The sequence below is a fragment of the Streptomyces sp. NPDC029159 genome (assembly GCF_055564055.1).
This window is the reverse complement of the sequence record NZ_JBVHWT010000005.1, coordinates 55,932-112,707: the sequence shown is the minus strand read 5'-3', so window position 1 is coordinate 112,707 and position 56,776 is coordinate 55,932. Positions and strand designations below refer to the sequence as shown.

The following is a 56,776-nucleotide window of genomic DNA, read 5'->3' as shown; positions in this document are numbered from 1 at the left end:
CGCAGCGGGGCGGGCGGCGGGGCGCCGGTCTCCCCCGGCTCCTCCTCGGGTGCGGTGGCCGTCGCGGTGGCGTACGCGGCGAAGTCGCGGACGGTGGGGTGGGCGTAGAGGTCGCCCATGGCGAGGTGGCGCAGGTCCGCGTCGCGCCGCAGCCGGGAGATCAGCCGGGCGGCGGTCATGGAGTGGCCGCCCAGGTCGGTGAAGAAGTCGTCGTCGGTGGAGACCGGGCCGCCGCCCAGGACGTCCTGCCACAGTGCGGCCATCCGGCGCTCCAGCGGGGTGCGGGGCGGCGTCGGCGGCCGGGCGCGGCGGCCCAGCGGCGGGGAGACCGGCGGCGGGAGGGCGGCGCGGTCGACCTTGTCGGCGGTGAGCAGCGGGAACGCGGCCAGCACCTCGACGAAGGTCGGGATCATGTACGCGGGCAGTTTGCGGCGGAGCGCCGTGTGCAGCCGCTCGCGCAAGGTGTCGTCGTCCTCGGCGGCCACCGGCGGCTTGCGGGTGACGTAGCCGGTCAGGTCCTGGGCGGTGCCGTCGCGGGCGCGCGGGACGACGACGGCGTTCTCGACGGCGGCGTCCTCCCGCAGCACCTCCTCGATCTCGCCGAGTTCGATGCGGTAGCCGCGGATCTTGACCTGGTTGTCGATCCGGCCGAGGTATTCGATCTCCCCGGAGGGGGTGTGGCGGCCGCGGTCGCCGGTGCGGTAGATGCGCGGTGCCGCGGCGCGGTCGCGGGCCACCGGGTTGGGCCGGAAGCGGTCCTCGGTGAGGTCGGCGCGGCGGACGTAGCCGAGGGCGACGCCCGGCCCGCCGATGCAGATCTCGCCGCTCTCGCCGCGCGCGACGGGCCGCAGCTCCTCGTCGAGGAGGTAGACGAGGTAGCCGGGCAGCGGGGTGCCGATGGTGACCGGCCGGTCCGGGGTGAGTTCGGCGCAGGTGGCCGTCACCGTCGTCTCGGTGGGGCCGTACGCGTTGAGGATGCGGCGGCCGGGCCGCGACCAGCTGCGGACGAGTCCGGGCGGGCATGCCTCCCCGCTGACGAGGAGGGTGCGCAGCGCCGGGAGGTCCGGGTCGAGGGTGGTGAGCAGCGTGGGGACGCAGCAGAGCACGGTGATCGCGCGTTCGGTGAGGAAGGCGGTGAGTTCCGGTCCGGCGCGGCGGGCCTCGTCCGGTCCGGCGACGAGGGTGGCGCCGGCCATCCAGGCGGGCCAGATCTCCTCCAGCGCGAAGTCGAAGGCGAGGGAGAGGCCCTGGTGGACGCGGTCGTGGTCGGTGACGCCGTAGAGCGGGGCGGCGGCGCGCAGGAAGGCGACGATGTTCGCCCGGGAGACGGCGACGCCCTTGGGGCGGCCGGTGGTGCCGGAGGTGTAGATGACGTAGCACTCGCCGGAGGGGTCGCCGGCGGCTTCGGGGCGGGTCTCCGGGGCGCGGGCGAGGGCGTCGGCCGCGCGGTCCAGCGCCAGTATCCGGCAGGGCAGCTCGCGGGTGCGGTCGTCGAGCGAGGCGGTGGTGACCAGGTCGTGCAGTCCGCAGTCGGCGGCGATGAAGGCCAGCCGGTCGGCGGGGAACGACACGTCGAGCGGGACGTAGGAGGCGCCGCTCTTGAGGATCGCGAGCAGGGTGACGTAGGTGGCCGGGGAGCGCTCCAGCAGGATGCCGACGCGGCGGCCGGGGCCGGCGCCGCGGTTGCGCAGCAGGTGGGCGAGGCGGTTGGCGCGCCGGTCCAGCTCTTCGTAGGTGAGGGTCTCGGCGCCGCACTCGACGGCGATGTGGGAGGGGTTGCGGTCGCAGGAGCGGGTGAAGAAGGCGTCCGGTCCGCCGGAGCCGGGGGGCTGCGGGCCGCCGGGGGGCGGCGGCGGGGTGGGCTCCTCGGTCCGGGCCGGGGTGCGGTGCGGTGTGCCCGTCGCGGTGGAGGTCGTGTGGGCGGTGGACACCGACATGGGGTTCCCTCCTGCGCGGCGGCTGCGGACACCGGACCGCCGCCCGTCGGCCCGTCGGCCGGGCCCGGGCACCGGACCCGGTCCGGAATCCCTTGACGTTGCCCAGGCTACGGAGCGGCAGGCCAGGGGCCGGTGCGGTGCGGGTTAGGGCGGCGTAAACGTCTGGACGGGGGTCGCGGCTCGGGGCGGGGCGGGGTCCGGACACGGAAAAGGGCGGGGCGGGCGCCGGGCTCTCGCCCGGGCCCGCCCCGCCCTGTCTGTCGGGGTCCGCGCCGTCAGTCGCCCTTGCCCTCGGCCCCGTCGTCGTACGCCGTGGTCCCCGCGTCGAGGAGCGGTGCACCGCGCCGACCGGCCGCGCGGGAGAGCCAGCGCAGGCTGTGGTAGCCGGTGAGGACGATGAGCGTGCCCAGGGCGATGCCGCCCAGCTCGAAGTTGTCGCTGATCTTCAGCGAGACGCCGCCGATGGCGATGACGATGCCCGCGGCCGCCGGGATGAGGTTCAGCGGGACGGTGAAGTCCACCTGGTTACGGATCCAGATCTGCGCGCCGAGCAGGCCGATCATGCCGTAGAGGATGACGGTGATCCCGCCGAGGACGCCGCCGGGGATCGCGGCGACCACCGCGCCGAACTTCGGGCACAGGCCGAAGAGCAGGGCGAACACCGCCGCCGCCGTGTACGCGGCGGTGGAGTAGACGCGGGTCGCGGCCATCACTCCGATGTTCTCCGCGTAGGTGGTGGTGGCGGGGCCGCCGACCGCCGTGGAGAGGACGGTGGCGGTGCCGTCGGCGACGATCGCCATGCCCATCTTGTCGTCCAGCGGGTCGCCGGTCATCTCCCCGACCGCCTTGACGTGCCCGGCGTTCTCGGCGACCAGCGCCACCAGGACGGGCAGGGCGACGAGGATCGCGGAGGCGGAGAAGTTCGGGGCGTGGAAGGTCGGCAGGCCGATCCAGTCGGCATGGGCGACGCCGGAGAAGTCGATGCGGAAATGGTCGGTGATCTTGCCGGAGCCGTCGGCGGAGTGGATCTGTCCGGCGGTGCGGTCCAGGACCCAGGAGAGCACATAGCCGAAGAGCAGCCCGAGGAAGATCGCGATCCGCGACCAGAACCCGCGGAGCGCGACCAGCGCAAGGCCGGTGAAGAGCATCGTGGCGAGCGCCGTCCACTGGTCCTGCGGCCAGTACGTCTGCGCGGTGACGGGCGCGAGGTTGAAGCCGATGAGCATGACGACCGCGCCGGTCACCGGCGGCGGCAGCACCGCGTGGATGACACGGGCGCCGAGGATGTGGATGGCGAGACCGCACCCGGCCAGGCAGGCGCCGACCACCAGCATCGCGCCGGTGAGGGTGCCCGCGTCACCGCCCTGGCCCGCGATGACCGCGGAGACGCCGACGAAGGAGAGGGAGGAGCCGAGGTAGCTGGGGATCCGGCCGCGGGTCATCAGCATGAAGAGCATGGTGGCGACGCCGGACGCCATCAGCGCGAGGCCCGGGTCCAGGCCCATCAGCACCGGCGCGACGAAGCACGCCCCGATCATCGACACGACGTGCTGGGCGCCGAGCCCGATCGTCCGCCCCCAGGTGAGGCGCTCCCCGGGTTTGACCACCTCCCCCGGCTCCAGGTGACGCCCGTCTCCGTGCAGCTTCCACCCGAAACCAGCCATGATCACTCTCCACTCTGCGACGCCCTGCACGTCACAGAGCCGAGGTGATTCATAGTCGAACGATCGCTTCTGGACAAACTGAATGCGGAAAGTGTCCGGGCCCCCACTCGGTGGTACCGCGCACGGCGGGCGGCCCGGGTGCTCCCGGACCGCCCGGGGCGGATCAGTGGCCGAACCGCTTCACGGCCTCGTAGTACGTCCACGCGAGCGCGTCGCAGGACTTCTTCTTGGTGCCGGTGTAGCGGGTGCAGGCCCGGCGGAGGTCGGCGTGGAACATGGAGTCGAGCCGGGGCTTGTTCGCCGCGAAGGTGCCGGCCGCCTTGTAGTTGCGGTAGCCGAAGTCGTGGTGGGCGCAGGACATCCGGAACGGGAAGCCGAAGGGGTTGTCGGGCGAGGAGGTGCAGTAGTCGGTGGACCAGTCGAAGCCGTACGCGGACCACTTCGCCCGGTGCGCGCGGGCGTCGGCCCACTGCGTGTAGCTGGCCGGGGCGGTCTGCGTCCAGCGCGTGAGGATCTGCGGTTTGTCGGCCGGTACGGCCTGTGCGGGGGCCGCCGCGACCATCGTCGCGGCCAGGGCCAGAAGCGGGGCGGTCAGGGCGGCGGTGCGCCGTCGGAACATGCCAACCTCCGGTGTCCGGCGCCGCGTCGGCACGGGTGCGTCCGCGCACGCCGGAAGTATGCGGTTCTCAAGGGCCGTTGCCCTCCCCGCCGCAGCGGCTGCGGTCACAAGAGGGCGCGCCGGTAATTACCCCGTTCCGGTCAAAGCCACACAGCTTCGTGCATAGTTCCCCCGGACGGTGCCACGCTGAGCCGATGACGACCACTCAGCGCCACGCCACGGCCCTCCCGTCCGCACGTGCGCCCCGCGGTCCGGCGAGCGCCCGGGCGCGGCTACGGGCGTCGGTGCGGGCGCTGCCGGACGGCGACGGCGTCGCCCTCTTCGCCCGCGCCTGCCTGACGGCGGCGCGGCGGCCGGACCCGGCGGACGGGGCGGGCCGCGGGCTCTTCCCGGGAACGGCGGGCGCGGGCGAGCTGGAGCTGCGGCTGGCCCGGCGGCTGGCGGCGGCGGTGGAGGCGGCGGCCGCCGGACTGCCGGTCCCGGCCTGCTGGCGGCCGCTCTTCCAGCTGCGCCACCATCCGGGCATCCGTCCGCTGCAGTTCGCGCTGGCCGGGCTGAACGCGCAGGTCGGGCACGATCTGGTGCGGGCGGTGGTCGACGCCTGCCGGGCACTGGGCTGCGAACCGGCCCGGCTGGAGGGCGACTTCGACCGGCTGGGCGTGGCGCTCGCCGGGCTGGAGGAGCAGCTCCGCGAGAGTCTCGCGCCCGGCCCCGAGGCGCTGGACGTCACCGATCCGCTGGCGCATCTGGCCGGGGCGTGGAGTCTGGAGCGGGCCCGGGAGGGCGCCTGGGCCGCGGCGCGGATGCTGTGGGGTGCGCGGCGGACGCCGGAGTTCGCGCGGGAGTGCGCCGAGCGGCTGGACGCCGGCACCGGTCTGGTGGGCCGCTGCCTCCTGACGCCGCTGGGCTGACGCACCACCGCCCGGACCGCTGGGCAGACGGTCCGGGCGGGGTGGTTCGGGGGCTGCCGGGAATTGTCAGGGTGGGTTCCTGACCATTCCCCGACGGCACCGGCGGTGGCGGGCCGGGGGTCAGTCCTCCGGGAGTTCCACCGGCGCGATCGTGTCGTAGAGGTCGCCGGGGCCGGGGTTGGTGGCGTCGGTGGCGCCGCCGAAGTGGTGCATGACGCCCCACACCGCGTTCAGCGCGGTCTGCACGGCGCCCTCGGCCCAGCCCGCCGTCCACGAGATGTCGTCGCCGGCGAGGAAGAGGCCGCGCTTGTCCTCGGGCAGGCGGTCCTGCATGAAGTGGGTGAACAGGCGCCGCTGGTAGCGGTAGTGGCCGGGCAGGTTGGCCTTGAACGCGCCCATGAAGTAGGGCTCGTTCTCCCAGGAGACGGTGACCGGGTTGCCGATGATGTGCTTGCGGATGTCGACCTTCGGATAGATCTCGGCCAGCGACTTCAGCATGACCTCCATCCGCTCGTTGGCGTCCAGCGGCAGCCACTTCAGGCTGTCGTCGCACCAGGTGTACGAGAGGCAGATGACGGCGGGCGCGTCCGGCCCGTTGTCGAGGAGGTAGGTGCCGCGGGTCATCCGGTCGGTGAGCGTCATCGACATGACGTCCCGGCCCGTCTCCTCGTCCTTGTCCAGCCAGAACGGCCGGTCCACGGGGACGAAGAGCTTGGACGACTCCATGTAGTGGGTGCGCTCCACCGCCGTCCAGTGGTCGATGGGGAGCAGCGCGTCATCGCAGTCGATCTTCGACAGCAGCATCCAGGACTGCGCGGTGAAGACCGCCGCCTCGTAGGTGCGGATGTCGCCGGTGGCGTCGGTGACGGTGATGCGGTTGCCGGCGGTGCGGTGCAGCCGGGTCACGGCCGGGCGGGGCGCGCCGCCGTGCAGCGAGGCGAGCGAGGTGCCCGGCGCCCAGTGGAGGATCTTGCCCGGCTCGCGCTCCCACAGGCGCAGCGGGAGCTGCTGGCTGCCGCCGACGATGCCGCGGTGGTGGTCGTCCGCCTCGGTGTAGACGACGCGGAGGATCTCCAGGATGGAGTTGGGGAAGTCGGTGTCCCAGCCGCCGGTGCCGAAGCCGACCTGGCCGAAGATCTCCCGGTGGCGGAAGGACTTGAACGCCTCGGAGTCGCAGAGGTAGCCGTAGAAGGTCTGGTTGTCGAGCTTGGCGACGAGGCGGGACCAGATCTCGCGGATGCGGGGCACGTCCCGCTCCCGGATGGCGCGGTTCATGTCGGAGAAGTCCGCGCCCTCCTCCAGGCAGGCGTTCCAGGCGTCCATGACCTGGTGGTAGACCTCGGGCAGCTCCTCGACGGTGCGGGCGTAGTGCGACTCGCCCTTGAGGTCGACGACGGTGGAGGGGGTGTCCGGCGCCAGCGGGTTGGGGAACGGCCGGGTCTCCAGGCCCACCAGGTCGATGTAGTGCTGGAGCGCGGTGGACGACGGCGGGAACCGCATCGCGCCCATCTCGGCGGTCAGCGAGGGGTCGCAGCCCTCGAAGCCGACGGTCCGCAGCCGCCCGCCGATCTCGTCCGCCTCGTAGACGACGGGCCGCAGGCCCATCTTCATCAGCTCGTAGGCGGTGACGATGCCGGAGAGACCGCCGCCGATGACCGCGACCTCCTTGCCGTGCTCGGTCGCCGGGACCTGGCCGAGGCCCGCCGGGTGCGCGAGGAAGTCGTCGTACGCGTACGGGAAGTCCGGGCCGAACATGGTGATCGGCGGCTGGGCGTCCGCGTGGTGGGCGGCGGTGGGCACCGTGGACGTCATCGGGTACGGCTCCTTGCAGGGCGGGGGGAACGGGGTGCGGGAGGGGCGGGCGCGGGCGCTCTGATCGGGCGTCAGCCGAGGGCGCCGTAGAGCCCCGGGCGCCGGTCGGCGAGGTAGGGGTTGCCGTCCCGGGACGCCCGCAGGAAGGCGGCGTCCACCTCGGCGGTGACCAGCTGCTCGCCGCGTCCGGCGCGGGTGCGGACGACGCCGTCGGGCCCGGCCAGACAGCTCAGCCCGACGAACTCGAACGCGCCCTCGGGGCCGGTGCGGTTGACGTACGCGACGTAGAGCTGGCTCTCGAAGGCACGCACCGGGATGACGGATTCGGCGACGAACTGGAAGGGGTGCATCTGGGCGGTGGGCACCAGCAGCAGATCGGTGCCGGCCAGCGCATGCGCCCGGACGTTCTCCGGGAACTCCACGTCGTAGCAGATCAGCAGGCCGATCCGGAGACCGGCCAGCTCCGCCTGGACGACCGGTTCGGCGCCCGGCGTGAAGTGCGCGTGCTCGAAGTCGCCGAAGAGGTGGGTCTTGCGGTACGTGGCGAGCCGGGCGCCGTCGGGGCCGGTGAGCTGCACGGAGTTGTAGACCTCGGGGCCCTCGGGGGCGCGCTCCGGGTAGCCGTGGGCGATCGCGATGCGGTGTTCGGCGGCGATCTCGGAGACCCGGCGGGCGGCGGGCCCGTGGGCGGTCTCGGCGAGGCGGTGGAGGTCGTCGCCGATGGCGTAGCCGGTGAGGAACAGCTCGGAGGTGACCAGCAGTCCGGCGCCGGCGGCCGCCGCCTCACGGGCGGCCGCCGCCAGGAGCGCCAGGTTGTGCGCCGGGTCGCCGGGCCTGCCCGAACTCTGGAACAGGGCGGTGCGCAGCGACGACATGGGACCCCTCGGCGGACGGTTCGCGGTGGACGCCATGACCGTACGGGCCCGCGCTGACCTGCGACAAGGCGCCTCCGTTGCGTCCCGATGAGCGATTTGTTGCGCGTATCGGGGGCGGTGCGGCGATTCGTTGCGGGGGCGGTTTCCGGGGTGCGCGGGGGTCTGCGGAGGCTGCGCGAAGGGGCGCGCGGAGGGGCGGTGCGCGCCGGGGCTCCGCGGCGGGCGCCGCCGCCCGGCCCGGCCGTCCTCAGCCCGGTGAGCCCGAGCTGAAGCGGCGCAGCAGCGGGGAGAGGACGAGGACGGACTTGGTGCGCTCCACGAACGGTTCGCCCGCGATGCGTTCCAGGACCCGCTCGAAGTGGCGCATGTCGGCGGCGAAGACCTGGACGAGGGCGTCCGCCTCACCGGTGACGGTGGAGGCGGACGCCACTTCCGGATAGCGCGACAGACCGCGGTGGATCGCCTCGGGCGAGGTGTTGCGGCTGCAGTACAGCTCGATGTAGCCCTCGGTCTCCCAGCCCAGCGCCGCCGGGTCGACCCGCACGGTGAAGCCGGTGATGGCGCCCTCGGCGCGCAGCCGGTCCACCCGGCGTTTGACGGCCGGCGCGGAGAGCCCGACCTCCTGGCCGATGTCGGCATAGCTGCGCCGGGCGTCCTCGGCGAGGGCGTGGACGATGCGTTCGTCGAGGTCGTTCAGTCGCACTGCGGGTGGATCACTTCTCTGACGGGGCCAGCCGGGAGCGGCGCATGCCGTACCCGAAGTAGACCACAAGGCCGACGGCCATCCAGATTCCGAAGACCGCCCAGGTCACCGGGGAGAGGCTGCCCATCATGTAGAGGCACAGCACGAAGCCGACCGCCGGGAAGAGCGGGGCGAGCGGGGTGCGGAAGGTGCGGTGCATGTCGGGGCGGGTCCGGCGCAGCACGATCACCGCGACATTGACCAGCGCGAAGGCGAAGAGCGTACCGATGCTGGTGGCGTCGGCGAGCTGGCCGAGCGGTACGGCGGCGGCCAGCACCCCGCAGAAGAGCGAGACGATGACGGTGTTGGCGCGCGGCGCACCGGACCTGGGGTGCACCTTGGAGAAGACCCGGGGCACCAGCCCGTCGCGGGACATCGCGAAGAGGATGCGGGTCTGGCCGTAGAGCACGGTCAGGACGACGCTGGCGATGGCGACGACGGCGCCGGCGGCCAGCAGCACGGCCCAGATGTCCTGTCCGGTGACCTCCTTGAGGATCCCGGCGAGCGCCGCCTCCGACCCCTGGAACCGCTGCCAGGGCAGTGCGCCCACCGCGACGGCGGCAACGAGGCAGTACAGCGTGGTGACGATGAGCAGCGACAGCATGATCGCGCGTGGCAGGTCGCGCTGCGGGTTACGGGCCTCCTCGCCCGCGGTGGAGGCGGCGTCGAAGCCGATGTAGGAGAAGAAGAGGGTGGCCCCGGCGGCGCTGACGCCCGCCATGCCCATCGGCATGAAGTTCGCGTAGTTGCCGGACTTCACGCCTTGGAGCGCGACACCGCAGAAGAGCAGCAGCGCGACGATCTTGATGGAGACCATGATCGTGTTGGCCCGGGCGCTCTCCTTGGCGCCGCCCAGCAGGAAGACCATGGCGAGCATCACGACGAGCAGTGCCGGGAGGTTGAAGATCCCGCCGCTGCCGGGCGGTTGGGAGAGCGCGGCGGGGATGGTGACGCCGATCGTCCCGGACAGCAGCTCGTTGAGGTACTGCCCCCAGCCGACCGCGACCGCCGCGACGGAGACGCCGTACTCCAGGATCAGACACCAGCCGCAGACCCAGGCGACCAGTTCGCCGAGGGTGGCGTAGGCGTAGGAGTAGGAGGAGCCGGAGACCGGGATGGTGCCGGCCAGCTCCGCGTAGGAGAGGGCCGAGAAGAGGGCGGTGATACCGGCGATGACGAAGGAGAGGACCACGGCCGGTCCGGCTTTGGGCACCGCCTCGCCGAGGACGACGAAGATGCCGGTGCCGAGGGTGGCACCGATGCTGATCATCGTCAGCTGCCACATGCCCATCGAGCGGCGCAGTGAGCCGCCCTCGCCCCGACCGCCCTCGGCGACGAGCCGTTCGACGGGCTTGCGCCGCATCAGCCGGGTGCCGAGGCCACCCGTGGACGGGGGCCGGGGATCGCTGCCCCCGGGGGACGCGCCGTGCTCCAACACTGGGGTGGCTCCTTCATCGCTGCCGGTCGGGGACGGGCGACGGCGACCGGCGGCGGTCGGCGTGCGGGCAGGCGGAACGCACCCGCAGCAGGAGACCGCCGAGCTGACGGTCCCCGCCACTCCACGTACAGCGCATGACCTTACGGGCCGCTCCTGACCTGCCGTAATGCAGGTTCCTTGCGCAACCGCGGCGGAACGTTGCGCGCCGCGCCGGGCACCGGTCGTTCGTTGCGCGCCCACCACCCGATCGTACGGGCGCCCCGCACCGGCCCGAGCTGCGAAAACGCCGCAGGGGCCGCGCGCCGAAGCGTTTCGGCGCGGGCCCCTGCGGGTGGTCCGGACGTCAGCTCCAGCTGTCGTGGAGCGGCTTGCCCTCGGCGTAACCGGCGGCGCTCTGCACCCCGACCACGGCCTTCTCGGCGAACTCGGCGAGCGAGGCGGCGCCCGCGTAGGTGCAGGAGCTGCGGACGCCCGCGATGATCGAGTCGATCAGGTCCTCGACGCCGGGGCGCGCCTGGTCGACGAACATCCGCGAGGTGGAGATGCCCTCCTCGAAGAGCGCCTTGCGGGCCCGGTCGTACGCCGACTCCTCGCTGGTGCGGTTGCGCACCGCACGGGCCGAGGCCATGCCGAAGCTCTCCTTGTACGGCCGGCCGTCGGCGGTGTGCTGGAGGTCGCCGGGCGACTCCAGGGTGCCGGCGAACCACGAGCCGACCATGACGTTGGAGGCACCGGCGGCCAGCGCCATCGCCACATCGCGGGGGTGGCGGACGCCGCCGTCGGCCCAGACGTGCTTGCCGTACTTCTTCGCCTCGGCGGCGCACTCCAGAACCGCGGAGAACTGCGGGCGGCCCACGCCGGTCATCATCCGGGTGGTGCACATCGCGCCCGGTCCGACGCCGACCTTGATGATGTCCGCCCCGGCCTCGATCAGATCGCGGACGCCCGCGGCGGCGACGATGTTGCCGGCCACGATCGGGACCTGCGGGTCCAGCGCCCGGACGGCCCGGACCGCGCTGATCATGGACTCCTGGTGGCCGTGGGCGGTGTCCACGACGAGGGTGTCCACCCCGGCGTCGAGCAGCGCCTTCGCCTTACCGGCCACATCGCCGTTGATACCGACCGCGGCGGCGATCCGCAGCCGCCCCTCGGCGTCGGTGGCGGGCGTGTAGAGGGTGGCGCGGAGCGCGCCCTTGCGGGTGAGGATGCCGACCAGCATGCCGTCCTCGTCGACCGCGGGCGCCAGCTTGCGGTTGGCGGCGTCCAGGCGGTTGAACGCCTCGCGCGGGTCGATGTCGGCGTCCAGGACCAGCAGGTCCTTGGACATGACCTCGGAGACCTGCGTGAAGCGGTCGACCCCGGCGAGGTCGTGCTCGGTGACCACACCGAGCGGGCGGCCGCCCTCGACGACGATGCCCGCACCGTGCGCCCGCTTGGGCAGCAGCGCCAGCGCATCGGCGACGGTCGCGACGGGCGACAGCACGATCGGGGTGTCCAGCACCAGGTGGCGGCGCTTTATCCAGGTGACGACGTCGGTGACGATCTCGATCGGGATGTCCTGCGGGATGACGACGAGCCCGCCGCGGCGGGCCACGGTCTCGGCCATCCGGCGGCCGGCGATGGCGGTCATGTTGGCGACGACCAGCGGGATCGTGGTGCCGCTGCCGTCCGGCGAGGAGAGATCCACGCCCTGCCGGGAGCCGACGGCCGAGCGGCCGGGCACCATGAACACATCGTCGTACGTCAGGTCGTACGGCACCGAAGAACACTCTTCGAGGGCGCCGTTCTTCGGGTTCAGGAATCGCATACCCGCCAGGATACGGGCCACCACCTGCGGTGATGCGATCATCCGACGAGCCGCTGCGACGGGCTGTGGGAAGCGACGAACCGGGCGCCCGGCGGGCGTCTCAGGCGGGCCGGGCCGGGCCCCGGGCGAGGATCACGGCGAGGCCGGTGCCGGTGTCGCGCCAGTAGGCGACCGCATCGGCGATGACGTTCTCGACGACGTGCCAGTCCTCGGGTGCGGCCGCGGCGAACTCCTGCCAGCCGGTGATCACCAGCAGCCGTCCCCGGGCGGCCGGGCACCACGACAGATCGGTCAGGCAGTCGGCGAGTGCGTCCCAGTTGTGCCCGAACCAGTCGGGAAAGCGCAGCGCACGGGCGCAGCGGTCGAGGAAGGCGGCCTTGTCCCGGACGCCGGTGAGGTCGAGGTCCGCGCCCTGCCAGCCGGCCGCGGCGGCCGCGGTGAGCGCATCGGCCACCGGGCGCCCGGCGGGCCAGGACAGCACACCGGGCGGGGTGGAGCCGCCGAGCACGTTCGCCAGCGGCCGGGGCACGGGGGCGGTCACCGCAGCACCGCCTTGAAGGTCCGGTAGTGGTCGGCGGTGTAGTAGGTCTCGTGGTGCCCGCCGGTGATCAGCCGCCGCGCCCCGCGGTCCCGGGCGCCCGGGGTGGGCACGGTGAACTCGTGGTAGTAGCCCCGCGCCTGCCCCGGCAGCCGCTTCTCGTAGTTCCCGAAGACGGTGCCGTCCTTGTGCGGGTACGGGTACGGGCCGCCGGCGTCGATCAGCCGCAGCGTCTCGCGGGCCTCGTTCGGCAGCTCCCGCTCCGTGACCGTCGCCATGCCGTGCGCCCAGCCGGGGGCACCGGCCGGACGGGAGGCGGTGGTGCGGGTGGCGGACGGGCCCGGGGAGGCGGCGGAGCCGTGGCCCGGACCGCAGCCGGTCAGGACCAGCAGCAGCCCGGAGAGCAGGGCCGCGAGGGCGGTGGCGGCCGGGCGGACGGAGAAGCGGATCTTCATGGCGCCGATGCTGTCACAGCGGGGGCCGGGCCGCCGTGCCGGTTCCCCCGCTGCGGTAGGGCGGCGGCGCCCGGCGGACTCCGCCGCCGGGCGCCGGCCCTCAGGCGCCGTCCGGGTCGGTGCGCTCCAGGGCCGGGCGCGGGCCCGGGCCGGTCTCCAGCAGCAGGTGGTCGGCGGCAGCGGTGTCCGTGACCAGGCTGGTCACCAGGCCGGAGCGGAGCACCGCGCCGATCGCGGCGGCCTTGCGGCGGCCGCCCGCGATGGCGACGACCTCGGGGATCCGGCGCAGCCGGTCCGCCTCGACGGTGATGCACCGCTCGCCCAGATCCCGGCCGATGCGGCGGCCCTCGGCGTCGAAGAGGTGCGCGGACATCTCGGCGGCGGCGCCCAGCGAGGCGTAGTGCGCGCGCTCGTCGTCGCTCAGCATGTCGTAGACGGTCGAGACGCCGGGCTCCCAGGAACCGATGGAGACACAGGCGACGGTGACCTTGTCGAAGTGCTCGAAGGCGCGGGCGATACCGGTCTGGCCGCGCAGTGCGGCGGCGGTCGCCGGGTCCGGCAGCAGCATCGGCGCGTAGATCGGGTGCGCCTCGCCGCCGGAGACCTCGGCGGCCCGGCGGACCGCCTCGACGGAGCCGCGGTCGGCGGTCCCCGCGTCGTAGACGCCGGTGAGCTGGACGACGGTGCACGGCGGGAGGCGGTGCAGCGCCGCCGCCATGTGGATGGTGGAGCGGCCCCAGGCGAGGCCGAGCACATCGCCCTCGGTGACCAGCTCGCCGAGGAGGTCGGCGGCGACCTCGCCGAGGTTCTCCGGGTCGGCGGCGTCCTCGGAGGCATCGGCCGGGGACTCGACGACGACGGCGTGCCGCAGGCCGTAGCGGGCGCGCAGCGCGTCGGAGCGCTCGGCGTCCAGCTCGGACGGCACCCGGATCTCGATCCGTACGAGATCCCGCTCCAGCGCCGTCTCCAGCACCCGGGCGACCTTGAAGCGGCTGACGCCGAACTCCTCGGCGATCTGGATTTTGGACTTGCCCTCCAGATAGAAACGGCGGGCCATGGCCGCGGCCTGCACCAGCTCGGCGGGGCCCATACCGGACTGCGGGCGGCTGGCTACCACGAAAATCTCCCCTGTGCGCATCTGATCGAGTCTTTGCTCATCCTTGCAGAAACCCGCGGCGGACGGGGACCACGACCGCCCCGGGGCCGTGAACGGCCGGTGGCGGCACGGACAACCACGGGCGGGGCGAGGATGAAAGGAGCGGCGGCGGGCCGGAGTTCGCCCCGCCGCCCGGGATCAGTGGGCGCAGCCCCAACCCGCCGGGGTCGCCGCCACCGCCTGCTCCCGCAGCTCGCGGACGGCCTTGGCCGGGTCGTCGGCGCCGTAGACGGCGGATCCGGCGACGAAGACGTCGGCGCCGGCCTCGGCGCACCGCTCGATGGTGGACGCCGACACCCCGCCGTCCACCTGGAGCCACATCTGGAGCCCGTGCCGGGAGATCAGCTCACGGGTGCGGCGGATCTTCGGCAGCATGATGTCGAGGAACGCCTGACCGCCGAAGCCCGGCTCCACGGTCATGATCAGCACCATGTCCAGCTCGGGCAGCAGGTCCTCGTACGGCTCGATCGGCGTGGCCGGCTTGAGGGCCATCGACGCCCGCGCGCCCTGCGCCCGGATCTCCCGTGCCAGCCGGACGGGGGCGGCCGCCGCCTCCGCGTGGAAGGTCACCGAGCCCGCGCCCGCCTCGACGTACTGCGGGGCCCACCGGTCCGGGTCCTCGATCATCAGATGGAGGTCGAGCGGGGTGTCCGTCGCGCGGCTCAGCGACTCGACAACCGGCACCCCGAGCGTGAGATTGGGCACGAAGTGGTTGTCCATCACGTCGACATGGAGCCAGTCGGCGCCCTCGACGGCCCGCGCCTCCTCGGCGAGCCGGGAGAAGTCCGCGGACAGGATGCTGGGGTTGATCAAGGCCATGTGACCAGTATGGCCTGCCGCCCCGGAGCCTTCGCGGGGTGCCCCGGAGCCGCTCCGGCGCGGGGCGCGGCCCCGGACGCGCCGGGTCCGCGCCCCGCGCTCCCCCTCGGACACCGGCCGGAGTATCGAATTTGCGTCGGGTTAGCATATGAGCACCGCCTAGCTCGATCGAGAGATAAGCCTGTGACTGTCAACGACGACTCGTTCACCAACTGGAAGAACCGCGAGGAGATCGCGGAGTCGATGATCCCGATCATCGGGAAGCTGCACCGCGAGCGGGACGTGACCGTCCTGCTGCACAGCCGCTCCTTGGTGAACAAGTCGGTGGTCAGCATCCTCAAGACCCACCGCTTCGCCCGGCAGATCGCCGGTGAGGAGCTGTCGGTCACCGACACCCTGCCGTTCCTCCAGGCGCTCACCACGCTCGACCTCGGCCCCTCCCAGATCGACCTCGGCATGCTCGCCGCGACGTACAAGGCCGACGAGCGCGGCCTGAGCGTCGAGGAGTTCACCGCCGAGGCGGTCGCCGGCGCCACCGGCGCCAACAAGATCGAGTGCCGCGAGGGCCGGGACGTCGTCCTGTACGGCTTCGGCCGCATCGGCCGCCTCGTGGCCCGCCTGCTCATCGAGAAGGCCGGCTCCGGCAACGGTCTGCGGCTGCGCGCCATCGTCGTGCGCGGCGGCGGCGCCGACGACCTGGTCAAGCGCGCCTCGCTGCTGCGGCGCGACTCCATCCACGGTCAGTTCCAGGGCACGATCACCGTGGACGAGGCGAACGGCACCATCGTCGCCAACGGCAACGAGATCAAGGTGATCTACGCCAACGACCCGTCCGAGATCGACTACACCGACTACGGCATCAAGGACGCCATCCTCATCGACAACACCGGCAAGTGGCGCGACCGCGAGGGGCTCTCGAAGCACCTGCGCCCCGGTGTCGACAAGGTCGTCCTGACCGCCCCGGGCAAGGGCGACGTCCCGAACATCGTCCACGGCGTCAACCACGACATGATCAAGCCGGACGAGCAGATCCTGTCCTGCGCCTCCTGCACCACCAACGCGATCGTCCCGCCGCTGAAGGCGATGGAGGACGAGTACGGCGTCGTGCGCGGCCACGTCGAGACCGTCCACTCGTTCACCAACGACCAGAACCTGCTGGACAACTACCACAAGTCGGAGCGGCGCGGCCGTTCGGCGCCGCTCAACATGGTGATCACGGAGACCGGCGCCGCCTCCGCCGTCGCCAAGGCGCTGCCCGACCTGAAGGCGAAGATCACCGGCAGCTCGATCCGGGTGCCCGTGCCGGACGTCTCCATCGCGATCCTCAACCTCCAGCTGGCCCGCGAGACCACCCGCGAGGAGGTCCTCGACCACCTCCGCGAGGTCTCGCTGACCTCCCCGCTGAAGCGTCAGATCGACTTCACCAGCGCCCCCGACGCCGTCTCGAACGACTTCATCGGCTCGCGCCACGCCTCGATCGTCGACGCCGGCGCCACCAAGGTCGAGGGCGACAACGCCATCCTCTACCTCTGGTACGACAACGAGTTCGGCTACTCCTGCCAGGTCATCCGCGTCGTGCAGTACGTCTCCGGCGTCGAGTACCCGACGTACCCGGCCCCGGCGGTCTGAGCACCCACCGCCTGCGCACGGCGAAGCGGCCGGCGAGCGACCGTGGCCGGTACCTGACCCCTTACGGGATCGGATACCGGCCACGGCGGCCGCCGGCCGCGGGCGTTCGCGGGGCGCCCCCTCAGGCGGTACGGCGCAGCAGCGCCAGATACATCGCGTCCGTACCGTGCAGATGCGGCCACAGCTGGACGTCGGGGCCGTCGCCCAGCGCCGGGACGCCGGGCATCAGCGGGCGGGCGTCGATCCACTCGGCGCCGACCGGGGCGCCGCCGCGTCCCTTGAGGACGTCGTCGACGACGGCGCGGGTCTCGGCGAGGTGCGGCGAGCAGGTCGCATAGCCGACGACGCCGCCGACCCGGACGGCGGCCAGCGCCTGGCGCAGCAGCTCCCGCTGGAGCGGCGCGAAGCCGTCCAGGTCCTCGGGGCGGCGGCGCCAGCGGGCCTCGGGGCGGCGGCGCAGCGCGCCCAGACCGGTGCACGGCACGTCGACCAGCACCCGGTCGAAGGCGCCGGGCCGCCAGGCGGGGCGGGTGCCGTCGGCGGCGATCACGGTGTACGGGCCAGGGTTGCCGGCCAGGGCGCGGGCCACCAGACCGGCGCGGTGCGGCTGCTTCTCGGAGGCGAGCAGCGCCGCCCCGCGCTCCGCCGCCAGCGCCGCCAGCAGCGCGGCCTTGCCGCCGGGACCGGCGCAGCCGTCCAACCAACGCCGGTCGTCGCCCTCGACGGGCGCGTTGGCCAGCGCCAGCGCGACCAGCTGGCTGCCCTCGTCCTGCACCCCGGCACGCCCCTCGCGCACCGCGTCCAGCGCCCCCGGCTCGCCGCCCTCGGCCAGCCGGACCGCGTACGGCGACCAGCGGCCGGGCAGCGCACTGTCCTCGCCCGCGGCGGTCAGCAGCTCCTCGGCGGTGGACCGGCCGGGGCGGGCGACCAGCGTGACCTCGGGCCGTTCGTTGTCGGCCTCCAGCAGGTCCTCGATGCCCGCGCGGCCGCCGCCGAGCGCGTCCCACAGGGCGGAGACGATCCAGCGGGGGTGGGCGTGGACCAGGCCGAGGTGCTCCTCGGCGTCCTCGTCGTAATCGGGGGCGACCCGCTCCAGCCAGGTGTCCATGTCGTGCGCCGCGACCTTGCGCAGCACCGCGTTGACGAACTTCGCACGGCCGTCGCCGAGCACCACCCGGGCCAGTTCCACGCTGGCGCTGACCGCCGCGTGGGTGGGGATACGGGTGCCGAGCAGCTGGTGGGCGCCGAGGGTGAGGACGTCGAGGACCGGCGGGTCGACCTCGCGCAGCGGGCGGTCCACGCACTGCGCGACGATCGCGTCGTAGGTGCCCTGGCGGCGGAGCGTGCCGTAGACCAGCTCGGTGGCGAGCGCCGCGTCCCGGCTGTCGAAGTCCGGGTTCTCCCGTGCCTTGCGCAGCAGCGGCGGCAGGACGAGGTTGGCGTAGGCGTCCCGCTCGTCGACGGCCCGCAGCGCCTCGAACGCGAGGATCCGGACCGGGTCCTTCTGCGGACGGCGGTAGGGCTTGCTGGGACGGCGACGCGGCTGCTGGCTCACGAAAAGGTGCTCCGGGTAAGAGGGATAAGCGAGCGGAAAAGGTGTGTGACCAGCGTACGCGCGGTGCGGGGAGCCCGGGGCGGCGGCGGCCGGCGGCCAGCGGAAGGCCACCGGATGCCGGGTGCCGCCCCCGGGCGTGGCCGCGCCAGGTCCTGTCGTCACACTCCCGTCGTCGCCCGAAGTGCGGCCGCGCGGCGTCTGGTGCGTGCGATCGCAAGGCGGAGGGTCGTCCCGGTACTGGGCGTACCGGGATGAGCCCGACAACGCGGCAAGGGGGCACCTCCCTGCTCGAGCGGAGCCGAGAGCTTGGGGGAGGGCGTGCCAGGCGTCGCGAGGCAGGCGGGAGTGTGACGACAGGGCCTAGTCCCCGATGACCTCGCCCGCCTCGATGCGGACGCCGCGCGCCCAGTCGGCGCCCTTCATCGGCTTCTTGCCCTGCGGCTGGACCCACAGCAGCTCGACGGCGTGGCTGCCGGTGCCGACGTACACCGCCTTCTTGGTGACGGCCAGCTCACCGGGGGCGAGGTGCAGATCGGCGTCCGGGCCGGCCGACGCGGTGGCCATCAGCTTCAGGCGCTCGCCGCGGAAGAGCGTCCAGGCGCCGGGGGACGGCGCGCAGCCGCGGACCACCCGCTCCACCCGCAGCGCCGGCGCCGACCAGTCCACCCGGGCGTCCTCGACCTCGATCTTCGGGGCGAGCGAGACGCCCTCGGCGGGCTGCGGGACGGCGTGCAGGGTGCCGTCCTCGATGCCGTCCATCGTCGCGGCGAGCAGCCCGGCACCGGCGAAGGCGAGCCGGGTCAGCAGGTCACCGGCGGTGTCGGTGGGGCGGATCTCCTCGGTGAGCACGCCGAAGACCGGGCCGGAGTCGAGCCCCTTCTCGATCTGGAAGGTGGAGGCGCCGGTGACCTCGTCCCCGGCGAGCACCGCGTGCTGCACGGGGGCGGCGCCGCGCCAGGCCGGGAGCAGGGAGAAGTGGAGGTTGACCCAGCCCTTGGCGGGGACGTTCAGCGCGGGCTGCGGCAGCAGCGCGCCGTAGGCGACGACCGGGCAGCAGTCGGGGGCGATCTCCCGCAGCCGGGCCAGGAATTCGGGGTCGCCGGGCTTCTCGGGCTTGAGCACCTCGATGCCGGCCTCCTCGGCCCGCTCGGCGACGGGACTCGCGACCAGCCGCCGGCCGCGGCCGGCCGGGGCGTCCGGCCGGGTCACCACGGCCACCACCTCATGCCGGTCGGAGGCGATCAGGGCATCCAGGGCAGGTACGGCGACCTCGGGGGTACCGGCGAAGACGAGCCTCATGGGTGGCGCACTACCTCTCACACGCTGCGGAACGGCGCACCAGTCTACGGCCGGGCACCGCCTCCCCCGGGTGCACGGGGCCCGGACCGGCGCCGGGCGCCCCGTCCGTGCACCGCCGGGCGGCGGAGCGGTGCCACGCTGGTCCGTCCGGGGGCGTGCGGGGCGCGCCGCGCCGTCCTGACGAGCCGTTACGCCCCCACACCGTGACCAGAGGCGCCGCTGTCGCGTTGGTCAAACAGCATTGACCATCCCCACCCGGGTCGCAGGCGCGGCCCACCCTTGTCATCTTCCCTTTCCACGCCGGTTCGAGAGGCTTTCACATGGCCGACCACGCAACCCACGACGCCCAGGCGCGCGCCAGCCTGCATCTCCTGGTACGCGACATCGAGCGGGTACGCCGGCAGGTGGACGCGTTGCGCACCCTGACCGCTCAGCTCGGCAACGTCTACCGGCCGCGTCGCACCGGCCCCTCCGCCGGATTCGTCGTCTACGGCCGCGCGCCCGCCCCCACGGTCCGCCTCGCCCAGGAGCTGCGGGACAGCGTCGAGACGCTCGTCACGGCCGCCGTCGACTTCGACCGTTCGCTGGGCTTCTCCTGGGACGCGGTGGGCTCCGCGCTCGGTGTCACCAAGCAGGCGGTGCACCGCCGTTACGGCGGCCGCCGGGCCGCACAGCACACCGCCGAGGGCGCCGACGCCGCGCACCGCTCCCCCGAGGCGACCACCTCCCGCGCGGTGGCCGTCGCCGCGGGCCTGCCGTCCGGCACGCCGTCGGTGCCCGCGGCCCGCCAGATGCCCGCGCAGTCCGCCGCCGCCCCCCGCGAGGAGCCCCGGACCGGCGCGTTCCCCGCACCGCGCAACGGCTGACGCCGCCCGCTCCCGGCCGACGGGCGCCCGGTGTGACCTGGAGCGCCACGCGCCCGCGGGCCGGGGTGTACGAGACCGGCCGACGGCGGGGCGCCACGCGCCCGCGGCCGGCGCCGCGGCGGCCGGCGGCCCGCGGTCACCCCAGGTCGGGCGGGTCGATCCGGACCCGGACCGCCTCCCCCTCCCGCTTGACCAGACGGGCCGCGCGGGCCGCCTTCAGGGCCGCCGCCAGCGCCGCGCCCTGACCGGGCCGTACGCGGACCAGCGCCCGCTCCCAGCTCTCGCCCGGCGGCGGATCGCCGGGGCGGCGCGGCCGCCCGGGGTCGGCGACCGGCAGCGGCACCGGACCCAACACCTCGGCGCCGTCCGGGAGTTCGGCGGACGCCAGCAGTGCGGCGACGTCGTCGGGGCGGCCGGCGACCGCCGCCATCCGGGAGACCGGCGGGAAGCCCAGCTCGGCCCGCTCCGCCAGCTCGCGGACGGCGTGGCCCACCGGATCCCAGCGCACCAGCGCCTGCACCGGCCGCAGCGTCGGCTCCGCGATCACCGCGACCGTGCCGCCCACCTCCTGACCGCGGACCAGCGAGGCGGCCGTCAGCCAGCGGCGCAGCGCCTCCTCCCCGGCGCGCAGATCCGGGCGGCCGAGCAGCGCCCAGCCGTCCAGCAGCAGCCCGGCGGCGTACCCGGGGCCCTCGGCGACCGGCTCGGCGCCCGGGGTGGAGACCACCAGCGCGGGGGTGTCCGGCACCGTCGCCAGCACGTGGTCGCGGCCCGAGGTGCGCACGGGGACGGCGGGGAAGGCCCGGCCCAGCTCCTCGGCCGTGCGCCGGGCGCCGACCACCTGGGCGCGGAGCCGGGCGCCGCCGCACTCCGCGCAGTGCCAGTCCGGCTCCGCCCGTCCGCACCAGGCGCACACCAGGTCGTCGGCGCCGGGCGATTCCAGCGGGCCCGCGCAGGCACGGCAGCGGGCCGGGGTCCGGCAGCGGGCGCAGGCCAGCCGGGGGGCGTAGCCGCGCCGGGGCACCTGGACGAGGACCGGGCCGTGCTTGAGTCCTTCGCGCACCACCTGCCAGGCCATCGTCGGCAACCGGGCCGCGCGGGCCGCCTCGTCGCGCGCCTCGTCGCCCTCGCCGACGGTACGGATGCGAGGGGCGGCGGCGCGGATCCGCTCGCGGTCGGCGGCCAGCGGGCGCGCCCAGCCCGTCTCGACCAGCTGCGCCGCCTCGACCGTGCAGCTCACGCCGCCGAGCAGGAACCCGGCCCGCTCCCCCACGGCGCGCTGGATCAGCACCTCGCGGGCGTGCGGCTGCGGGGCGTGCGGGTCGCTGAGTGCGGCGTCGCCGTCGTCCCAGAGGGCGACCAGGCCGAGGCGGTCGACGGGGGCGAACATCGCGGCGCGGGTGCCGATCACGGCGCGCACCGAGCCGCGGCTGACGGCGAGCCAGCGGCGGTAGCGCTCCTCGGGCCCGGCGTCGGCGGTGAGCAGGACGTGGCGGCCGGCACCGACGAGGGCGGTGAGTGCGGCGTCCACGCGGGCGGCGGCCCGGCCGTCGGGCACGACGATCAGTGCGCCGCGGCCCGCGGCGAGCGTGGCGGCGGCGGCGCGGGCCAGTTCGTCGGGCCAGGTGGCGCCGGGCAGCGCCGTCCACACCGCGCGCGGTGCGTCCCCCCGCGTCAGCGCGGCGAGGAAGGCGGGGCCGGCCGCGTACCGCTGCCAACTGCCGGGCTCGGGCGGGGCGTTGGGCGGCAGCGGGGGCGGGGACTCCTTGGCCTCGGCGCGGGCGCGGCGGGGCGGGACGGCGAGCTGGACGACGTCGGCGAGGCTGCCGGCGTAGCGGTCGGCGACGGCGCGGCACAGGGCGAGCAGCCCGGGGGTGAGCACCGGCTCCGGGGAGAGGACCTGGGCGAGCGGGGCGAGGACGCCGCGGAAGTCGCTCTCCGCGACGCGGTCGACGATGAAGCCGCTGACCAGCTTGCCGCCCTCGCGCCGCCCGCCCTTCTCGCCCGCCCCGAAGCGGACGCGCACCCGCACCCCGGGGCGCGCCTCGGCGTCCATGGCGGCGGGGACGACGTAGTCGAAGTAGCGGTCGAGGTGGACGAGGCCCTTGTCGACGAGGACGCGGGCGACGGGCAGCTCGGCGGCGGGCTCGGCGCCGCGCCAGGTGCGCGGCTTGGCGCGGGTCGCCTTCGTCTCCCGCACGCTCGCCCGGATGAGGGCCAGCTGCTCGCCCGCATCCGCCCCTGCCCCCTGGCGCCCGTCTTCCCTGCTCACGGCATCCAGTCTTAGCAGACACCACCGACAACGGCGGGTGCGTGCGCCCCGCCCCGGCGGCCGGGCGGCGGGGCGGGCGCCGCCGGTTCCGTGCCCGGCCGCGGGCCCTCGCGCGCGGGCGCCCGCGACGGCGGTTCACACACAGGAGCGAATTCGAGACGTTCCCTCGACGCCGGAAACGCGAGCTGGCCGCCCCCGCGCGCCGAAATCACCAGGCAGAAGCCGTGCGGCGCTCCCGGGAAGTCGGCCGGAAATGACGCAACGCATCCCTGGGGAGACTTACCGCACAGACAGCCGCTTCATACTGCCGAAATACTGCTGCAATATTCGTCGCGGCTTGTAAGGAGGTAACTCCCTCAGCAGCATCGGCACAAACGGAATGCGCTCCTCCCCTTCTTTTCACCAGGGGATCTGGCCCAAAAGCGAGAAAGAGCGCTAAAGTCTCCGGCGGGCATTCGACGCCACTGACTCCCCGCCGTCCGACCGCCGTCACCTCCCCGTACGCATTCCCACCCCCACTTCCCCATTACGGCCACCGCGCCGACCGATCACACCGGGCGGCCTCCTGTCCGCCGCGGTCCCGCTTTCATCGATCGTCGAAAGGGAATTGAATGCTGTCGACCACCACACCCAGACCGGAGCGGGAACAGCGTTTCGTCGAGATACTCCAGCGGCTCGTCGACAAGTCGGTCGACGAGTACTACAACCCGTACCGCGAGTTCGACTGGCCCGAGACACTGCCGTCCGAAATGATGTGGATGAGTGAGGACCTCACCTCCACCTACGGCACGGAAATCGTGAAGGAACTCACCGAGGCGCAGCGGCAGCAACTCTCGCGCTGGGAAAGTATCAATTTCTACAGTTTGAACGTCGAAGGCATCCGGGAACTCCTGGTGGAGGTGGTGCGCCGCATCCACACCCGCGGGTTCGAGGTCCCGTCGGACTTCTTCCACCACTTCGTCGGCGAAGAGAACGAACACATGTGGTTCTTCGCCGAATTCTGCCTGCGCTACGGCGGGAAGATCTACTCGGGCCCGAAGCTGAACTCCATCGCCCACGAGGACCCCCGCGTCGAGAACCTTCTGGTGTTCTGCCGGGTGCTCCTCTTCGAGGAGATCGTCGACCACTACAACATGCGCATGGCCGGCGACGCCTCGCTCCACGAGACGATCCGCCAGGTCAACCGCGTGCACCACGAGGACGAGTCCCGGCACATCGCCTTCGGCCGGGAGTTGGTCTCGCTGCTCCACGCCGACCTCGTCCCAGATCTCACCCCCGGGCAGCGCGAGGAGATCGAGCAGTACCTCAAGCGCTACATCGCCTTCAGTCTGCGCGCTTTCTACAACCCGCAGATCTACCGCGACGCCGGAATTCCCGACCCGCTCGGATTCCGGGAAAGGCTGCTCGCCGAGCCCTCCCGCCGGGATGCCGAACGCCGCGCCGTACGTAAGCCGCTGGCATTCATGTGCAAGACCGGCATCTTCGCCGACGACGTCCTGCCCGGCATCTGAGCGGGCGGGAGGTCTTTTCGTGGAACCCAACGGTCTGCTGTTCCTGCGCGCCGACGAAGCCGCCGCGCTCCACCGCCTCGACCGCACCTTCGCCGAATGGGGCACCGCCCGCGGCGCCGAGCCCGTCGTCGGGCCGGCCCTGCTCCCGGTCGCCGGTCTGGCCAAGCTCGACTACTACCAGAACTTCCCCCACCAGGCGCTGACCGTCAGCAGCCTGGACCTGGAGCGGCGCCCCCAGGGCGGGACGGCGACGGCGACCACCGCCTTCCCGCCCGACCAGCTGCTGCCCGCCGAGGTCGCCCCGCCGCCCGCCACCTGCTACGCCGTCTACCTCGGCCTGGAGGGTACGGAGCTGGAGCGGGACACCCTGGTCACCCTCGTCGGCCGGTGCTTCCGCCGCGAGGAGAAGTACACCGGGCTGCGCCGGCTGCTCGGCTTCCACATGCGCGAGATCGTCGCGCTGGGCAGCCAGGAGTTCGTCGAGGACCATCTGGAACGCTCCTCGCGGCGCATCCTCGCGTTCGCCGAGGCGCTCGGTCTGGAGATGCGCAAGGAGCCCGCGTCCGACCCGTTCTTCGACGGCGAGGGGCCGCGCGCCAAGCTCCAGATGCTGTCGCCGGTGAAGTACGAATTCCTCGTCGGCGATCTCGCCATCGGGTCCGTGAACAAGCACCGCAACTTCTTCGGCGAGCGCTGCGACATCCGCATCGCCGGCACCGGCCGACCGGTGTTCACCAGCTGTGTCGCCTTCGGCCTGGAGCGCTGGCTCGCCGTGCTGCACGACAAGCACGGCGACTGGGCGGCCGTCGCCACGGCCCTCGACAAGGCCGCCGTGGCCTGATCCGCCGCGCGGGCCCTGCGCCCGCCGCGTCCGCTCGTCCTCCCCTCCCCCGCCCCACCCTTCGAAGGAGTCCGCCATGCAGTCCGCCACCGACCAGATCAAACAGTGGATCCTCGACCGGCACGCCGAGGTCAGCGACATCGAGCCGGACTTCGACCTGCTGGAGAGCCGTCTGATCGACTCCCTCGCGTTCGTCGAGTTCATGGTCCTGGTCTCCCGCCTCAGCGGTGAGGACATCGACATGGAGAGCATCGACATCGACGACTTCCGCACCCTGCGCCGCATCGAGGCGCGCTACTTCGGGGCGGGGGTGCGATGACGGGCCCGCAGCACCCCGCCGCCACCGATGTGGTGCTCCGCGCCGAACGCGACACCCTCGTCCCACGGCTGCGCACCCTGCCCGAGGCCGACCTGAAGCGGCCCACGGTCTGCTCCGCCTGGACGGTCCGCGACATCGTCGCGCACTGCGGCGCCGCCCTCACCGGCCTCGCCGCGGGACCCGCGTACCGCGCCAGCCACGAGCAGAACCAACGGGACGTCGAGGAGCGCCGCTCCTGGCCGCTCAAGCAGGTCATCGACGAGTTCGAGCAGGGCCTTGCGGACGCGGGCCCGGCGATCCGGGCCGCGGGCGGCGCCAAGGACCTGGCGGCGCTCGGCACCTGGATCCACGGCGGCGACGTCCGCGAGGCAATCGGCCTGGACGACCCGTACCACAGCCGTGGCCACCAGGCGGCGCTCACCCTGCTCGGCCGCTGTGACCGCGTGGTGCGCACCCCCCTGGTGGAGATCCAGCTGCCCACCCGGCGGCTCACCCTGGGCACCGCCGTGCCCGGGCGGCCCACGGCGCAGCTGACCGCGGACGTCCCGGACGTCCTGCGGCTCTACACCGGACGCCCGGTGGACCCGGACCGCTACCGGCTGTCCGGCGCCACCCCCGAAGAACTCGTCAGCGCGGAATGGTGAGGTGACCGTGAGCACCCGGTATCTGGAGGACTTCCCCGTCGGAACGGTCTACGACCTCGGCGAGGTGAAGGTGACGGAGGAAGAGGTGCTGTCCTTCGGACGCGCCTACGACCCGCAGCCGTTCCACACCGATCCCGAGCGCGCCCGTGAGTCGCACTTCGGCGGCCTCGTCGCCAGCGGCTGGCTGACCGCCTCGCTCTTCATGCGCCGCTACGTCGAGGAGATCCTCGCCGACTCCGCCGGTGAGGGCTCGCCGGGCGTGGACGAGCTGCGCTTCCACCGGCCGGTGCGCCCCGGCGACGTCCTACGGGCGCGCCTGACGGTGCTGGGCGTGGCTCCCGTACTGCACAGCAAGCAATCCGGAATACTGCGCCCGCGGTGCGAACTCCTCGACGAGGAGGGCACGGTGGTCTTCAGCATGGTGCTGCACAGCATCTTCCGCCGCAGGCCCGCCGGGCAGGACACATGAACCGGACCTCCGGCACCGGCGGGCACCCCGCGCCGGTCAGCCGCCGCCCCGAGAGGAGTAACCGCTCATGACGAGCGCGGAAATGCAGATGGAGCCGGTGTCCCGGACCGCACAGTGGACGGCCGCCGCACGTGCCCTGGAGTCCGAGCGCCCGGACCGGATCTTCGACGACCCGCTGGCCCGCGCCGTCGCCGGGGACACCGGCTTCGCGCTGCTGGAGCGGTACCGCGGCTCGGCCGTCGCCCCCTTCGTCCTGGTCCGCACCCGGTACCTCGACGACGCCCTCGTCCGCGCCGTGCGCGAGCGCGGGCTGCGCCAGGTGGTCTCCGTGGCCGCCGGCATGGACATGCGCTCCGCCCGGCTGACCTGGCCCGACGGCGTCACCCTCTACGAACTCGACCGGCCGGCGCTGCTCGACGCCAAGGCCGAACTCCTCGCCGAGCACGGCGTCGACACCTCCGGCGGGCCGCACCGCCGCGCCGTCGCGGTCGACCTCGCCGAGCAGTGGCAGGACGAGCTGCACGCCGCCGGGTTCGACCCGCAGCAGCCCACCTTATGGGTGGCCGAGGGCCTCTTCTTCTTCCTCCCCGAGGACGTCGTACGGCGGCTGCTGGGCACGCTGCGGGAGCTGTCCGCGCCCGGCTCCGTCCTCCTCGGCGACATGACGAGCCGCACCACGCTCACCAACCCGCTGGCCCGGGGCTTCCTCAAGATCCTCGCCGACGACGGCAACCCCTGGCTCTTCGGCACCGACTCCCCCGAGGAGTTCCTGCCCGACTGCGGCTGGTCGGTCACCGACCTCAAGCAACCGGGCGAGGACGGCGCCGACTTCGGGCGCTGGCCGCACCCGGTGCCGCCCCGCACGATGACCGGCGTACCCCGGTCGTTCCTCTTCACCGCCGAGGTGCGCCCGGCGTGAGCGGCGCGGATTCCCCGGACGGGACGCTGCGGGTGCTGGCCGTCGCCGCCCACCCCGACGACACGGACTTCACCGCCGGCGGCACCATCGCGTCCTGGACGGCCGCGGGCGCCGAGGTGACGTATCTGGTCCTGACGGACGGCTCGGGCGGCGGCGAGGACCCGGCCGTCCCCCGCGCCGAACTCGCGGCGCGGCGGGAGCGGGAGCAGCGCGACGCCGCCGCCGTCCTCGGGGTCGAGGACGTACGGTTCCTCGGCCACCAGGACGGGACGCTGACGGCCGATGTCGCGCTGCGGCGGCAGATCGTCCGGGTGATCCGGCAGACCCGGCCGCACCGCGCGGTGATCCAGAGCCCGGAGATCAACTGGGCGTTCCTGCCCGATCTCCACCCCGATCACCGCGCGGCCGGGGAGGCGTCGCTGGCGGCGCTCTACCCGGACGCGCGCAATCCGCGGGCCTTCCCCGAGCTGCTGCTGGAGGAGGGCCTGGCGCCCTGGAGCGTCCCGGAGATCTGGGTGACGACCGGGCCGCGCCCGGACACCCGGATCGATGTGACGGAGACGTTCGAGCAGAAGCTCGCCGCGCTGCGCGCCCATGTCTCGCAGACCGCCCACCGCAACCGGCTCCGCGAGGACGTCCGCGCGAAGCTGGCCGGGCAGGCGGCCCTCGGCGGGCTCGCCGCCGGCCGGCTCGCCGAGGCGTTCCAGGTCGTCCGGACCGACGCGGCCGCGCCTGGATCACAACCCTGAAAGCGGCCCCCGCACCCCCCTGAAAGAGGAGCGTTCTTGCCACTGTCCAAATTCCTGGGTGCCGTCCTGGTGATGGTCATCTGGGGAGTGAACTTCGCCATCATCGACATCGGGCTGCGCTCGTTCGACCCCTATCTCCTGGCGTCGCTCCGCTTCCTCCTCGCGGCCGTCCCCGCGGTCTTCTTCTTCAAGCGGCCGAACGTGCCGTGGCGCTATCTCCTGCTGTACGGGGTGTTCTTCGGCATCGGCCAGTTCGGGCTGCTCTTCGCCGGGATGGACCTGGGCTTCTCGGCGGGTCTGGCCTCGGTCGTGATGCAGCTCCAGGCGTTCTGGACGATCGGCCTGGCGGCGGGGCTGATGGGCGAACGCGTCAGCCCCCGCTATCTGGTGGGGTTCGTGGTGGCGGCGGTCGGCATGGGGCTGGTCGCCGCCGTCACCGACGGATCGGTCACCGCGGCCGGTACGGTCATGGTCGTCGGCGCCTCGCTGTCCTGGGCCGTCGCCAACCTGATCATCAAGAAGGCCCGGCCGGAGAACGCGCTGGCGTTCACCGTCTGGGCGAGCCTGGTGCCGCCGATCCCGATGTTCCTGCTGTCGCTGGGGCTCGGCGGCTGGGGCACCGTCGAGCACTCCTTCACCACCATGGGCTGGACCGGCCTCGGCTCGCTGCTCTACATGGTCTACCCGACGATCCTCTTCGGCTTCGCGCTCTGGGGCCATCTGATGCGGACCTACCGCACCTCCCGGGTCGCGCCGTTGACGCTGCTGGTGCCGATCTTCGGCATGGCGTCGTCGATGCTGCTCCTCGGTGAGCCCCTGGGCGCGACGAAGGCGACGGCCATCACACTGGTGATCCTCGGGCTGGTCCTCAACCAGTTCGATGTGATCGGCAAGGTGCGCGCCCGGTGGGCCCTGCGCCACCCCGGGCCCGTGCCGAGCGCAGTCCCCGGCGGCGAGAAGCCCGCCGATGCCACGAAAGCGAGTTGACACCGATGCACATCCGGCTGCTGCACGACGACGCCAAGGCGCCCCGCCAGTTCGCCGTCGTTCTGGAAGCGGGCGACGACGTCGTGCCCGCGCTGACGGAGTTCGCCGCCGAACAGCAGGTGACCGCGGGCTCCCTGACCGGGATCGGTGCGTTCCGCTCCGCCGGGCTGTCCCTCTTCGACCCGGTCGCCAAGGTCCACGTCCCGATCCCGGTGACCGAACACACCGAGGTCCTGGGCCTGACCGGCAACATCGCGCTCAAGGACGGCCGGCCGCACGTCCACGCCCATGTGGTGCTGGGCCGCCGCGACGGCACCACGGTCGGCGGCCACCTCCAACAGGCCGTCGCCCACCCGGCTCTGGAGGTCTTCGTCACCGCGTACCCCACCGCACTCACCCGGCAGCTCGACACCACGCTGGGACTGCCCGTCATCGCACCCGATACGGACCGATAGCACGCTCCGGGAGGGAGCCCGCTCATGCGCCTGGCGGTCATAGGCGGCGGCGCCGCGGCGGTCAGCCTGCTCGACAGCATGCTGCGCCACGCCGGGAGAGACGCCGCGTTCGACATCACGGTCCACGAAGGGGCGCGGCAACTGGCCACCGGCCGCGCCTACCGCCCCGATCTGGACTGCGCACTGGTCAACCGCGAGGCCGGATTCATGTCGGTGCGGTGCGCCGAGCGGGATCACTTCCTGCGCTGGCTGCACCGCCAACCCCGGTACGCGGGAACGCCGTTGGCGACCCTGCCGCCCGACGCGTACGTCCCGCGGCGGGTCTACGGCGAGTACCTGGTGGACCACTGGGCCGCGTCTTTGCGCGAGGCCCGGCGCCGGGGCTGGACGGTGACGGTGGTGCCGGAGTTCGCCACCGTCGCCAAGGCGTCCGCCGCGGAGGTCATGATCCGCGGCGCCGCCGCCCTCACCCACGCCGACCGGGTGGTGCTCTGCCCGGGCAGCGGCCCGCCGGCCGACCCCTACGGGCTGGCCGGCGCCCCCGGCTTCCACCCCGACCCGTACCCGCTCTCCGCGGTGCTGCCCGAGATCGCCGAGGACGCCCATGTCATGGTCCTCGGCACCGGTCTTTCCGGGGTGGACGTCGCACTGGGGCTGCTGCACCGGGGCCACCGCGGCCGGATCACCATGACCTCACGGCACGGTCTGCTGCCCGGCGTCCGCGCCCGGCACCGCCCGTTCACCCTCACCCATCTGACGCCGGAGGCGATCTCCCGCCATCTGGAGCGCTCCGGCTCCCTCGGGCTGCGCGAGACCTTCGCGCTCCTGCGGGACGAACTGACCGCGGCGGGCACCGATCTGGCCGCCGAGACCGCGCCCCGCCCGGCGCACGACCGGCTCCGCTCCGAACTGGCCCGGCTGGACGGCAATCCGTACCAGACGATCGCCACGACGGCGCTGCGCGACGTCCGCGAGAGCGTGTGGACGGCGTGGGGCGACCGCGAGAAGCGGGTGTTCCTGCGCCGCTTCCACCCGCTCGCCAAACCGCTCTACAACCCGATGCCGCCGCCGACCGGCCGGCGGCTGCTGGCGGCGATGGACAGCGGTCAGCTGACGGTCCGCCACGGAACGGCCGGGGTCCGCGCGCGGGCGGGCGGCGGCTTCGAGGTGGTGCACGAGGGCCGGGCCGGACGCGCCGACGTCGTGGTCGACGCCACCCGCACCGGGCTCGCCACCACCGGACCGCGCGCCGCCCCGCTGCTGCGCTCGCTGGCCGAGGCGGGCCTGGTGGTCAACAATCCGCACGGCGGGCTGCTGATCGACCCGGCGACGAACGCCCTGCGCCCGGCCGCCGGGCAGACCCCGGGCCGGCTGTACGCGCTGGGCGACCTGACCTCCGGCGACCTCTTCTACGCCGGATCCATGTACATGATCAACGTCCGGGCGGAGCTGATCGCCCGCGAACTGGTCGCCGCCGCGGTCTGAGCGGGCGCCAAGACGCCGAACGGCCCCGCACCGGGAGAATCCGGTGCGGGGCCGCTTCGGTGTCCGAGGCGCCCCGGACGAGGGGTCCTAGAGACCCACCGCCTTGCGGAGGGCGTCGACGCGGTCGGTGCGCTCCCAGGTGAAGTCGGCGTCCGCGCGGCCGAAGTGGCCGTACGCCGCGGTCTCCGCGTAGATCGGGCGGAGCAGGTCGAGATCGCGGATGATCGCGGCCGGGCGGAGGTCGAAGACCTCGCCGATGGCCTGCTCGATCTTGTCGGTGTCGACGGTGGCGGTACCGAAGGTCTCGACGAAGAGACCGACCGGCTCGGCCTTGCCGATGGCGTACGCCACCTGAACCTCGCAACGGGCCGCGAGACCGGCCGCGACGACGTTCTTGGCCACCCAGCGCATCGCGTACGCGGCGGACCGGTCGACCTTCGACGGGTCCTTCCCGGAGAACGCGCCACCACCGTGACGGGCCATGCCGCCGTAGGTGTCGATGATGATCTTGCGGCCGGTCAGACCGGCGTCACCCATCGGACCGCCGATCTCGAAGCGGCCGGTCGGATTCACCAGCAGCCGGTAGCCGTCGGTGTCCAGCTTGATGCCGTCCTCGACCAGCTCCTTGAGGACGTGCTCGACGACGAACTCGCGGATGTCGGGCGCGAGCAGCGAGTCGAGGTCGATGTCGCTGGCGTGCTGCGAGGAGACCACGACGGTGTCGAGGCGGACGGCCTTGTGGCCGTCGTACTCGATGGTGACCTGGGTCTTCCCGTCGGGGCGCAGGTAGGGGATGGTGCCGTTCTTGCGGACCTCGGACAGGCGGCGGGAGAGCCGGTGCGCGAGGAAGATCGGCAGCGGGAGCAGCTCCGGCGTCTCGTCGCACGCGTAGCCGAACATCAGGCCCTGGTCGCCCGCGCCCTGCTTGTCCAGCTCGTCCTCATCGCCCTCCACACGCGTCTCGTACGCGGTGTCGACACCCTGCGCGATGTCCGGGGACTGCGCGCCGATGGAGACCGAGACGCCGCAGGAGGCGCCGTCGAAGCCCTTCTTCGACGAGTCGTAGCCGATGTCGAGGATCTTGTTGCGCACAAGGCTGGGGATGTCGGCGTACGCCTTCGTCGTCACCTCGCCGGCCACATGGACCAGGCCGGTGGTGATCAACGTCTCGACGGCGACCCGGGAGGTGGGGTCCTCCTTGAGGAGGGCGTCGAGAATCGTGTCGCTGATCTGGTCAGCGATCTTGTCGGGGTGGCCCTCGGTGACGGACTCCGAGGTGAAGAGGCGGCGGGACACATCGCTCCCTGGGGTTGCAGCGGCTGCTGGCTGATCATTTGGCGGAGGGGCTCGAGAGCTGCGCTCGGCCCGATCCGCTGGCCAGTTTATCGGTCGTGTGCGAGGTTCGGACACTCAGTCTCGATTTGTGGATCCGTCGCGACCTGGCACACCACGGCCCACAGAGGGACGATCAGCCGTCCGGCCCCGCTGGTCAAGAGGGCCCGACGCGGTGGCGCGGGCCCGCGGGGCCGGTGCGGCGGGCGCCTCAGGAGCCGTCGGCGGCGGCCGTGAACCGGCCCGCGACGAGGTCCCACACCGTGTCTGCCAGCGCTTCCTTCGGTCCGTGCGGCACCGGTGTCTCGGAACCGTCCGTGGCGAGGATCACGGCTTCGTTATCCGCCGCCCCGAAGGTCTTGTGCTCCCCCACCTCGTTGACAACCAGCAGGTCACAGCCCTTGCGGGCGAGCTTGGTGCGGCCGTTGGCGAGAACGTCGTCGGTCTCGGCGGCGAATCCGACAACAATCTGGCCAGGGTTGGGCCGGTCGGCGGACAGCTCGGCGAGGATGTCCGGATTGCGGACCAGCGTGACCGGTTCCGGCTCCTGTCCGTCCTTCTTCTTGATCTTCCCGGTGGCGTACTCCGCCGGCCGGAAATCGGCCACCGCCGCCGCCATCACGACCGCGTCGGCGTCGCCCGCCGCCGCCAGCACCGCCTCCCGCAACTGGACGGCGGTGCCGATCCGGACGACGTCCACGCCCGCCGGGTCCGGCAGCTCGGTGTTGCCCGCGACCAGGGTGACCCGCGCCCCGCGCGCGGCCGCCGTCGCGGCGAGCGCGTAGCCCTGCCGCCCCGAGGAGCGGTTGCCCAGATAGCGGACCGGGTCCAGCGGCTCGCGGGTGCCGCCCGCGCTGACGACGACATGCCGCCCGGCCAGATCCGCGGTGGCTGCCCGCGGGCCGCGGGCCAGCACCCGGCGGCAGAGCTCGAAGATCTGGGCGGGGTCCGGGAAGCGGCCCTTGCCGGTGTCGACGCCGGTGAGGCGGCCGACCGCGGGCTCGATGACCAGCGCGCCGCGGCGCCGCAGCGTGGCGACGTTCTCCTGGGTCGCGGGGTTCTCCCACATCTCGGTGTGCATCGCGGGCGCGAAGACCACCGGGCAGCGCGCGGTGAGCAAAGTGTTGGTCAGCAGGTCGTCGGCGATGCCGTGGGCCGCCTTGGCCAGCATGTCGGCGGTGGCGGGCGCGACCACCACGAGGTCGGCACCCTGTCCGATGCGGACGTGCGGCACCTCGTGGACGGACTCCCACACCTCGGTGGTGGCCGGGTTGCCGGACAGCGCCGACCAGGTGGCCTCGCCGATGAAGTGCAGACTGGCGGCGGTCGGCACCACCCGGACGTCGTGCCCCGACTCGGTCAGCCGCCGCAGCAGCTCACAGGCCTTGTACGCGGCGATGCCACCGCTGACGCCCAGTACGACCCTGGGCGTCGCACGCTCCTGCTTGTCCATCGCTTCGCTGCTCCCCGAGCTAGGTCCGGATCGCCCCGTGGCGGCGGCCGGATGCCGTCCGCCCGCGGCGGGTGTGCCCCTATGACACACCAAGGGCCCGGCAGTCGCGCTGCCGGGCCCTTCATGGTGGTGCGGTGCTTACTGCGCGGGGCCCTCGATGGCCTCGGAGGTCAGCAGACCCGCGTTGATCTCGCGGAGCGCGATCGACAGGGGCTTCTCGTGGACGTGGGTGTCGACGAGCGGGCCGACGTACTCGAGCAGGCCCTCGCCGAGCTGCGAGTAGTACGCGTTGATCTGACGCGCACGCTTCGCCGCGTAGATCACGAGGCTGTACTTCGAGTCGGTGGCCTCAAGGAGCTCATCAATCGGCGGGTTGATGATGCCCTCGGGCGCGGTGATGGAAGAGGACACTCTCTGCCTTCCGAAGGGGTGTGAAGCCGGTGGTGAAGCAAAAACTCTGGCGGGGGTCGGGGAGATCCGCGGCGTCAGCCTGCGGTCTTTCCGTCCCCATTACGCCGCAGCATCAAGGCTAGCAGCTCACGGCTGACGCCCTCGACGGAGGTGTTGACGAGCGTCACATCGAATTCCTTCTCCGCGGCCAGCTCGATACGCGCGGCGTCCAGCCGGCGTTCGATCACGTCGGGAGCCTCGGTGCCGCGGCCGGTGAGGCGGCGGACCAGCTCGTCCCAGCTCGGCGGGGCGAGAAAGACGAGCTGCGCCTCCGCCATCGATTCGCGCACCTGGCGGGCGCCCTGCAGATCGATTTCCAGCAGGACGGGCTCGCCCGACTCCAGCCGGTCGAGCACCGCGCGGCGCGGGGTGCCGTAGCGATTACCCGCGAATTCCGCCCATTCCAGGAGTTCACCGTTGGCGATCATCTTGTCGAATTCCTCGTCGTCGACGAAGAAGTACTGAACGCCGTGCTGTTCTCCGGGACGGGGCTTACGGGTCGTCGCCGAAACCGAGAGCCAGATCTCGGGATGCACCTTGCGCAGATGGGCGACGACCGTGCTCTTGCCGACCCCCGAGGGGCCGGAGAGCACGGTCAGTCGCGGACGAGCGTCCGGGGGCACGGGGGTCGTCCCCCGGGATGTTGCAGCCATGCAGCGATTATTCCAGCTTCCGGGCTGTGCCGGAAAACTCAGGAAGCCGAGCCGCTGAACTCCCGCTCCAGAGCGGCGATCTGGTTGGAACCCAGACCGCGCACGCGGCGGCTCTCGGAAATACCCAGGCGCTCCATGAGCTGCTTGGCGCGGACCTTGCCCACGCCGGGCAGCGATTCGAGGAGCGCGGAGACCTTCATCTTGCCGATGACCTCGTTGCCCTGGCCCGCCTCGATGACCTCGTGGAGGGTGACGCCGGAGTTTTTGAGCCGATTCTTGACCTCTGCGCGCTCCCGGCGAGCCGCGGCGGCCTTCTCAAGCGCAGCTGCGCGCTGTTCAGGGGTAAGGGGCGGAAGAGCCACGCCTACGTCACCTCGGATGTAGAACTGTCGGATACGGACCGGTGTGGAACCTAGTCGCCCCGCACGGGCGGAGCAACGAGCAACGCTCTTACGTGCGGTGCTCTCGTCGGAGACTAGCGGCCGACAGCGCCTGAGTCAGCGAGAACAGACGAAAAGTCCTGGTCAGACTCTGCTGACCAGGACAAATCGGGATGAAATCTACCGCCGAGCCTCCTGCTGATCGATTGCCGCCCGCACCTCGTCGGCACACCGGGCCGCCGCGTCCCGCAGCGCGCCGGTGTCCGGACCCTGCCGCAGCACCCCCCGGCTGACGCTCGGCAGCACGTTGCGGACCGCGTCCCCGAAGACGGTGGGCAGGTCGGCGGGGGTCGCGCCCTGGGCGCCGATGCCGGGCGCCAGCAGCGGACCGTTGATCGCCAGATCGAAGGCGGAGAGATCGCCGAGGGTCGCACCGACCACCGCGCCGTACGAGCCCAGGCCCTCGGCCGTGGCGTTCTCCTCGGCGAGGTGGCCCAACACGGTGGCCGCGACACTCCGGCCGTCCTCGCGCACCGCCCGCTGGAACTCCGCACCCTCCGGGTTGGAGGTCAGCGCGAGTGCGAAGACGCCGCAGCCGTGGGTGGCGGCCAGGTCCAGGGCCGGGCGCAGCGAGCCGTAGCCGAGGTACGGGCTGACCGTCACCGCGTCCGAGAAGAGCGGCGAGGCCGGGTCGAGGTGGGTGGCGGCGTAGGCGGCCATGGTGGAACCGATGTCGCCGCGCTTGGCGTCCATCAGGACGAGCGCACCGCGTTCGCGCGCCTCGGCGACGGCGGTCTCCAGGACGGCGAGGCCGCGGGAGCCGAAGCGCTCGAAGAACGCGGACTGCGGCTTGAGGACCGCGACGCGGTCGCCGAGCGCCTCGACGACGGTACGGGTGAAGCGGGCCAGCCCGGCGACGTCGTCGTTCAGCCCCCAGTCGGCGAGGAGGGAGGCGTGCGGGTCGATCCCGACGCAGAGCGGGCCGCGCTCGTCCATGGCGCGGCGCAGGCGCGCGCCGAAGGGTGCCGGGGTGGTGTCCTGGATCGTCATGCGGTCACCTGCTCGCGCTCGGCGCCGACCGCGTCGGCGAGGGTGGCGTAAGGGCTGTTGCGCAGCCGGGCGGCGAGCCCCTTGTGGAGCGCGCGGCACCAGAAGGGACCCTCGTAGATGAAGGCGCTGTAGCCCTGGATCAGGGTGGCGCCGGCGAGGATGCGCTGCCAGGCGTCCTCGGCGGTGGTGATGCCGCCGACGCCGACGAGGGTGATCCGGTCGCCGACGCGGGCGTAGAGGCGGCGCAGCACCTCCAGGGAGCGGTCCTTGACGGGTGCGCCGGACAGCCCGCCGGCCTCGTTGACCAGCGCCGGGTCGGACTTGAGGGCCGGGTCGCGGGCGATGGTGGTGTTGGTGGCGATGATGCCGTCCAGGCCCAGTTCGAGGGCGAGGTCGGCGACGGCGTCGATGTCCGCGTCGGCGAGGTCCGGGGCGATCTTGACCAGCAGCGGGACGCGGCGGTCGGTGACCGTACGGTCGGCGGCCTCGCGGACGGCGGTCAGCAGCGGGCGGAGGTGATCGACCGCCTGGAGGTTGCGCAGCCCCGGGGTGTTCGGGGACGAGACGTTGACGACGAGGTAGTCGGCGTGCGCGGCGAGGCGCTCGGTGGAGGTGACGTAGTCGCCGACCGCCTCCTCCTCGGGGACCACCTTGGTCTTGCCGATGTTGACGCCGAGGGTGGTGCGGAAGACCGGGGTGCGGGCGGCGAGGCGGTCCGCGACGGCGGCCGAACCGTCGTTGTTGAAGCCCATGCGGTTGATCAGCGCGCGATCCGGGACGAGCCGGAAGAGGCGCTTCTTGGGGTTGCCGGGCTGCGGCTGTGCGGTGACGGTGCCGATCTCGACGTGGTCGAAGCCGAGCATCGCCATGCCGTCGATGGCGGTGGCGTTCTTGTCGAAGCCGGCGGCGAGGCCGAACGGGCCGTGCATCCGGCGGCCGAGCGCCTCGGTGCGCAGCTCCTTGTAGCGGGGCGCGAGCGCCGCCGCGGCGAAGGTCCGCAGGACGGGCGTGCGGGCGGCGGCCCGGATCCAGCCGAAGGCCAGGTGGTGGGCCTTCTCGGGATCCATGCGCTGGAAGATCAGGCGGAAGAACGTCTTGTACATGGTGGTGTCCTCGTGGGGCTCCGGAGCGGCGGTGCTCATGACCAAGGCCTGTCCCGCAATCCCTGGCGGATCAGCGCGCGGCGTCAGATGCGGTGCATCGCAAGGCGGAGGAGCGTCCGCATACCGGGTGTATGTGGACGTTCCGACAACGCGGCGAGGATGGGGCCTCCCCTGCTTGAGCGCAGTCGAGAGCTTGGGGAAGTAGCTGGCGTCGTGCGCCCGCCAGGGATTGCGGGACAGGCCTTAGGGGGACACCGGTGTGCGGTGTCCCCCTCGTGGGCCTGGTGTCAGTCGCGGGCGGCGGTCAGGTGCTCCGCGTGCTCCTGGAGGGAGCGGACCCCGACGTCGCCGCGGGACATCGCCTCGATGCCCTGGACGGCGGCGGCGAGCGCCTGGACGGTGGTGAGGCAAGGCACGCCCCGGGAGACCGCCGCGGTGCGGATGTCGTAGCCGTCGAGGCGGCCACCGGTCCCGTAGGGGGTGTTGACGATGAGGTCGACGCCGCCGTCGTGGATCAGCTGGACGATCGTCTTCTCACCGTTCGGGCCCTCGCCCTCGGAGTGCTTGCGGACCACGGTGGCGCTGATGCCGTTGCGGCGCAGCACCTCGGCGGTGCCGGAGGTGGCGAGCAGTTCGAAGCCGTGGGCGACGAGCTCCCGGGCGGGGAAGATCATCGACCGCTTGTCGCGGTTGGCGACGGAGACGAACGCCCGGCCCTTGGTGGGCAGCGCGCCGTACGCACCCGACTGCGACTTGGCGTAGGCGGTGCCGAAGACCGAGTCGATGCCCATGACCTCGCCGGTGGAGCGCATCTCCGGGCCGAGGACGGTGTCCACGCCGCGCCCGGAGGCGTCCCGGAAGCGGGACCAGGGCATGACGGCTTCCTTGACGGAGATCGGCGAGTCGAGCGGCAGCGTGCCGCCGTCGCCGGTCTTCGGCAGCATGCCCTCGGCCCGCAGTTCGGCGACGGTGGCGCCGAGGGAGATCCGGGCGGCGGCCTTCGCCAGCGGCACCGCGGTGGCCTTCGAGGTGAAGGGCACGGTGCGCGAGGCGCGGGGGTTGGCCTCCAGGACGTAGAGGATGTCGCCGGCCATCGCGAACTGGATGTTGATCAGTCCGCGGACCCCGACGCCCTTGGCGATGGCCTCGGTGGAGGCGCGCAGCCGCTTGATGTCGTGGCCGCCGAGGGTGATGGGCGGCAGGGCGCAGGCCGAGTCGCCGGAGTGGATACCGGCCTCCTCGATGTGCTCCATGACGCCGCCGAGGTACAGCTCGGTGCCGTCGTAGAGGGCGTCGACGTCGATCTCTATGGCGTCGTCCAGGAACCGGTCGATCAGGACCGGGTGCTGGTCGATGAGACCGGCGTGGCGGGTGAGGTACTCGCCCAGCGACGGCTCGTCGTAGACGATCTCCATGCCGCGGCCGCCCAGCACGTAGGAGGGGCGGACCATGACCGGGTAGCCGATCTCCGCGGCGATGGTCTTCGCCTCGTCGAAGGAGAAGGCGGTGCCGTACTTGGGGGCGGGCAGCCCGGCCTCGGCGAGGACCCGGCCGAACGCGCCGCGCTCCTCCGCGAGGTCGATGGCCTCCGGGGAGGTGCCGACGATCGGCACGCCGTTGTCCTTGAGCGCCTGGGCCAGGCCCAGCGGCGTCTGGCCGCCGAGCTGGACGACGACGCCGGCGACCGGTCCGGCCTGCTGCTCGGCGTGGACGATCTCCAGCACGTCCTCCAGGGTGAGCGGCTCGAAGTAGAGCCGGTCGGAGGTGTCGTAGTCGGTGGAGACGGTCTCCGGGTTGCAGTTGACCATCACGGTCTCGTAGCCCGCGTCGCTGAGCGCGAAGGAGGCGTGGACGCAGGAGTAGTCGAACTCGATGCCCTGGCCGATGCGGTTCGGGCCGGAGCCCAGGATGATCACCGCGGGCTTCTCGCGCGGGGCGACCTCGCTCTCCTCGTCGTAGGAGGAGTAGAAGTACGGGGTCTTCGCGGCGAACTCGGCGGCGCAGGTGTCGACCGTCTTGTAGACCGGGCGGATGCCGAGGGCGTGGCGGACCTCGCGGACGACGTCCTCCCGCAGATCGCGGATGCCGGCGATCTGGGCGTCGGAGAAGCCGTGGCGCTTGGCCTCGGCGAGCGTGTCGGCGTCCAGCTGGTCGGCGGCGGCGATCTCGTCGGCGACCTCCTTGAGCAGGAAGAGCTGGTCGACGAACCACGGGTCGATCTTCGTGGCGTCGAAGACCTCCTCGGGCGTGGCGCCCGCGCGGATCGCCTGCATGACGGTGTTGATCCGGCCGTCGGTCGGAACCTGCGCCTTGACCAGCAGCTCACCCTTGTCGCCCGGCTCGCCGGTGAAGGTGAACTGCGAGCCCTTCTTCTCCAGCGAGCGCAGCGCCTTCTGGAGCGCCTCGGTGAAGTTGCGGCCCAGCGCCATGGCCTCGCCCACCGACTTCATGGTGGTGGTGAGGGTGGCGTCCGCGGCGGGGAACTTCTCGAACGCGAAGCGGGGGACCTTGACGACGACGTAGTCGAGCGTGGGCTCGAAGGACGCCGGGGTCTCCTCGGTGATGTCGTTGGGGATCTCGTCGAGCGTGTAGCCGACGGCGAGGCGCGCGGCGATCTTCGCGATCGGGAAGCCGGTGGCCTTGGAGGCGAGCGCCGAGGAGCGCGAGACACGCGGGTTCATCTCGATGACGATGACCCGGCCGTCCTCGGGGTTGACCGCGAACTGGATGTTGCAGCCGCCGGTGTCCACGCCGACCTCGCGGATCACGGCGATGCCGATGTCCCGCAGGATCTGGTACTCGCGGTCGGTCAGCGTCATCGCCGGGGCGACGGTGATCGAGTCGCCGGTGTGCACGCCCATCGGGTCGAAGTTCTCGATGGAGCAGACGACCACGACGTTGTCGTTCTTGTCGCGCATCAGCTCCAGCTCGTACTCCTTCCAGCCGAGGATGGACTCCTCCAGGAGCACCTCGGTGGTCGGGGAGAGCGTGAGGCCCTGGCCGGCGATGCGGCGCAGCTCCTCCTCGTCGTGGGCGAAGCCGGAGCCGGCGCCGCCCATGGTGAAGGAGGGGCGGACGACGACGGGGTAGCCGCCCAGCTCGTCGACGCCCTTCAGGACGTCGTCCATGGAGTGGCAGATGTACGAGCGCGCGGACTCGCCGTGGCCGATCTTCTTGCGGACCTCCTCCACGACCTCCTTGAAGAGGTCGCGGTCCTCGCCCTTGTTGATCGCCTCGACGTTGGCGCCGATCAGCTCGACGCCGTACGTGTCGAGCGTGCCGGCCTCGTGGAGGGAGATCGCGGTGTTGAGGGCCGTCTGGCCGCCGAGGGTCGGCAGCAGGGCGTCCGGGCGCTCCTTCGCGATGATCTTCTCGACGAACTCCGGGGTGATCGGCTCGACGTAGGTGGCGTCGGCGATCTCCGGGTCCGTCATGATCGTGGCGGGGTTGGAGTTGACGAGGATGACGCGCAGGCCCTCGGACTTGAGGACCCGGCACGCCTGGGTGCCGGAGTAGTCGAACTCGGCTGCCTGACCGATCACGATCGGACCGGAGCCGATGACCAGGACGGACTGGATATCGGTGCGCTTAGGCACGCTGGCCCTCCATGAGCGTAACGAAGCGGTCGAACAGGTACGCCGCGTCGTGCGGGCCCGCGGCGGCTTCGGGGTGGTACTGGACGGAGAACGCCGGCTGGTCGAGGAGGTGCAGGCCCTCCACGACGTTGTCGTTCAGGCAGACGTGGGTGACCTCGGCGCGGCCGTAGGGCGTGTCGGAGACCTTGTCGAGCGGCGCGTCGACGGCGAAGCCGTGGTTGTGCGCGGTGACCTCGACCTTGCCCGTCGTACGGTCCTGGACGGGCTGGTTGATGCCGCGGTGGCCGTACTTCAGCTTGAAGGTGCCGAAGCCGAGGGCGCGGCCGAGGATCTGGTTGCCGAAGCAGATGCCGAACAGCGGCGTCTTCCGCTTCAGGACCTCCTGCATGACCGCGACGGGGCCGTCGGCGGTGGCCGGGTCGCCCGGGCCGTTGGAGAAGAACACGCCGTCGGGGGCGACCGCGTAGACGTCCTCGGCGGTGGAGGTGGCGGGCAGGACGTGCACCTCGATGCCGCGCTCGGCCATCCGCTGCGGGGTCATGCCCTTGATGCCGAGGTCGACGGCGGCGACCGTGAAGCGCTTCTCGCCGACGGCCGGGACGACGTACGTCTCCTTGGTGGCGACCTGGGCGCTCAGGTCGGCGCCGGCCATCTCGGGCGCCTGGCGGACCTTGGCGAGCATGGTGCCCTCGTCGGGCAGCGCGTCGCCGGAGAAGATGCCGACCCGCATCGCGCCGCGCTCGCGCAGGTGGCGGGTGAGGGCGCGGGTGTCGATGCCGCTGATGCCGACGACGCCCTGGGCGACGAGCTGCTCGTCCAGGGAGCGCTTGGCGCGCCAGTTGGACGGCGTGCGGGCGGGGTCGCGGACGACGTAGCCCGCCACCCAGATGCGCTGCGACTCGTCGTCCTCGTCGTTGACGCCGGTGTTGCCGACGTGCGGGGCGGTCATGACGACGACCTGGCGGTGGTACGAGGGGTCGGTCAGCGTCTCCTGGTAGCCGGTCATGCCGGTGGAGAACACCGCTTCGCCGAAGGTCTCCCCCACGGCCCCGTAGGCGCGACCGCGGAAGCTGCGGCCGTCCTCCAGGACGAGTACGGCGGGGATTTTGGTCCCCCTGGTGGAGGTCGTCATCGTGCGCCTTCCGTTCCGTTGTGCTCGGTGGTGCTGGTGGAGTGGTGGGGGCTGAGGCGGTTGAGCGCCTCGACCCATGCGGGGTGGTCGGCGGCCCGGTCGGAGCGGAAACCGGAATCGATCTCCGTGTCGCCGTGCGTCCAGGTGACGATCAGCAGACCGCCCTCGGGGAGGACCTTCCCGGCGATGCCCTTGTCGAGCCGGGCGCCGCGCAGGGCGTCCGCCGGGACGAAGAAGTCGGTGGCGCCGGGGCGGACGACGTCCAGGCCCTGCTCGGTCAGGGTCAGCTCGACGCGGCTGCGGGTGCCGAGGCCCTGGGCGACGATCCGGTCGAGCCACTGCCCGGCGGTGGTCGAGCCGTGGTAGCGGCCGGATGCCGTCAGCAGGGCCTCGCCCGGCTCATCAGGGCTGGTGGGAAGCGCGGGCAGGCCGCTTTGGAGCGTGCTGCGCCACTTCCAGCCCTGGCGCATCAGCCAGTAGACGAGCGCGATGAAGAGCAGAAGTCCGACGACCCAGCCGATCCGCGCGGCCCAGTCGGTGACCTCGGCGGACTTCTGTGCCGCTGCGGTGGTGAGGAGGTGAGGAGTCACGCCAGCTTCCCGTCGACGACCGTTGCCCGGCCCCGCAGGAAGGTGTGGGTGACGCGACCCGGCAGCTCACGGCCCTCGTAGGGGGTGTTGCGGCTGCGGGAGGCGAAGCCCGCGGGGTCCACGACTCCACGGTAAGCGGAATCGTGCAGGGTGAGGTTGGCGGGCTCACCGACCGAGACGGGACGACCGTGTCCGGTCAGGCGGCCGATGTGCGCCGGGCGGAACGACATCCGGTCGGCGACGCCCGCCCAGTCCAGCAGCCCGCTGTCGACCATCGTCTGCTGGACGACGGAGAGCGCGGTCTCCAGGCCGACCATGCCCATGGCGGCCGCGCCCCACTCGCAGTCCTTGTCCTCGTGCGGGTGCGGGGCGTGGTCGGTGGCGACGCAGTCGATGGTGCCGTCGGCCAGCGCCTCGCGCAGCGCCAGCACATCGGCCTCGGTGCGCAGCGGCGGGTTGACCTTGTACACCGGGTTGTAGCTGCGGACCAGCTCGTCGGTGAGGAGGAGGTGGTGCGGGGTGACCTCGGCGGTGACGTTCCAGCCCTTGGACTTGGCCCAGCGGACGATCTCGACGCTGCCGGCGGTGGAGAGGTGGCAGATGTGGACGCGGGAGCCGACGTGCGCGGCGAGCAGCACATCGCGGGCGATGATCGACTCCTCGGCGACGGCGGGCCAGCCGCCCAGGCCCAGCTCGGCGGAGACCAGGCCCTCGTTCATCTGGGCGCCCTCGGTGAGCCGCGGCTCCTGGGCGTGCTGGGCGACGACGCCGTCGAACGCCTTCACGTACTCCAGGGCGCGGCGCATGATCACCGCGTCGTCGACGCACTTGCCGTCGTCGGAGAAGACCCGCACCCCGGCGCGGGACTCGTGCATCGCGCCCAGCTCGGCGAGCTTCTTGCCCTCCAGGCCGACGGTGACGGCGCCGATCGGCTGGACGTCGCAGTAGCCGGACTCCTGGCCCAGGCGCCAGACCTGCTCGACGACGCCCGCGGTGTCGGCGACAGGGAAGGTGTTGGCCATGGCGTGGACGGCGGTGAAGCCACCGGCCGCGGCCGCCTTGGTGCCGGTCAGCACGGTCTCGGAGTCCTCACGGCCCGGCTCGCGCAGATGGGTGTGGAGGTCGACGAGGCCCGGCAGCAGGATCTGGCCGCCGGCCTCGACGACACGGGCGCCTTCGGCGCTCAGGCCCGTACCGATCTCGGCGATGGTCTCGCCGTCGATCAGCACGTCCTGCGGCTCGCCACCGAGGATCTTCGCCCCGCGGATCAGGGTCTTGCTCATGGTTACTTGCTCTCCTCGGTGCGGGCGGTGGTGGTGAGGGCGGGTTCGTTGCCGCCCAGGAGCAGGTAGAGGACGGCCATCCGGATGCTGACACCGTTGGTGACCTGCTCCACGGCGGTGCAGCGCGGCGAGTCGGCGACCTCGGCGGTGATCTCCATGCCGCGGTTCATCGGGCCGGGGTGCATCACGATCGCGTCCTCGGGCATCCGGGCCATGCGCTCGCCGTCCAGCCCGTAGCGGCGGGCGTACTCGCGCTCGGTCGGGAAGAAGGCGGCGTTCATCCGCTCGCGCTGCACCCGGAGCATCATCACGGCGTCGGAGGTGGCGAGGACCGCGTCGAGGTCGTAGGAGACCTTGCAGGGCCAGTTCTCCACGCCGATCGGCACCAGCGTGGGCGGTGCGACGAGGGTGACCTCGGCGCCGAGCGTGGTGAGCAGATGGACGTTGGAGCGGGCGACGCGGCTGTGCAGGATGTCGCCGACGACCGTGATGCGGCGGCCGGAGAGGTCCTTGCCGAGCCCGGCGTCCGCGCCGACCAGGCGGCGGCGCATGGTGAAGGCGTCCAGCAGCGCCTGGGTGGGGTGCTCGTGGGTGCCGTCACCGGCGTTGACGACGGAGCCGCCGATCCAGCCGGAGGTGGCCAGGCGGTGCGGGGCGCCGGAGTCGTGGTGGCGGATGACGACGGCGTCGGCGCCCATCGCCTCCAGGGTGAGGGCGGTGTCCTTGAGGGATTCGCCCTTGGAGACCGACGAGCCCTTGGCGGAGAAGTTGATGACGTCCGCGGAGAGGCGCTTGGCGGCGGCCTCGAAGGAGATCCGCGTCCGGGTCGAGTCCTCGAAGAAGAGGTTCACGACGGTGCGCCCGCGCAGGGTGGGGAGTTTCTTGATCGGCCGGTCGGCGACCCGGGCCATCTCCTCGGCGGTGTCGAGGATCAGGACGGCGTCGTCGCGTGTGAGGTCGGCGGCCGAGATGAGGTGACGCTTCATCCGGTTTCTCCGTGGGTGGGAAAGGCGTACGGGTATGTCCGTCGGGAGGGCAGGCAGCGGTACGGCCCCGGGCATGCCGGGTCCGTGGGGCGGCTGCGCTAGCGCTCGCCGGTCCGGGTGGGCCGCTCGGTCGCCGCGTCGTCGTCGGCGCGCGTGCCGAGCAGTACGGCGTCGCGGCCGTCCTCCTCGGCGAGCTGGACCTTGACGGTCTCCCGCAGCGACGTGGGGAGGTTCTTGCCGACGTAGTCGGCGCGGATCGGCAGCTCGCGGTGGCCGCGGTCGACGAGAACGGCGAGCTGGACGGCGCGAGGCCGGCCGATGTCGTTCAGGGCGTCCAGGGCGGCGCGGATGGTGCGGCCGGAGAAGAGCACGTCGTCGACGAGGAGGACGACACGGCCCTCGATGCCGTCACCGGGGATCTCGGTGCGGGCGAGCGCACGGGCGGGGCCCAGGCGCAGGTCGTCGCGGTACATGGTGATGTCGAGCGAGCCGACCGGGATGGCGCGGCCGGTGATCTCCGCCAGCTTGGCGGCGAGCCGCCGGGCGAGGAAGACACCGCGGGTCGGGATCCCCAGGAGCACCACGTCGTCGGCGCCCTTGGCGCGTTCGACGATCTCGTGGGCGATACGGGTCAGCATCCGCGCGATGTCCGGGCCTTCGAGCACCGGGCGCGCGGGCACCTGGGAGCGGGCGTCGGATGAGTGAGCGGATACGCGTACGTCGGAACTGCTTGCGTCCATGCGAAACGGACCTCCTTCTCCGCCTCACGGGACGGACCTTAAAGGACGTCGGGTTTACCGCTGCACAGGTTAGCAGGGCCGTTCGAGAATCTCCGGGCACCACCCCCTGGAGGCCCCTGCGGACTCCCCGGCTTGACGAACAAGGATTACGCTGCGTAACCTCACAGTGAGTTACCAGCCGCGCGGCGGTGCCGCATATCGATTCGATTCAGGTGTCTGGGGAGCTTTATGTCCAGCGAATACGCCAAACAGCTCGGGGCCAAGCTCCGCGCCATCCGCACCCAGCAGGGCCTCTCGCTCCACGGTGTCGAGGAGAAGTCGCAGGGCCGCTGGAAGGCCGTGGTGGTCGGCTCGTACGAGCGCGGTGACCGCGCCGTGACGGTGCAGCGCCTCGCCGAGCTGGCGGACTTCTACGGCGTGCCGGTGCAGGAGCTGCTGCCCGGCACCACGCCCGGCGGCGCCGCCGAGCCCCCGCCGAAGCTGGTGCTGGACCTGGAGCGCCTCGCCCACGTCCCGCAGGAGAAGGCCGGCCCGCTGCAGCGCTACGCCGCCACGATCCAGAGCCAGCGCGGCGACTACAACGGCAAGGTCCTCTCGATCCGCCAGGACGACCTGCGCACCCTCGCGGTGATCTACGACCAGTCCCCCTCGGTGCTGACCGAGCAGCTGATCAGCTGGGGTGTGCTGGACGCCGACGCGCGCCGCGCGGTCGCCCACGACGACCTCTGAGCCGTCCCGCAACAGCAGCAGACCGACGATCCGCCGTCCCGGAGCACCGGGGCGGCGGTTCGCGTTTTCCCGGCCCCCACACGGCCCGTACGGCGGCCGGGACCGGGGCTCGCGCACGAAGGGCCCGGGGGTACGCGAAGGGCCCGGAGCGCCTGTGCTGCGCGCTCCGGGCCCTTTCACGGGTGCCACCGGGTGAGCCCCGGCTTCTGCGGTTATCGCGTCTCGCGCCGCAGGCTCGGCTTCAGGTCCTTCAGCCGGCCCAGCAGGCCGTTGACGAAGGCCGGGGAGTCGTCCGTGGAGAACTCCTTGGCCAGCTGCACCGCTTCGTCGATGACCACCGCGTCGGGCGTCGCGTCCACCCAGATCAGCTCGTACGAGGCGAGCCGGAGGATGTTGCGGTCGACGACCGGCATCCGGTCCAGCGGCCAGTCGACGGAGTAGGTGTCGAGCAGTTCGTCGATGCGGGCGACGTGGTCCGCATACCCCTCGACCAGCTCCAGGGTGAACTCGTTGACCGGCGGCTGCCGCGGGTCGGTCCGGGCGTGCCGCATCCAGTCCGCGAGCACGGACTGCACGTCGGCCCCGCGCTGATCGGCCTCGAAGAGGATCTGGAAGGCGCGCTTACGGGCCTTGTTACGGGCGGCCACGGTTAGCTGTTCACCCGGCCGAGGTACTCACCGGAGCGGGTGTCGACCTTGATCTTCTCGCCCTCGGTGATGAAGAGCGGCACCTGGATCGAGTAGCCGGTCTCCAGCTCGGCGGGCTTGGAGCCGCCGGTGGAGCGGTCGCCCTGGACGCCCGGCTCGGTGTGCTTGATGGTCAGCTCGACGGCGGCCGGCAGCTCGACGTAGAGCACCTCGCCCTCGTGCTGCGCCACCACGGCCTCGAAGCCCTCGAGGAGGAAGTTCGCGGCCTCGCCGACGGCCTTGCGGTCGACGTGCAGCTGGTCGTAGGTGTCCATGTCCATGAAGACGAAGTAGTCGCCGTCCATGTACGAGAACTGCATGCCGCGCTTGTCGACGGTGGCCGTCTCGACCTTGACGCCGGCGTTGAAGGTCTTGTCCACGACCTTGCCGGAGAGCACGTTCTTGAGCTTGGTGCGGACGAAGGCCGGGCCCTTACCGGGCTTGACGTGCTGGAACTCGACGACGGACCAGAGCTGGCCGCCTTCGAGCTTGAGCACCATGCCGTTCTTGAGGTCGTTCGTGGAAGCCACGGTTGCGGAATCTCCTGGACTGCAGGTGGTGGGTACCGAGAAACCGCCCGCAGCGAGCCCGGTGGCTCACAGGGCGAGCAGCTCCTTGGTAGTGATCGTGAGTAGCTCGGGTCCGCCGTCCGCCTCGGGGCGGACGACGAGGGTGTCGTCGATCCGGACACCCCCACGGCCCGGGATGTGGACCCCTGGCTCGACGGTGACCGGCACGCAAGCGTCCAGTTTACCCATGGCCGCAGGTGACAACTGAGGGTCCTCATCGATTTCGAGCCCCACGCCGTGTCCGGTCCACGGCCCAAGACGCTCCCCGTGCCCTGCGGATTCCAGCAGATGGCGGGTCACCCGGTCCACTTCACGGCACTCCACCCCCGGCGCCAGCGCCTCCCGGCCGGCCCGCTGGGCTGCGAAAACAAGGTCGTACAGCTCGATCTGCCAGTCCGCGGGCGTGGTGCCGATGACGAAGGTCCGGCCGATCTCGCAGCGGTAGCCGCGGTAGTTCGCACCGAGGCCGACGCTGAGGAAGTCGCCCTCCTCGACCCGGCGATCGGTGGGCAGATGCCCCGGACGGCCGGAGTGCGGGCCGGTCGCCACCGAGGTCGCGAACGCCGGGCCGTCCGCACCGTGGTCGACGAGACGGCGCTCCAGCTCCAGGGCGAGATGCCGCTCGGTGCGGCCCACCAGGATCGACTCCAGGAGTTCCCCGAGGGCCTGATCGGTGATCTCCGCGGCGATGCGCAGACAGGAGATCTCGTCGTCGTCCTTGATCAGCCGCTGCGCCTCGACCGCGCAGGCCACATCGGCCAGGCGCAGCTGCGGGGCGATACGGCCGAGCGCCCGGTGCCGGGCGACGGTCAGATGGTGTTCCTCGACGGCGAGAGTGGTGGCCCCGGCCGTCGCCGCGAGATCGGCGCCGGCCACCACGGGGTCGCCGTCGCGGGCGGGCAGCACCGTGACGCGGACGTCCTCGGCGGGGCGCCCCTCGGACGGGTCGCCGGTCAGCGGGGCGCCGCAGAGCAGCACGTCCGCGGCCGGTCCCAGGAGAAGTGCGGCGCCGGCGGGCGCGCAGCCGGTGAGATAGCGGACGTTGGCGGGGCGCGAGATCAGGGCGGCGGTGGATCCGGTCGCCGCGCAGCGGTCCCGCAGCCGCGTGCGCCGGGCCGCGTACAGCTCGGACATATCCCGAGCTTACGGGCGAATCACCCTACGGGCCGGTCGGGAGCCGCCGGGCGGGGTACCCGAGCCGGACCGGCCGCCTCCGCCCACCGGCGCCGCCGGACGGTCACCAGCTGGGCGGCGAGGCGAGGCTGCGGGCGAGGACGTCGTCGAGCATCCGCGCGGTGGTCGCGACGTCGTGCTGGGAGTTGTCGATGATCGGCAGACCGGAGCCGTACCAGCCCGCCATCCGGCCGTGTATCCGGGCCACTTCCTCGTCGGAGAGGCGGCGGTTGCCGGTGCGGCGGGCGTTGCGCTCCAGGACGATCTCCAGGCCGGGCAGCAGCACGATCGGCAGCAGCCCCGGGCCCACATGGCGCTTCCAGCCGCCGAGGCCGACGACCGGGCGGTCGGGAAAGACGGCGTCGTCGAGGATGCAGGAGATGCCGTTGGCGAGGAAGTTGCGGGCGGCGAAACCGCAGGTGCGGCGGGCCAGGCGGTACTGCGCCTCGGAGTGGTCGTTCCACCCCTGCTGCGGGTCGGCGAAGCCGGAGCGTACCCATTCACGGACGTCGTCGAGGCTGATGTGTGCGGTGGGCACCCGGCGGCAGTCGGCCCAGTGGCGGGCCACGCTGGTCTTGCCCGCCCCGGCCGGGCCTATGAGCAGCACGGCGACGGCGGTGTGCGCGGCGTCGGGGGCGGCGGTGCCGACCGGGGGGCTGGGCAGCGCGACGGGGGCGCCGGGCGGCAGCTGGATGTGACCGGTGGACCCGGCGGTGCCCGTGGTGTCCCCGACGGGCGGTGCGGGCTGCTGCGGCGGCGGGGCGCTCCAGCCCGGCTGCGCGGCGCCCGGGTGTCCGGCGCCGGGGGACGCGGTGCCCGGCTGGCCCGCTCCCGGATGCCCTGACCCGGGAGGTACGGCGCCCGGGTGCGGGCCGCCCGGCGGTGCGGACGGGGACGGCGGCGGGCCCGGCGGGACGGGGTGACCGGGGCCGGGGGTCCAGCTCTGGGTCGCTCCCTGCTCCGGCGTCTGGTGACGGGGCGGCAGCGGAGCCCCCACTGCGTACTGCATCCGGTGGTCTCCGTCTCGTGGGATGGCCTGGGTGCGGTGCGCGGATGCCGGGCGGCCGGTCCGGCACACCGGGCGCCCGCCGGGCGGGCCGGTGCGGCGCCGTGGCCGCGGTCCGTGCGGTACTGCTGACGAACGGTACCGCCCCCGGCGGTCACGGTGTGAACGGCTAGGGGGCGGCGGGAAGTGCCTCGTCGGGTCGGGCCGGGGCTTTCCGGACACGCCCCGGCCCGGACCGGGTCCGCGGCGGCGCGGACCCGGTCCGGGCAACAGTCAGCCGTTCAGTTCCTCGGCGACCGCGCGCAGCGCCAGCCGGTACGAGCCGATGCCGAAACCGGCGACCGTACCGCTGGCCACCGCCGCGAGGACCGAGTTGTGGCGGAACTCCTCGCGGGCGTACGGGTTCGAGATGTGCACCTCGACCAGCGGGGCGGTGCGCTGCGCCGCCGCGTCCCGCATGGCGTACGAGTAGTGCGTGAACGCGCCGGGGTTGATGACCACCGGGATCGCGCCGTCCGCGGCCTCGTGCAGCCAGCGGACCAGTTCGCCCTCGTCGTTGGTCTCCCGCACCTCGGGGTCCAGGCCCAGCTCTTTGCCGAGCCGGGCGCACTCCGCGACCAGCCCCGCGTAGGAGGTGGCGCCGTAGACGTCCGGCTCGCGGGAGCCGAGGCGGCCGAGGTTGGGGCCGTTGAGGACCAGCACCCGGCGGCTCATGCCCATCCCTCGCTCTGCTCGGCCCGGCCTACGCCGGGGACGCACCTCTTGACGGTCTTCTCGCTCCGCTCGTTCATGCGGCGATCTCCGCGTGCGCGGCGAGCAGCATGGCCGGGTCCGGGCCCTCCAGGACGGTGGGCCGGGCCAGACCGTCGAGGACGATGAAGCGGAGCCGGTCGCCGCGGGACTTCTTGTCGACCTTCATGGTCTCCAGCAGCTTGGGCCACTGGTCGCCGCGGTAGGTCAGCGGCAGGCCGACGGCGGCCAGCACCGCGCGGTGGCGGTCGGCGGTCGCGTCGTCCAACCGCCCGGCGATCCGGCCGAGTTCGGCGGCGAAGACCATGCCGACGGAGACGGCCGCGCCGTGGCGCCAGTTGTACCGCTCGTTCTTCTCGATGGCGTGGGCCAGGGTGTGGCCGTAGTTGAGGATCTCCCGCAGACCGGATTCCTTGAGGTCGGCGGAGACCACCTCGGCCTTGACCCGGATCGCCCGCTCGATCAGCTCCTGGGTGTGCGGCCCGTCGGGGCGCTTGGCGGCCTCCGGGTCGCTCTCGATCAGGTCGAGGATGCCGGGGTCCGCGATGAACCCGGCCTTGATGACCTCGGCGAGCCCGGAGACGTAGTCGTGGACCGGCAGCGAGTCGAGCGCCGCGAGGTCGCAGAGGACCCCGGCCGGCGGGTGGAACGCGCCGACGAGGTTCTTGCCCTCGGCGGTGTTGATGCCGGTCTTGCCGCCGACGGCCGCGTCCACCATGCCCAGGACGGTGGTCGGCACCGCGATCCAGCGCACCCCGCGCAGCCAGGTGGCCGCGACGAAGCCCGCGAGGTCGGTGGTGGCGCCGCCGCCGACGCCGACGATGACGTCGCTGCGGGTGAAGCCGGTCTGGCCGAGCGCCTTCCAGCAGTACGCGGCGACCTCGACGGTCTTGGACTCCTCCGCGTTCGGCAGCTGGACCGCGATGGCCTCGAAGCCCTGGGCCGCCAGGTCCTCGCGCAGCGCCTCACCGGTGGCGGCCAGCGCCTCGGGGTGCAGCACGGCGACCCGCTTCACTCCCTCACCGATCAGGCCGGGCAGCTCGCCCAGCAGCTGCCGTCCGACGAGCACGTCATACGGTTCGCTGCCCGCCGTACCGCCGACGTGGATACGGGTGGCCTGCTCCGTCATGCCTCTTCCTTCCTGCGGGCGGCGCGCGGGTCCTCGCCCGCGGCCCGCCCCGGCTCCAGTGCGTCGAGGACCGCCTCGGCGACGTCCTCGGGGGTACGGCCGCCGGTGCTGACCACGGCGGACGCGACCTCGGTGTACAGCGGGCGGCGGGCCTCCATCAGCTCGCGCCAGCGCTGGCGCGGGTTGACCGCGAGCAGCGGCCGCGGGGCGTCCAGGCCGACCCGCTTGACCGCGTCGGCCAGCGCGACGTCCAGGAAGACCACCGGCAACCCGCGCAGCAGCGCCCGCGTCGAGTCGTCCATGATCGCGCCGCCGCCGAGGGAGAGCACCCCCGCGTGCTCGGCGACGGCGGCACGGACCGCCGCCCGCTCCAGCTCGCGGAAGTGCGGTTCGCCCTCGTCGATGAAGATCTCCGCGATCGGCTTGCCGGCCGTGGCGACGATGTCGGCGTCGGTGTCGCGGTAGCCGACGCCGAGCCGTTCGGCGAGGAGTGCGCCCACCGTCGACTTGCCCGCGCCGGGCGGGCCGACGAGGACGGCGCGCGGCGTCACTTGATCGCCAGGTTGTCGAGGTACGCGCGGACGTTGCGGCGGGTCTCCGGCACGCTGTCGCCGCCGAACTTCTCGACCACCGCGTCCGCCAGGACCAGCGCCACCATCGCCTCGGCGACGATGCCGGCGGCCGGCACCGCGCAGACGTCCGAGCGCTGGTGGTGCGCCTTGGTCGCCTCGCCGGTGGTGACGTCGACCGTGGCCAGCGCCCGCGGGACCGTCGCGATGGGCTTCATCGCGGCCCGCACCCGCAGCAGTTCACCGGTGGTCAGACCGCCCTCGGTGCCGCCGGAGCGGCCGGAGGAGCGGCGGATGCCGTCCTCGGTGGCGACGATCTCGTCATGCGCCTGGGAGCCGGGCACCCGCGCCAGGTCGAAGCCGTCGCCGACCTCGACGCCCTTGATCGCCTGGATGCCCATGAGCGCACCGGCCAGCCGGGCGTCCAGCCGCCGGTCCCAGTGGACGTGCGAGCCGAGGCCGACCGGCACGCCGTACGCCAGGACCTCGACGACGCCGCCGAGGGTGTCGCCGTCCTTGTGGGCCTGGTCGATCTCCGCGACCATCGCCTTGCTCGCGTCCGCGTCCAGGCAGCGCACCGGGTCCGCGTCCAGCTTCTCGACGTCGGCGGGGGTCGGCACGACGCCGTACGGGGCCTTCGCCGCCGCCAGCTCCACCACGTGCGAGACGATCTCGATCCCGGCGGTCTCCTTGAGGAAGGAGCGGGCCACCGCGCCGAGCGCGACCCGGGCGGCGGTCTCCCGCGCCGAGGCGCGCTCCAGGACCGGGCGGGCCTCGTCGAAGCCGTACTTCTGCATCCCGGCGAGGTCGGCGTGGCCGGGGCGCGGCCGGGTCAGCGGGGCGTTGCGGGCCAGGTCGGCCAGGACCGCCTCGTCCACCGGGTCGGCCGCCATGACCTGCTCCCACTTGGGCCACTCGGTGTTGCCGACCATCACGGCGACGGGCGAGCCGAGCGAGAGGCCGTGGCGGACGCCGCCGAGGAAGGTGACCTCGTCCCGTTCGAACTTCATCCGGGCACCGCGGCCGTAGCCGAGCCGACGCCTGGCCAGCGCGTCCGCCACCAGATCGGTGGTGATCGGGACGCCGGCCGGGAGGCCCTCCAACGTCGCCACCAGTGCGGGGCCGTGCGACTCCCCCGCCGTCAGCCAGCGCAACCTGCTCAACGGTGCTCCTTTTGTCCTGCTCCTGCGCCTACGTCTACTCCCCCGATCCTCCCACGTCACGGCGGGCCGACGGCGCCGCGTCCAGGGAACGGACCGGGTGGCCGCGACGGGTCAGCGGGCGCCGAGGGCCCGCTCGCCCGCCGCACGCATCGCGGCCAGCGGCGCGGGGGCGCACCCGGTCATCAACTCGACCTGGAGGACCGCCTGGTGCACCAGCAGGTCGAGGCCGCCGACGACCGCGCCGCCACGGGCCGACCAGGCGGCCGCCAGCGCGGTGGGCCAGGGCTCGTACAGCACGTCGAAGAGGGTGCCGGGCGTCTCGGGGACGGCGATGGCCAGCGCGTCGGTGGTGCCCGCCGGGGTCGTGGCGACGACCAGCGGGGCGTCGAACGCCTCGGCCGCCTCCTCCCAGGGCACGGTGGTGACCGCGACGCCCAGACGCTCGCCCCAGCCGCGCATCTCGGCGGCGCGCGCGGCGCTGCGGACGTACGCGGTGACCTCGCCGGTGCAGATCTGGGCGAGCGCGGCGAGCGCCGAGGAGGCGGTGGCACCGGCGCCGAGGACGGCGGCGCGTTCGACCCGGGTCACCCCGCGTTCGCGCAGCGCCGCGACCATGCCGGGGATGTCGGTGTTGTCGCCGGTGCGGCGCCCGTCGTCGGTGAGGACGACGGTGTTGACGGCCTCGACCGAGGCGGCGGTGGCGCTGATGCCGTCCAGCAGCGGGATGATCGCGCGCTTGAGCGGCATGGTCAGCGAGAGTCCGGCCCAGCTCGCGTCCAGCTTCTCCATGAAGGCGGGCAGCGCCGCCTCGTCGATGTCGAAGCGGCCGTACTCCCAGCCGTCCAGGCCGAGTTCCCGGTAGGCGGCCCGGTGCAGGGCCGGGGAGAGGGAGTGGGCGATCGGCGATCCCAGAACCGCCGCCTGCTTGCTGTCCGACACTGCCTTGCCCTCAGCCATTCTGCTTCGCTGCCTGCTGCCGTTCGTTGAACTTCTGCACGAGCTTGTTGTGGTCCGTGAGATTGGTGGTGAAGTCGGTCTTCTTTCCGTCGACGGAGATGAAGAAGAGCCACTTCTGGGAGTTGTCCGGGTTGATCGCCGCCTTCAGCGCATCGGCGCCCGGATTACCGATCGGCCCCGGCGGGAGACCACGGTAGAAGTACGTGTTGTAGGGATCGTTGTAACTCCGGATCTCGCCGATCCCGATATTGATCTTGCTCTGGTTCTTCAAGTAGTTGTACGTCGAGTCGAATTCGAGCTTCGGGGTGACGCCCGCATTGCTCGGATCGAGCCGGTTGTAGATGACCGCGGCCATCTTGCGGAAGTCCTCGTGGGTCATACCCTCCGCCTGCGTGAGGCTGGCGACACTCAGCAACTGGAGCGGGGATTCGAGGTGATACTTCTTCGCATTCGCCACCATGTTGTAGCGGGCGTACTCCTGATCGGCCCGCGCCACCATCTGTTTCAGCACGTCAGTGGGGGTGGCATGGCCGCCCACGTTGTACGTCGAGGGGTAGAGGAACCCTTCGAGCGGGTCTTTTATCTCCGAGGAGTCGTTGGCCCAGGAAGGCAGTCCGAGACTCTTGAGATTCTTCTCGGCGGCGTCCTTCGTGGTGCCGGATTTCACCCGGAGCTTCTTGTCTATGAGGTCGTAGACCGCACCGGCCCGCAGACCCTCCTGAACCGTCAGGCCGTTACGGCTCTTCGGGTCCAGCATCAGCTCCACGGCGGACGCCGCCGACATGTGGTGGCGCATCGAATAACTGCCGGGCTGGAGCCCGGAGCCCTTCGGATTCTCCCCCGCCGCGGCGGTGAAGGCGTCCACGCTCTTGACGACGCCTTCCTTCTTGAGGATCTGCCCCATTTGCTGGAGCGGCGCACCGTCCGGAATCTCCACCTGGAGCGCGCCGGAGCCCTCGCCCGCGAAATCCGGGGGGCTGGCGATACGGCTCTCGTAGAAGCGGTAGCCGACGTATCCGGCGCCGCCGACACCGGCGGCGACCACCACGGCAATGAGGAAGCGGGCACAGCCGCCCCGGCGCTTGGTCTTCTTGCCGCGGCCCTCGTGACCGGAGCGGTCGTCGGCCGCGCGGTCGTCCTCGTCGTCCGTGTCCGGCCGGTCGTCCGCCGGGTCGTCGGCGAAGAACGCATGGTCGGGGTCGGGCTCCCGCCCGCCGTCCCGCTGCCAGTCGTCCTCCGGCCCGTCCGTACGGGGCGCCGCCTGCGGGACCGGTCCCTGGTCGTGCGGCGGATACGGCTGCTGGTGCGGCTCACCGTACGCCGGATCCTGCGGGTAGCCCGGCTCGTACGGGTACTGCTGCTCCTGCGGATACCCCGGCTGACCTGGGTATCCCTGGCCCTGCGGGTATCCCGGGTCGTGCGGGTACTGCGGTTCTGCGGGGTAGCGCCGGTCCTGCGGGTACTGCTCGTACGGCCCCTGGTCGTAGGGGCCGCCCGGGTTCTGGGCGTACCCCTGCGGCTCGTACGGGGACGGATAACCGGCGGGTGCGGCGTACGGATCGGCGTAGGGGCCGGTCAACGGGTCGTGCGGCTGCTGGGTGCCGTACGGGTCGTACGGCGCACCGCCGGATGCGGCGCCGTCCCAGCCGCCGTCGTACCGCGGAGGGGCCGGGGCGGTGCCCCGGCCACCCCACGAAGGGCGCTGCGCGTGCCCTCCGTAGGACCCCTGGTCTCCGTAGAGCGGGTCCTCGGGATGCCACGGTTCGGAGCGGTAGCCCCGGCCATACTCGGTCATCGATCCCCTTGAGCCGAGAGGCGGGCGCGCTCCTGTCCAGCGCTGATGTGGTACCGACCCGCCTCTACCTGCGCGGCTTTCCTCAGCCGCGTCGCATCGCGGAACGTTACCGTACTGCCATCAGATGACCACTCGGATGCATTCCCCCGGAGCCCGGCCCGAGGTCCGTTCCGTCTCCAGCGCGCTCTGCAGGATCACCACCGCGGCCGCCTGATCGACGACCGAGCGGCCCTTCTTGCTGCGCACCCCGGAGGCCCGCAGCCCTTGTGCGGCGGTCACCGTGGACATCCGCTCGTCGACCAGGCGTACCTCGATCGGGGCGATGTTCCCGGCCAGTACCTGGGCGAAGGCCCGGACCTTCGCCGCGGCGGGCCCCTCTCCCCCATTCAGGGAACGCGGGAGCCCGACGACGACCTCCAGCGGCTCGTACTCCTCGACGATCGCCTTGAGGCGACGGTGCGCCGCCGGGACGTCCCGCCCGGGAACCGTCTCGACCGGGGTGGCGAGGACCCCGTCGGGGTCGCACGAGGCGACCCCGATCCGGGCGTCCCCGACGTCCACGGCGATGCGCCGACCGCGTCGAATCTCACTCACGCGCTCAGGCCACCTCGGCGACAAGCCGCTCGACGGCTTCCAGCGCCTCGGGCACGGCCGCGGCGTTCTGGCCACCGCCCTGGGCGACGTCCGGCTTGCCGCCGCCGCCACCACCGAGGGTCTTGGCGGCGGTAC

General features: G+C 72.5%; 54 protein-coding genes (2 of these 54 only partly in view). 14 read left to right on the top strand and 40 right to left on the bottom strand.

The window, feature by feature from the left end; translation table 11 throughout:
- From ACZ4U4_RS12730 to ACZ4U4_RS12720, 3 genes are all read right to left on the bottom strand, one after another.
- On the bottom strand, positions 1–1,937 hold the 5' end (the start) of the coding sequence (locus ACZ4U4_RS12730) for a Pls/PosA family non-ribosomal peptide synthetase (RefSeq protein ID WP_467872371.1). Its footprint begins 2,194 nt before the window's first position; 1,937 of the gene's 4,131 nt are visible here — the first part of the coding sequence; its start codon is at positions 1,935–1,937; its stop codon lies off the left edge, out of view.
- 275 nt (positions 1,938–2,212) lie between these two features.
- Positions 2,213–3,601 (bottom strand): uracil-xanthine permease family protein, encoded by a 1,389-nt coding sequence (locus ACZ4U4_RS12725; protein ID WP_467872369.1) that lies wholly within the window; start codon positions 3,599–3,601, stop codon positions 2,213–2,215.
- Between the two features lie 163 nt (positions 3,602–3,764).
- Entirely contained in the window at positions 3,765–4,220 is a 456-nt protein-coding gene (locus ACZ4U4_RS12720; protein ID WP_467872366.1) for a phospholipase, read from the bottom strand.
- A gap of 194 nt (positions 4,221–4,414) precedes the next feature.
- On the opposite strand from ACZ4U4_RS12720, the gene ACZ4U4_RS12715 reads away from it, so the two are divergent.
- Entirely contained in the window at positions 4,415–5,131 is a 717-nt protein-coding gene (locus ACZ4U4_RS12715) for a DUF5995 family protein (protein WP_467872364.1), read from the top strand.
- Positions 5,132–5,251: 120 nt separating this feature from the next.
- Here ACZ4U4_RS12715 and ACZ4U4_RS12710 read toward each other — a convergent pair whose 3' ends face one another.
- The 9 genes from ACZ4U4_RS12710 to rpe form a co-directional block, all read right to left on the bottom strand.
- Positions 5,252–6,943, bottom strand: coding sequence for a flavin monoamine oxidase family protein (locus tag ACZ4U4_RS12710; protein ID WP_467872361.1), 1,692 nt, complete (start codon positions 6,941–6,943; stop codon positions 5,252–5,254).
- Between the two features lie 71 nt (positions 6,944–7,014).
- Positions 7,015–7,818 carry a carbon-nitrogen hydrolase family protein gene (locus ACZ4U4_RS12705; protein ID WP_467872358.1) on the bottom strand — a complete coding sequence of 268 codons (804 nt, stop codon included), beginning with the start codon at positions 7,816–7,818 and terminating at the stop codon, positions 7,015–7,017.
- Between the two features lie 247 nt (positions 7,819–8,065).
- Complete coding sequence (locus ACZ4U4_RS12700) at positions 8,066–8,521, bottom strand: Lrp/AsnC family transcriptional regulator (protein ID WP_030278633.1); 456 nt, start codon at positions 8,519–8,521, stop codon at positions 8,066–8,068.
- A 10-nt stretch (positions 8,522–8,531) separates the two neighbouring features.
- Positions 8,532–9,998, bottom strand: coding sequence for an amino acid permease (locus tag ACZ4U4_RS12695; protein ID WP_467872354.1), 1,467 nt, complete (start codon positions 9,996–9,998; stop codon positions 8,532–8,534).
- Between the two features lie 343 nt (positions 9,999–10,341).
- Positions 10,342–11,805 carry a GuaB1 family IMP dehydrogenase-related protein gene (locus ACZ4U4_RS12690; RefSeq protein WP_467872351.1) on the bottom strand — a complete coding sequence of 488 codons (1,464 nt, stop codon included), beginning with the start codon at positions 11,803–11,805 and terminating at the stop codon, positions 10,342–10,344.
- 100 nt (positions 11,806–11,905) lie between these two features.
- The gene (locus ACZ4U4_RS12685) at positions 11,906–12,346 is read right to left on the bottom strand and encodes a barstar family protein (RefSeq protein WP_467872349.1); all 441 of its coding nucleotides are present in this window, start codon (positions 12,344–12,346) and stop codon (positions 11,906–11,908) included.
- Positions 12,343–12,798, bottom strand: coding sequence for a guanyl-specific ribonuclease (locus ACZ4U4_RS12680; RefSeq protein WP_467872346.1), 456 nt, complete (start codon positions 12,796–12,798; stop codon positions 12,343–12,345). The genes ACZ4U4_RS12685 and ACZ4U4_RS12680 overlap by 4 nt, the downstream gene beginning before the upstream one ends.
- A 100-nt stretch (positions 12,799–12,898) precedes the next feature.
- Positions 12,899–13,888: a sugar-binding transcriptional regulator gene (locus tag ACZ4U4_RS12675; RefSeq protein WP_467873116.1), complete on the bottom strand. Its 990-nt coding sequence runs from the start codon at positions 13,886–13,888 to the stop codon at positions 12,899–12,901.
- Positions 13,889–14,092: 204 nt separating this feature from the next.
- On the bottom strand, positions 14,093–14,773 hold the full coding sequence (gene rpe, locus ACZ4U4_RS12670) for a ribulose-phosphate 3-epimerase (protein ID WP_391641936.1): 681 nt from the start codon (positions 14,771–14,773) through the stop codon (positions 14,093–14,095).
- Between the two features lie 183 nt (positions 14,774–14,956).
- Between rpe and ACZ4U4_RS12665 the strand changes: the two genes are divergently transcribed.
- The gene (locus ACZ4U4_RS12665; RefSeq protein WP_467872343.1) at positions 14,957–16,402 is read left to right on the top strand and encodes a glyceraldehyde-3-phosphate dehydrogenase; all 1,446 of its coding nucleotides are present in this window, start codon (positions 14,957–14,959) and stop codon (positions 16,400–16,402) included.
- A 121-nt stretch (positions 16,403–16,523) separates the two neighbouring features.
- On the opposite strand, the gene ACZ4U4_RS12660 is transcribed toward ACZ4U4_RS12665, so the two are convergent.
- Both ACZ4U4_RS12660 and fmt read right to left on the bottom strand, forming a co-directional pair.
- On the bottom strand, positions 16,524–17,957 hold the full coding sequence (locus ACZ4U4_RS12660) for an RsmB/NOP family class I SAM-dependent RNA methyltransferase (protein ID WP_467872341.1): 1,434 nt from the start codon (positions 17,955–17,957) through the stop codon (positions 16,524–16,526).
- Positions 17,958–18,317: 360 nt separating this feature from the next.
- The gene (gene fmt, locus ACZ4U4_RS12655) at positions 18,318–19,256 is read right to left on the bottom strand and encodes a methionyl-tRNA formyltransferase (protein ID WP_467872338.1); all 939 of its coding nucleotides are present in this window, start codon (positions 19,254–19,256) and stop codon (positions 18,318–18,320) included.
- Between the two features lie 320 nt (positions 19,257–19,576).
- On the opposite strand from fmt, the gene ACZ4U4_RS12650 reads away from it, so the two are divergent.
- The gene (locus ACZ4U4_RS12650) at positions 19,577–20,122 is read left to right on the top strand and encodes a hypothetical protein (RefSeq protein ID WP_467872336.1); all 546 of its coding nucleotides are present in this window, start codon (positions 19,577–19,579) and stop codon (positions 20,120–20,122) included.
- A 136-nt stretch (positions 20,123–20,258) separates the two neighbouring features.
- Here the strand turns inward: ACZ4U4_RS12650 and ACZ4U4_RS12645 are convergent, their stop codons facing one another.
- A complete protein-coding gene (locus tag ACZ4U4_RS12645; protein WP_467872334.1) occupies positions 20,259–22,394 on the bottom strand; it encodes a primosomal protein N' in 2,136 nt (711 codons plus the stop codon).
- 611 nt (positions 22,395–23,005) lie between these two features.
- Here ACZ4U4_RS12645 and ACZ4U4_RS12640 point away from each other — a divergent pair.
- The 10 genes from ACZ4U4_RS12640 (at position 23,006) to ACZ4U4_RS12595 (ending at position 30,773) form a co-directional block, all read left to right on the top strand.
- On the top strand, positions 23,006–23,905 hold the full coding sequence (locus tag ACZ4U4_RS12640; RefSeq protein WP_467872331.1) for a diiron oxygenase: 900 nt from the start codon (positions 23,006–23,008) through the stop codon (positions 23,903–23,905).
- 19 nt (positions 23,906–23,924) lie between these two features.
- The gene (locus tag ACZ4U4_RS12635; protein WP_467872328.1) at positions 23,925–24,746 is read left to right on the top strand and encodes an aminoacyl--tRNA ligase-related protein; all 822 of its coding nucleotides are present in this window, start codon (positions 23,925–23,927) and stop codon (positions 24,744–24,746) included.
- Between the two features lie 76 nt (positions 24,747–24,822).
- On the top strand, positions 24,823–25,065 hold the full coding sequence (locus ACZ4U4_RS12630; protein ID WP_030278607.1) for a hypothetical protein: 243 nt from the start codon (positions 24,823–24,825) through the stop codon (positions 25,063–25,065).
- Positions 25,062–25,709 (top strand): maleylpyruvate isomerase family mycothiol-dependent enzyme, encoded by a 648-nt coding sequence (locus ACZ4U4_RS12625; protein WP_467872325.1) that lies wholly within the window; start codon positions 25,062–25,064, stop codon positions 25,707–25,709. Before ACZ4U4_RS12630 ends, ACZ4U4_RS12625 begins: the two co-directional genes overlap by 4 nt.
- Positions 25,710–25,716: 7 nt before the next feature.
- Positions 25,717–26,178, top strand: a complete 462-nt coding sequence (locus tag ACZ4U4_RS12620; protein ID WP_467872322.1) for a MaoC family dehydratase — start codon at positions 25,717–25,719, stop codon at positions 26,176–26,178.
- A gap of 67 nt (positions 26,179–26,245) precedes the next feature.
- A complete protein-coding gene (locus ACZ4U4_RS12615) occupies positions 26,246–27,097 on the top strand; it encodes an SAM-dependent methyltransferase (protein WP_467872319.1) in 852 nt (283 codons plus the stop codon).
- Positions 27,094–27,846 (top strand): PIG-L deacetylase family protein, encoded by a 753-nt coding sequence (locus ACZ4U4_RS12610; protein ID WP_467872316.1) that lies wholly within the window; start codon positions 27,094–27,096, stop codon positions 27,844–27,846. The genes ACZ4U4_RS12615 and ACZ4U4_RS12610 overlap by 4 nt, the downstream gene beginning before the upstream one ends.
- Before the next feature lie 36 nt (positions 27,847–27,882).
- Positions 27,883–28,833: an EamA family transporter gene (locus ACZ4U4_RS12605; RefSeq protein WP_467872313.1), complete on the top strand. Its 951-nt coding sequence runs from the start codon at positions 27,883–27,885 to the stop codon at positions 28,831–28,833.
- Positions 28,834–28,838: 5 nt separating this feature from the next.
- Complete coding sequence (locus ACZ4U4_RS12600) at positions 28,839–29,288, top strand: PPC domain-containing DNA-binding protein (RefSeq protein ID WP_467873113.1); 450 nt, start codon at positions 28,839–28,841, stop codon at positions 29,286–29,288.
- A gap of 24 nt (positions 29,289–29,312) precedes the next feature.
- The gene (locus tag ACZ4U4_RS12595) at positions 29,313–30,773 is read left to right on the top strand and encodes an FAD/NAD(P)-binding protein (protein WP_467872310.1); all 1,461 of its coding nucleotides are present in this window, start codon (positions 29,313–29,315) and stop codon (positions 30,771–30,773) included.
- A gap of 87 nt (positions 30,774–30,860) precedes the next feature.
- Here ACZ4U4_RS12595 and metK read toward each other — a convergent pair whose 3' ends face one another.
- The 13 genes from metK to pyrR all read right to left on the bottom strand — a co-directional run bounded on the left by metK (position 30,861) and on the right by pyrR (position 45,521).
- Complete coding sequence (metK, locus tag ACZ4U4_RS12590) at positions 30,861–32,069, bottom strand: methionine adenosyltransferase (RefSeq protein WP_467872308.1); 1,209 nt, start codon at positions 32,067–32,069, stop codon at positions 30,861–30,863.
- A gap of 247 nt (positions 32,070–32,316) precedes the next feature.
- On the bottom strand, positions 32,317–33,558 hold the full coding sequence (gene coaBC, locus ACZ4U4_RS12585) for a bifunctional phosphopantothenoylcysteine decarboxylase/phosphopantothenate--cysteine ligase CoaBC (protein WP_467872306.1): 1,242 nt from the start codon (positions 33,556–33,558) through the stop codon (positions 32,317–32,319).
- 138 nt (positions 33,559–33,696) lie between these two features.
- Positions 33,697–33,969 (bottom strand): DNA-directed RNA polymerase subunit omega, encoded by a 273-nt coding sequence (gene rpoZ / locus ACZ4U4_RS12580; protein WP_005319902.1) that lies wholly within the window; start codon positions 33,967–33,969, stop codon positions 33,697–33,699.
- A 74-nt stretch (positions 33,970–34,043) separates the two neighbouring features.
- Positions 34,044–34,661 (bottom strand): guanylate kinase, encoded by a 618-nt coding sequence (gene gmk / locus ACZ4U4_RS12575; protein WP_467872303.1) that lies wholly within the window; start codon positions 34,659–34,661, stop codon positions 34,044–34,046.
- 38 nt (positions 34,662–34,699) lie between these two features.
- Positions 34,700–35,023, bottom strand: coding sequence for an integration host factor, actinobacterial type (gene mihF, locus ACZ4U4_RS12570; RefSeq protein ID WP_030278594.1), 324 nt, complete (start codon positions 35,021–35,023; stop codon positions 34,700–34,702).
- A 198-nt stretch (positions 35,024–35,221) separates the two neighbouring features.
- Entirely contained in the window at positions 35,222–36,091 is an 870-nt protein-coding gene (pyrF, locus tag ACZ4U4_RS12565; RefSeq protein ID WP_467872299.1) for an orotidine-5'-phosphate decarboxylase, read from the bottom strand.
- Positions 36,088–37,194, bottom strand: coding sequence for a quinone-dependent dihydroorotate dehydrogenase (locus ACZ4U4_RS12560; RefSeq protein WP_467873110.1), 1,107 nt, complete (start codon positions 37,192–37,194; stop codon positions 36,088–36,090). Before ACZ4U4_RS12560 ends, pyrF begins: the two co-directional genes overlap by 4 nt.
- A 287-nt stretch (positions 37,195–37,481) precedes the next feature.
- Entirely contained in the window at positions 37,482–40,790 is a 3,309-nt protein-coding gene (gene carB / locus ACZ4U4_RS12555) for a carbamoyl-phosphate synthase large subunit (protein ID WP_467872297.1), read from the bottom strand.
- Positions 40,783–41,922, bottom strand: a complete 1,140-nt coding sequence (gene carA, locus ACZ4U4_RS12550; RefSeq protein WP_467872295.1) for a glutamine-hydrolyzing carbamoyl-phosphate synthase small subunit — start codon at positions 41,920–41,922, stop codon at positions 40,783–40,785. The genes carB and carA overlap by 8 nt, the downstream gene beginning before the upstream one ends.
- On the bottom strand, positions 41,919–42,512 hold the full coding sequence (locus ACZ4U4_RS12545; protein WP_467872293.1) for a PH-like domain-containing protein: 594 nt from the start codon (positions 42,510–42,512) through the stop codon (positions 41,919–41,921). Before ACZ4U4_RS12545 ends, carA begins: the two co-directional genes overlap by 4 nt.
- On the bottom strand, positions 42,509–43,795 hold the full coding sequence (locus tag ACZ4U4_RS12540; RefSeq protein WP_467872291.1) for a dihydroorotase: 1,287 nt from the start codon (positions 43,793–43,795) through the stop codon (positions 42,509–42,511). The genes ACZ4U4_RS12545 and ACZ4U4_RS12540 overlap by 4 nt, the downstream gene beginning before the upstream one ends.
- Positions 43,796–43,797: 2 nt before the next feature.
- Positions 43,798–44,781, bottom strand: coding sequence for an aspartate carbamoyltransferase catalytic subunit (locus ACZ4U4_RS12535; protein WP_467872290.1), 984 nt, complete (start codon positions 44,779–44,781; stop codon positions 43,798–43,800).
- A 98-nt stretch (positions 44,782–44,879) separates the two neighbouring features.
- Positions 44,880–45,521 (bottom strand): bifunctional pyr operon transcriptional regulator/uracil phosphoribosyltransferase PyrR, encoded by a 642-nt coding sequence (gene pyrR / locus ACZ4U4_RS12530; protein WP_467872288.1) that lies wholly within the window; start codon positions 45,519–45,521, stop codon positions 44,880–44,882.
- A 228-nt stretch (positions 45,522–45,749) separates the two neighbouring features.
- Between pyrR and bldD the strand changes: the two genes are divergently transcribed.
- A complete protein-coding gene (gene bldD / locus ACZ4U4_RS12525; RefSeq protein ID WP_030278578.1) occupies positions 45,750–46,250 on the top strand; it encodes a transcriptional regulator BldD in 501 nt (166 codons plus the stop codon).
- A 212-nt stretch (positions 46,251–46,462) separates the two neighbouring features.
- Here bldD and nusB read toward each other — a convergent pair whose 3' ends face one another.
- From nusB to alaS, 12 genes are all read right to left on the bottom strand, one after another.
- Positions 46,463–46,897 (bottom strand): transcription antitermination factor NusB, encoded by a 435-nt coding sequence (gene nusB, locus ACZ4U4_RS12520; protein ID WP_399093847.1) that lies wholly within the window; start codon positions 46,895–46,897, stop codon positions 46,463–46,465.
- A gap of 2 nt (positions 46,898–46,899) precedes the next feature.
- Complete coding sequence (gene efp / locus ACZ4U4_RS12515; RefSeq protein ID WP_467872286.1) at positions 46,900–47,466, bottom strand: elongation factor P; 567 nt, start codon at positions 47,464–47,466, stop codon at positions 46,900–46,902.
- A 66-nt stretch (positions 47,467–47,532) separates the two neighbouring features.
- A complete protein-coding gene (locus tag ACZ4U4_RS12510; protein WP_467872285.1) occupies positions 47,533–48,639 on the bottom strand; it encodes a M24 family metallopeptidase in 1,107 nt (368 codons plus the stop codon).
- Positions 48,640–48,742: 103 nt separating this feature from the next.
- Positions 48,743–49,687: an AAA family ATPase gene (locus ACZ4U4_RS12505; protein WP_467872283.1), complete on the bottom strand. Its 945-nt coding sequence runs from the start codon at positions 49,685–49,687 to the stop codon at positions 48,743–48,745.
- A 270-nt stretch (positions 49,688–49,957) separates the two neighbouring features.
- Positions 49,958–50,398: a type II 3-dehydroquinate dehydratase gene (gene aroQ / locus ACZ4U4_RS12500; protein WP_467872280.1), complete on the bottom strand. Its 441-nt coding sequence runs from the start codon at positions 50,396–50,398 to the stop codon at positions 49,958–49,960.
- A gap of 73 nt (positions 50,399–50,471) precedes the next feature.
- Complete coding sequence (aroB, locus tag ACZ4U4_RS12495) at positions 50,472–51,563, bottom strand: 3-dehydroquinate synthase (protein ID WP_467872277.1); 1,092 nt, start codon at positions 51,561–51,563, stop codon at positions 50,472–50,474.
- The gene (locus ACZ4U4_RS12490; RefSeq protein WP_467872275.1) at positions 51,560–52,114 is read right to left on the bottom strand and encodes a shikimate kinase; all 555 of its coding nucleotides are present in this window, start codon (positions 52,112–52,114) and stop codon (positions 51,560–51,562) included. Before ACZ4U4_RS12490 ends, aroB begins: the two co-directional genes overlap by 4 nt.
- Positions 52,111–53,295, bottom strand: a complete 1,185-nt coding sequence (aroC, locus tag ACZ4U4_RS12485; RefSeq protein ID WP_467872272.1) for a chorismate synthase — start codon at positions 53,293–53,295, stop codon at positions 52,111–52,113. The genes ACZ4U4_RS12490 and aroC overlap by 4 nt, the downstream gene beginning before the upstream one ends.
- A gap of 111 nt (positions 53,296–53,406) precedes the next feature.
- Positions 53,407–54,252 carry a shikimate dehydrogenase gene (locus ACZ4U4_RS12480; protein ID WP_467872269.1) on the bottom strand — a complete coding sequence of 282 codons (846 nt, stop codon included), beginning with the start codon at positions 54,250–54,252 and terminating at the stop codon, positions 53,407–53,409.
- A complete protein-coding gene (gene mltG, locus ACZ4U4_RS12475; protein WP_467872266.1) occupies positions 54,245–56,047 on the bottom strand; it encodes an endolytic transglycosylase MltG in 1,803 nt (600 codons plus the stop codon). The genes ACZ4U4_RS12480 and mltG overlap by 8 nt, the downstream gene beginning before the upstream one ends.
- 120 nt (positions 56,048–56,167) lie before the next feature.
- Complete coding sequence (gene ruvX / locus ACZ4U4_RS12470; RefSeq protein ID WP_030278556.1) at positions 56,168–56,632, bottom strand: Holliday junction resolvase RuvX; 465 nt, start codon at positions 56,630–56,632, stop codon at positions 56,168–56,170.
- Positions 56,633–56,645: 13 nt separating this feature from the next.
- Positions 56,646–56,776, bottom strand: partial view of an alanine--tRNA ligase gene (gene alaS, locus ACZ4U4_RS12465; RefSeq protein WP_467872263.1) — the final stretch only. The gene runs 2,539 nt beyond the window's last position; 131 of the gene's 2,670 nt are visible here — the last part of the coding sequence; the start codon falls outside the window, past its right edge — the gene reads right to left on this strand; it ends in the stop codon at positions 56,646–56,648.

Coding starts and splice junctions, on each gene's coding strand:
- ACZ4U4_RS12725 (WP_467872369.1), bottom strand. CDS start 3,601: ATGGCTGGTTTCGGGTGGAAGCTGCACGGAGACGGGCGTCACCTGGAG.
- ACZ4U4_RS12720 (WP_467872366.1), bottom strand. CDS start 4,220: ATGTTCCGACGGCGCACCGCCGCCCTGACCGCCCCGCTTCTGGCCCTG.
- ACZ4U4_RS12715 (WP_467872364.1), top strand. CDS start 4,415: ATGACGACCACTCAGCGCCACGCCACGGCCCTCCCGTCCGCACGTGCG.
- ACZ4U4_RS12710 (WP_467872361.1), bottom strand. CDS start 6,943: ATGACGTCCACGGTGCCCACCGCCGCCCACCACGCGGACGCCCAGCCG.
- ACZ4U4_RS12705 (WP_467872358.1), bottom strand. CDS start 7,818: ATGTCGTCGCTGCGCACCGCCCTGTTCCAGAGTTCGGGCAGGCCCGGC.
- ACZ4U4_RS12690 (WP_467872351.1), bottom strand. CDS start 11,805: ATGCGATTCCTGAACCCGAAGAACGGCGCCCTCGAAGAGTGTTCTTCG.
- ACZ4U4_RS12680 (WP_467872346.1), bottom strand. CDS start 12,798: ATGAAGATCCGCTTCTCCGTCCGCCCGGCCGCCACCGCCCTCGCGGCC.
- ACZ4U4_RS12675 (WP_467873116.1), bottom strand. CDS start 13,888: ATGGGCCCCGCCGAGCTGGTGCAGGCCGCGGCCATGGCCCGCCGTTTC.
- rpe (WP_391641936.1), bottom strand. CDS start 14,773: ATGGCCTTGATCAACCCCAGCATCCTGTCCGCGGACTTCTCCCGGCTC.
- fmt (WP_467872338.1), bottom strand. CDS start 19,256: ATGAGGCTCGTCTTCGCCGGTACCCCCGAGGTCGCCGTACCTGCCCTG.
- ACZ4U4_RS12650 (WP_467872336.1), top strand. CDS start 19,577: ATGGCCGACCACGCAACCCACGACGCCCAGGCGCGCGCCAGCCTGCAT.
- ACZ4U4_RS12640 (WP_467872331.1), top strand. CDS start 23,006: ATGCTGTCGACCACCACACCCAGACCGGAGCGGGAACAGCGTTTCGTC.
- ACZ4U4_RS12630 (WP_030278607.1), top strand. CDS start 24,823: ATGCAGTCCGCCACCGACCAGATCAAACAGTGGATCCTCGACCGGCAC.
- ACZ4U4_RS12625 (WP_467872325.1), top strand. CDS start 25,062: ATGACGGGCCCGCAGCACCCCGCCGCCACCGATGTGGTGCTCCGCGCC.
- ACZ4U4_RS12615 (WP_467872319.1), top strand. CDS start 26,246: ATGACGAGCGCGGAAATGCAGATGGAGCCGGTGTCCCGGACCGCACAG.
- ACZ4U4_RS12600 (WP_467873113.1), top strand. CDS start 28,839: ATGCACATCCGGCTGCTGCACGACGACGCCAAGGCGCCCCGCCAGTTC.
- ACZ4U4_RS12595 (WP_467872310.1), top strand. CDS start 29,313: ATGCGCCTGGCGGTCATAGGCGGCGGCGCCGCGGCGGTCAGCCTGCTC.
- coaBC (WP_467872306.1), bottom strand. CDS start 33,558: ATGGACAAGCAGGAGCGTGCGACGCCCAGGGTCGTACTGGGCGTCAGC.
- gmk (WP_467872303.1), bottom strand. CDS start 34,661: ATGGCTGCAACATCCCGGGGGACGACCCCCGTGCCCCCGGACGCTCGT.
- pyrF (WP_467872299.1), bottom strand. CDS start 36,091: ATGACGATCCAGGACACCACCCCGGCACCCTTCGGCGCGCGCCTGCGC.
- ACZ4U4_RS12560 (WP_467873110.1), bottom strand. CDS start 37,194: ATGTACAAGACGTTCTTCCGCCTGATCTTCCAGCGCATGGATCCCGAG.
- carA (WP_467872295.1), bottom strand. CDS start 41,922: ATGACGACCTCCACCAGGGGGACCAAAATCCCCGCCGTACTCGTCCTG.
- ACZ4U4_RS12540 (WP_467872291.1), bottom strand. CDS start 43,795: ATGAGCAAGACCCTGATCCGCGGGGCGAAGATCCTCGGTGGCGAGCCG.
- ACZ4U4_RS12535 (WP_467872290.1), bottom strand. CDS start 44,781: ATGAAGCGTCACCTCATCTCGGCCGCCGACCTCACACGCGACGACGCC.
- pyrR (WP_467872288.1), bottom strand. CDS start 45,521: ATGGACGCAAGCAGTTCCGACGTACGCGTATCCGCTCACTCATCCGAC.
- bldD (WP_030278578.1), top strand. CDS start 45,750: ATGTCCAGCGAATACGCCAAACAGCTCGGGGCCAAGCTCCGCGCCATC.
- ACZ4U4_RS12510 (WP_467872285.1), bottom strand. CDS start 48,639: ATGTCCGAGCTGTACGCGGCCCGGCGCACGCGGCTGCGGGACCGCTGC.
- ACZ4U4_RS12505 (WP_467872283.1), bottom strand. CDS start 49,687: ATGCAGTACGCAGTGGGGGCTCCGCTGCCGCCCCGTCACCAGACGCCG.
- aroQ (WP_467872280.1), bottom strand. CDS start 50,398: ATGAGCCGCCGGGTGCTGGTCCTCAACGGCCCCAACCTCGGCCGCCTC.
- aroB (WP_467872277.1), bottom strand. CDS start 51,563: ATGACGGAGCAGGCCACCCGTATCCACGTCGGCGGTACGGCGGGCAGC.
- ACZ4U4_RS12480 (WP_467872269.1), bottom strand. CDS start 54,252: ATGGCTGAGGGCAAGGCAGTGTCGGACAGCAAGCAGGCGGCGGTTCTG.
- mltG (WP_467872266.1), bottom strand. CDS start 56,047: ATGACCGAGTATGGCCGGGGCTACCGCTCCGAACCGTGGCATCCCGAG.